Source organism: Psychrobacter sp. NG27, assembly GCF_016106655.1.
Classification (GTDB): Bacteria; Pseudomonadota; Gammaproteobacteria; order Pseudomonadales; family Moraxellaceae; genus Psychrobacter.
Genome location: NZ_JADGIN010000007.1, coordinates 1 through 57671 on the forward strand (window position 1 = coordinate 1; position 57671 = coordinate 57671).

65 protein-coding genes and 1 tRNA gene are annotated in these 57671 nt (G+C 43.5%); 16 read left to right on the forward strand and 50 right to left on the reverse strand.

Features of this window, described 5'->3' with window-relative positions; translation table 11 throughout:
* Positions 1-182: 182 nt before the first annotated feature.
* From acpP to IP485_RS10860, 5 genes are all read right to left on the reverse strand, one after another.
* Positions 183-419, reverse strand: a complete 237-nt coding sequence (acpP, locus tag IP485_RS10840; protein ID WP_194365175.1) for an acyl carrier protein — start codon at positions 417-419, stop codon at positions 183-185.
* A gap of 271 nt (positions 420-690) precedes the next feature.
* Entirely contained in the window at positions 691-1419 is a 729-nt protein-coding gene (gene fabG / locus IP485_RS10845) for a 3-oxoacyl-ACP reductase FabG (RefSeq protein ID WP_194365174.1), read from the reverse strand.
* On the reverse strand, positions 1416-2384 hold the full coding sequence (gene fabD, locus IP485_RS10850; RefSeq protein ID WP_198327243.1) for an ACP S-malonyltransferase: 969 nt from the start codon (positions 2382-2384) through the stop codon (positions 1416-1418). Before fabD ends, fabG begins: the two co-directional genes overlap by 4 nt.
* Positions 2385-2796: 412 nt before the next feature.
* The gene (gene rpmF / locus IP485_RS10855; RefSeq protein ID WP_011512869.1) at positions 2797-2979 is read right to left on the reverse strand and encodes a 50S ribosomal protein L32; all 183 of its coding nucleotides are present in this window, start codon (positions 2977-2979) and stop codon (positions 2797-2799) included.
* Between the two features lie 318 nt (positions 2980-3297).
* On the reverse strand, positions 3298-3891 hold the full coding sequence (locus tag IP485_RS10860) for a YceD family protein (RefSeq protein ID WP_198327244.1): 594 nt from the start codon (positions 3889-3891) through the stop codon (positions 3298-3300).
* 183 nt (positions 3892-4074) lie between these two features.
* On the opposite strand from IP485_RS10860, the gene IP485_RS10865 reads away from it, so the two are divergent.
* Positions 4075-4824: an elongation factor P hydroxylase gene (locus IP485_RS10865; protein ID WP_198327245.1), complete on the forward strand. Its 750-nt coding sequence runs from the start codon at positions 4075-4077 to the stop codon at positions 4822-4824.
* Between the two features lie 258 nt (positions 4825-5082).
* On the forward strand, positions 5083-5703 hold the full coding sequence (locus IP485_RS10870; RefSeq protein ID WP_198327246.1) for an L-threonylcarbamoyladenylate synthase: 621 nt from the start codon (positions 5083-5085) through the stop codon (positions 5701-5703).
* Between the two features lie 93 nt (positions 5704-5796).
* Here the strand turns inward: IP485_RS10870 and rplQ are convergent, their stop codons facing one another.
* The 33 genes from rplQ to IP485_RS11035 all read right to left on the reverse strand — a co-directional run bounded on the left by rplQ (position 5797) and on the right by IP485_RS11035 (position 25539).
* On the reverse strand, positions 5797-6156 hold the full coding sequence (gene rplQ / locus IP485_RS10875; protein WP_021813387.1) for a 50S ribosomal protein L17: 360 nt from the start codon (positions 6154-6156) through the stop codon (positions 5797-5799).
* A 19-nt stretch (positions 6157-6175) separates the two neighbouring features.
* Positions 6176-7183, reverse strand: a complete 1008-nt coding sequence (locus tag IP485_RS10880; protein ID WP_194365170.1) for a DNA-directed RNA polymerase subunit alpha — start codon at positions 7181-7183, stop codon at positions 6176-6178.
* An 81-nt stretch (positions 7184-7264) separates the two neighbouring features.
* Positions 7265-7906 (reverse strand): 30S ribosomal protein S4, encoded by a 642-nt coding sequence (gene rpsD, locus IP485_RS10885; protein WP_010196731.1) that lies wholly within the window; start codon positions 7904-7906, stop codon positions 7265-7267.
* A gap of 48 nt (positions 7907-7954) precedes the next feature.
* The gene (gene rpsK / locus IP485_RS10890; protein ID WP_045454458.1) at positions 7955-8344 is read right to left on the reverse strand and encodes a 30S ribosomal protein S11; all 390 of its coding nucleotides are present in this window, start codon (positions 8342-8344) and stop codon (positions 7955-7957) included.
* Between the two features lie 20 nt (positions 8345-8364).
* A complete protein-coding gene (gene rpsM, locus IP485_RS10895; protein WP_149490921.1) occupies positions 8365-8721 on the reverse strand; it encodes a 30S ribosomal protein S13 in 357 nt (118 codons plus the stop codon).
* A gap of 252 nt (positions 8722-8973) precedes the next feature.
* Entirely contained in the window at positions 8974-9090 is a 117-nt protein-coding gene (gene rpmJ, locus IP485_RS10900) for a 50S ribosomal protein L36 (protein ID WP_010196721.1), read from the reverse strand.
* Between the two features lie 31 nt (positions 9091-9121).
* Positions 9122-10453 carry a preprotein translocase subunit SecY gene (secY, locus tag IP485_RS10905; RefSeq protein ID WP_194365212.1) on the reverse strand — a complete coding sequence of 444 codons (1332 nt, stop codon included), beginning with the start codon at positions 10451-10453 and terminating at the stop codon, positions 9122-9124.
* 19 nt (positions 10454-10472) lie between these two features.
* Complete coding sequence (gene rplO / locus IP485_RS10910) at positions 10473-10913, reverse strand: 50S ribosomal protein L15 (protein WP_194365169.1); 441 nt, start codon at positions 10911-10913, stop codon at positions 10473-10475.
* A complete protein-coding gene (rpmD, locus tag IP485_RS10915) occupies positions 10913-11092 on the reverse strand; it encodes a 50S ribosomal protein L30 (protein ID WP_010196714.1) in 180 nt (59 codons plus the stop codon). The genes rplO and rpmD overlap by 1 nt, the downstream gene beginning before the upstream one ends.
* A 20-nt stretch (positions 11093-11112) precedes the next feature.
* The gene (rpsE, locus tag IP485_RS10920) at positions 11113-11628 is read right to left on the reverse strand and encodes a 30S ribosomal protein S5 (protein ID WP_194365168.1); all 516 of its coding nucleotides are present in this window, start codon (positions 11626-11628) and stop codon (positions 11113-11115) included.
* A 2-nt stretch (positions 11629-11630) separates the two neighbouring features.
* Positions 11631-11981, reverse strand: a complete 351-nt coding sequence (gene rplR / locus IP485_RS10925) for a 50S ribosomal protein L18 (protein WP_197177624.1) — start codon at positions 11979-11981, stop codon at positions 11631-11633.
* An 11-nt stretch (positions 11982-11992) separates the two neighbouring features.
* Positions 11993-12526, reverse strand: a complete 534-nt coding sequence (rplF, locus tag IP485_RS10930) for a 50S ribosomal protein L6 (RefSeq protein WP_194365166.1) — start codon at positions 12524-12526, stop codon at positions 11993-11995.
* 175 nt (positions 12527-12701) lie between these two features.
* The gene (gene rpsH / locus IP485_RS10935; RefSeq protein ID WP_194365165.1) at positions 12702-13100 is read right to left on the reverse strand and encodes a 30S ribosomal protein S8; all 399 of its coding nucleotides are present in this window, start codon (positions 13098-13100) and stop codon (positions 12702-12704) included.
* Positions 13101-13111: 11 nt separating this feature from the next.
* Positions 13112-13417 carry a 30S ribosomal protein S14 gene (gene rpsN, locus IP485_RS10940; protein WP_021813378.1) on the reverse strand — a complete coding sequence of 102 codons (306 nt, stop codon included), beginning with the start codon at positions 13415-13417 and terminating at the stop codon, positions 13112-13114.
* 12 nt (positions 13418-13429) lie between these two features.
* Positions 13430-13966 carry a 50S ribosomal protein L5 gene (gene rplE / locus IP485_RS10945; protein ID WP_011279797.1) on the reverse strand — a complete coding sequence of 179 codons (537 nt, stop codon included), beginning with the start codon at positions 13964-13966 and terminating at the stop codon, positions 13430-13432.
* Between the two features lie 21 nt (positions 13967-13987).
* Positions 13988-14305 carry a 50S ribosomal protein L24 gene (gene rplX / locus IP485_RS10950; RefSeq protein WP_194365164.1) on the reverse strand — a complete coding sequence of 106 codons (318 nt, stop codon included), beginning with the start codon at positions 14303-14305 and terminating at the stop codon, positions 13988-13990.
* Between the two features lie 8 nt (positions 14306-14313).
* Entirely contained in the window at positions 14314-14682 is a 369-nt protein-coding gene (rplN, locus tag IP485_RS10955; RefSeq protein WP_010196702.1) for a 50S ribosomal protein L14, read from the reverse strand.
* A 182-nt stretch (positions 14683-14864) separates the two neighbouring features.
* Positions 14865-15140, reverse strand: coding sequence for a 30S ribosomal protein S17 (gene rpsQ, locus IP485_RS10960; protein ID WP_021813375.1), 276 nt, complete (start codon positions 15138-15140; stop codon positions 14865-14867).
* Positions 15137-15334, reverse strand: coding sequence for a 50S ribosomal protein L29 (rpmC, locus tag IP485_RS10965; protein WP_102094164.1), 198 nt, complete (start codon positions 15332-15334; stop codon positions 15137-15139). Before rpmC ends, rpsQ begins: the two co-directional genes overlap by 4 nt.
* Complete coding sequence (gene rplP / locus IP485_RS10970; RefSeq protein ID WP_010196693.1) at positions 15334-15747, reverse strand: 50S ribosomal protein L16; 414 nt, start codon at positions 15745-15747, stop codon at positions 15334-15336. The genes rpmC and rplP overlap by 1 nt, the downstream gene beginning before the upstream one ends.
* A 3-nt stretch (positions 15748-15750) precedes the next feature.
* The gene (gene rpsC, locus IP485_RS10975) at positions 15751-16479 is read right to left on the reverse strand and encodes a 30S ribosomal protein S3 (RefSeq protein WP_194365163.1); all 729 of its coding nucleotides are present in this window, start codon (positions 16477-16479) and stop codon (positions 15751-15753) included.
* A 3-nt stretch (positions 16480-16482) separates the two neighbouring features.
* Complete coding sequence (rplV, locus tag IP485_RS10980; protein ID WP_010196689.1) at positions 16483-16812, reverse strand: 50S ribosomal protein L22; 330 nt, start codon at positions 16810-16812, stop codon at positions 16483-16485.
* A 10-nt stretch (positions 16813-16822) separates the two neighbouring features.
* The gene (rpsS, locus tag IP485_RS10985; RefSeq protein WP_194365162.1) at positions 16823-17098 is read right to left on the reverse strand and encodes a 30S ribosomal protein S19; all 276 of its coding nucleotides are present in this window, start codon (positions 17096-17098) and stop codon (positions 16823-16825) included.
* 12 nt (positions 17099-17110) lie between these two features.
* Positions 17111-17938, reverse strand: coding sequence for a 50S ribosomal protein L2 (rplB, locus tag IP485_RS10990; protein WP_194365161.1), 828 nt, complete (start codon positions 17936-17938; stop codon positions 17111-17113).
* Positions 17939-17949: 11 nt separating this feature from the next.
* Positions 17950-18300, reverse strand: a complete 351-nt coding sequence (gene rplW, locus IP485_RS10995; RefSeq protein WP_011279789.1) for a 50S ribosomal protein L23 — start codon at positions 18298-18300, stop codon at positions 17950-17952.
* Complete coding sequence (gene rplD, locus IP485_RS11000; RefSeq protein WP_197177625.1) at positions 18297-18899, reverse strand: 50S ribosomal protein L4; 603 nt, start codon at positions 18897-18899, stop codon at positions 18297-18299. Before rplD ends, rplW begins: the two co-directional genes overlap by 4 nt.
* Before the next feature lie 14 nt (positions 18900-18913).
* Positions 18914-19552 carry a 50S ribosomal protein L3 gene (gene rplC / locus IP485_RS11005; protein WP_194365159.1) on the reverse strand — a complete coding sequence of 213 codons (639 nt, stop codon included), beginning with the start codon at positions 19550-19552 and terminating at the stop codon, positions 18914-18916.
* A 48-nt stretch (positions 19553-19600) separates the two neighbouring features.
* The gene (gene rpsJ, locus IP485_RS11010) at positions 19601-19912 is read right to left on the reverse strand and encodes a 30S ribosomal protein S10 (RefSeq protein ID WP_010196670.1); all 312 of its coding nucleotides are present in this window, start codon (positions 19910-19912) and stop codon (positions 19601-19603) included.
* 407 nt (positions 19913-20319) lie between these two features.
* Entirely contained in the window at positions 20320-21924 is a 1605-nt protein-coding gene (locus IP485_RS11015) for an Rne/Rng family ribonuclease (protein WP_198327247.1), read from the reverse strand.
* 123 nt (positions 21925-22047) lie between these two features.
* Positions 22048-22746: a Maf family protein gene (locus IP485_RS11020; protein WP_198327248.1), complete on the reverse strand. Its 699-nt coding sequence runs from the start codon at positions 22744-22746 to the stop codon at positions 22048-22050.
* 71 nt (positions 22747-22817) lie between these two features.
* Positions 22818-23303, reverse strand: a complete 486-nt coding sequence (gene mreD / locus IP485_RS11025; RefSeq protein WP_198327249.1) for a rod shape-determining protein MreD — start codon at positions 23301-23303, stop codon at positions 22818-22820.
* Between the two features lie 117 nt (positions 23304-23420).
* Positions 23421-24278, reverse strand: a complete 858-nt coding sequence (gene mreC / locus IP485_RS11030) for a rod shape-determining protein MreC (RefSeq protein ID WP_198327250.1) — start codon at positions 24276-24278, stop codon at positions 23421-23423.
* Between the two features lie 232 nt (positions 24279-24510).
* Complete coding sequence (locus tag IP485_RS11035; protein ID WP_194365154.1) at positions 24511-25539, reverse strand: rod shape-determining protein; 1029 nt, start codon at positions 25537-25539, stop codon at positions 24511-24513.
* A gap of 637 nt (positions 25540-26176) precedes the next feature.
* Here IP485_RS11035 and gatC point away from each other — a divergent pair.
* The 10 genes from gatC to IP485_RS11085 all read left to right on the forward strand — a co-directional run bounded on the left by gatC (position 26177) and on the right by IP485_RS11085 (position 36027).
* The gene (gatC, locus tag IP485_RS11040) at positions 26177-26488 is read left to right on the forward strand and encodes an Asp-tRNA(Asn)/Glu-tRNA(Gln) amidotransferase subunit GatC (protein ID WP_198327251.1); all 312 of its coding nucleotides are present in this window, start codon (positions 26177-26179) and stop codon (positions 26486-26488) included.
* A 116-nt stretch (positions 26489-26604) separates the two neighbouring features.
* Positions 26605-28101, forward strand: a complete 1497-nt coding sequence (gene gatA / locus IP485_RS11045) for an Asp-tRNA(Asn)/Glu-tRNA(Gln) amidotransferase subunit GatA (protein ID WP_198327252.1) — start codon at positions 26605-26607, stop codon at positions 28099-28101.
* Positions 28101-29630: an Asp-tRNA(Asn)/Glu-tRNA(Gln) amidotransferase subunit GatB gene (gene gatB / locus IP485_RS11050; RefSeq protein WP_198327253.1), complete on the forward strand. Its 1530-nt coding sequence runs from the start codon at positions 28101-28103 to the stop codon at positions 29628-29630. Before gatA ends, gatB begins: the two co-directional genes overlap by 1 nt.
* A 114-nt stretch (positions 29631-29744) precedes the next feature.
* Positions 29745-29821: transfer RNA gene (locus tag IP485_RS11055), tRNA-Pro, on the forward strand.
* A 161-nt stretch (positions 29822-29982) separates the two neighbouring features.
* Positions 29983-31221, forward strand: coding sequence for a tyrosine-type recombinase/integrase (locus IP485_RS11060; protein WP_198327254.1), 1239 nt, complete (start codon positions 29983-29985; stop codon positions 31219-31221).
* A 117-nt stretch (positions 31222-31338) separates the two neighbouring features.
* Positions 31339-32160, forward strand: coding sequence for a hypothetical protein (locus tag IP485_RS11065; RefSeq protein ID WP_198327255.1), 822 nt, complete (start codon positions 31339-31341; stop codon positions 32158-32160).
* A gap of 125 nt (positions 32161-32285) precedes the next feature.
* The gene (locus IP485_RS11070; protein ID WP_198327256.1) at positions 32286-32576 is read left to right on the forward strand and encodes a helix-turn-helix transcriptional regulator; all 291 of its coding nucleotides are present in this window, start codon (positions 32286-32288) and stop codon (positions 32574-32576) included.
* Positions 32577-32579: 3 nt separating this feature from the next.
* A complete protein-coding gene (locus IP485_RS11075) occupies positions 32580-32831 on the forward strand; it encodes a helix-turn-helix domain-containing protein (protein ID WP_198327257.1) in 252 nt (83 codons plus the stop codon).
* A 267-nt stretch (positions 32832-33098) separates the two neighbouring features.
* The gene (locus IP485_RS11080) at positions 33099-33473 is read left to right on the forward strand and encodes a hypothetical protein (protein ID WP_198327258.1); all 375 of its coding nucleotides are present in this window, start codon (positions 33099-33101) and stop codon (positions 33471-33473) included.
* A gap of 106 nt (positions 33474-33579) precedes the next feature.
* A complete protein-coding gene (locus IP485_RS11085) occupies positions 33580-36027 on the forward strand; it encodes a DUF927 domain-containing protein (protein WP_198327259.1) in 2448 nt (815 codons plus the stop codon).
* Positions 36028-37081: 1054 nt separating this feature from the next.
* Here the strand turns inward: IP485_RS11085 and IP485_RS11090 are convergent.
* The 6 genes from IP485_RS11090 to IP485_RS11115 all read right to left on the reverse strand — a co-directional run bounded on the left by IP485_RS11090 (position 37082) and on the right by IP485_RS11115 (position 46333).
* Complete coding sequence (locus tag IP485_RS11090) at positions 37082-38329, reverse strand: hypothetical protein (RefSeq protein ID WP_198327260.1); 1248 nt, start codon at positions 38327-38329, stop codon at positions 37082-37084.
* Positions 38330-38357: 28 nt separating this feature from the next.
* On the reverse strand, positions 38358-41669 hold the full coding sequence (locus tag IP485_RS11095) for a type I restriction endonuclease subunit R (protein ID WP_198327261.1): 3312 nt from the start codon (positions 41667-41669) through the stop codon (positions 38358-38360).
* 67 nt (positions 41670-41736) lie between these two features.
* Positions 41737-42111 (reverse strand): hypothetical protein, encoded by a 375-nt coding sequence (locus IP485_RS11100; protein ID WP_198327262.1) that lies wholly within the window; start codon positions 42109-42111, stop codon positions 41737-41739.
* Positions 42112-42124: 13 nt separating this feature from the next.
* Complete coding sequence (locus tag IP485_RS11105; RefSeq protein ID WP_198327263.1) at positions 42125-42469, reverse strand: hypothetical protein; 345 nt, start codon at positions 42467-42469, stop codon at positions 42125-42127.
* A 136-nt stretch (positions 42470-42605) separates the two neighbouring features.
* Positions 42606-43967 carry a restriction endonuclease subunit S gene (locus tag IP485_RS11110; protein WP_198327264.1) on the reverse strand — a complete coding sequence of 454 codons (1362 nt, stop codon included), beginning with the start codon at positions 43965-43967 and terminating at the stop codon, positions 42606-42608.
* Positions 43967-46333: a type I restriction-modification system subunit M gene (locus tag IP485_RS11115; RefSeq protein ID WP_198327265.1), complete on the reverse strand. Its 2367-nt coding sequence runs from the start codon at positions 46331-46333 to the stop codon at positions 43967-43969. The genes IP485_RS11110 and IP485_RS11115 overlap by 1 nt, the downstream gene beginning before the upstream one ends.
* Positions 46334-46805: 472 nt before the next feature.
* Between IP485_RS11115 and IP485_RS11120 the strand changes: the two genes are divergently transcribed.
* From IP485_RS11120 to IP485_RS11135, 4 genes are all read left to right on the forward strand, one after another.
* On the forward strand, positions 46806-47261 hold the full coding sequence (locus IP485_RS11120; protein WP_198327266.1) for a hypothetical protein: 456 nt from the start codon (positions 46806-46808) through the stop codon (positions 47259-47261).
* 549 nt (positions 47262-47810) lie between these two features.
* Positions 47811-48767 carry a hypothetical protein gene (locus tag IP485_RS11125; RefSeq protein ID WP_198327267.1) on the forward strand — a complete coding sequence of 319 codons (957 nt, stop codon included), beginning with the start codon at positions 47811-47813 and terminating at the stop codon, positions 48765-48767.
* 101 nt (positions 48768-48868) lie between these two features.
* Positions 48869-49048: a hypothetical protein gene (locus IP485_RS11130; RefSeq protein ID WP_198327268.1), complete on the forward strand. Its 180-nt coding sequence runs from the start codon at positions 48869-48871 to the stop codon at positions 49046-49048.
* Between the two features lie 101 nt (positions 49049-49149).
* Positions 49150-50091 (forward strand): DUF1853 family protein, encoded by a 942-nt coding sequence (locus IP485_RS11135; RefSeq protein ID WP_198327269.1) that lies wholly within the window; start codon positions 49150-49152, stop codon positions 50089-50091.
* Positions 50092-50193: 102 nt separating this feature from the next.
* Here the strand turns inward: IP485_RS11135 and IP485_RS11140 are convergent, their stop codons facing one another.
* From IP485_RS11140 to trpB, 6 genes are all read right to left on the reverse strand, one after another.
* Positions 50194-50724, reverse strand: coding sequence for a DUF2726 domain-containing protein (locus IP485_RS11140; protein ID WP_198327270.1), 531 nt, complete (start codon positions 50722-50724; stop codon positions 50194-50196).
* A gap of 311 nt (positions 50725-51035) precedes the next feature.
* A complete protein-coding gene (locus IP485_RS11145; RefSeq protein WP_198327271.1) occupies positions 51036-52259 on the reverse strand; it encodes an SPOR and LysM peptidoglycan-binding domain-containing protein in 1224 nt (407 codons plus the stop codon).
* 262 nt (positions 52260-52521) lie between these two features.
* Positions 52522-53880 (reverse strand): bifunctional tetrahydrofolate synthase/dihydrofolate synthase, encoded by a 1359-nt coding sequence (folC, locus tag IP485_RS11150; RefSeq protein ID WP_198327272.1) that lies wholly within the window; start codon positions 53878-53880, stop codon positions 52522-52524.
* 200 nt (positions 53881-54080) lie between these two features.
* The gene (accD, locus tag IP485_RS11155; RefSeq protein ID WP_198327315.1) at positions 54081-55025 is read right to left on the reverse strand and encodes an acetyl-CoA carboxylase, carboxyltransferase subunit beta; all 945 of its coding nucleotides are present in this window, start codon (positions 55023-55025) and stop codon (positions 54081-54083) included.
* Between the two features lie 348 nt (positions 55026-55373).
* The gene (gene trpA, locus IP485_RS11160; RefSeq protein ID WP_198327273.1) at positions 55374-56198 is read right to left on the reverse strand and encodes a tryptophan synthase subunit alpha; all 825 of its coding nucleotides are present in this window, start codon (positions 56196-56198) and stop codon (positions 55374-55376) included.
* 126 nt (positions 56199-56324) lie between these two features.
* Positions 56325-57599: a tryptophan synthase subunit beta gene (trpB, locus tag IP485_RS11165; RefSeq protein ID WP_194365144.1), complete on the reverse strand. Its 1275-nt coding sequence runs from the start codon at positions 57597-57599 to the stop codon at positions 56325-56327.
* Positions 57600-57671 lie beyond the last annotated feature (72 nt).

The window sequence follows — 57671 nt, forward strand, 5'->3', positions numbered from 1 at the left end:
TGGCTCGTAATTTTAAGTCAATGCTCTATCTGGCGTGTACTATCGTTCATTGTAAAATGAATTGAAGACAGGCCCTAATACATCTGGTAAATTAAAATATACAGTTCCCAAAATCCAGCCATAAAAAAACCGCTTAACCATAAGTTAAGCGGCTTAGTAATCGTCGTTACATTACAAACAAATTATAGCTGTGCTTGTACGTAATCGATCGCTTTTTGAACAGTTGTTAGCTCTGCAGAATCTTCATCAGGAATAGTAATGCCAAAGTCACTCTCAAAAGACATAACTAGCTCAACCAAATCCAATGAATCTGCACCTAGATCTTCCATGAATGAAGCATCAGTATTGATCTCTTCAACATTCATACCTAGTTGCTCAGCCACAGCTGCTTTTACTCTTAGCTCGATATCATTACTCATGTAGATTACTCCTTTATCATCTATTATTTTTAATAAACTGTTATAGCGCCGTATTTCAGCTCTATAGCATAGTATATAAAATGTATTTGCCAGACCGATACTGCTGTCTGATTACCCTATGACATGTTATACAGTCTGTCTAATGCCTAATAAAGCCCTGCTATCATACAGGGCTCTGACACAAAAGTATCCGTTATTATAGCACCCTTTATTATAGTTTACACTCGTTCACACAGTTTTTTATTATAACTGTGTAACACTCGCATATCGACTACATATACATGCCGCCATTGACAGCAAGCACTGCACCGGTGATGTAACTGGCTTCATCGCTGGCTAAGAAATGTACAGCTGCGGCGATGTCTTCTGGTTGACCTAAACGGCTGATAGGCACAGCGTCTAGCATAGAATTCAACAAGCGCTCATCCAGCTCATCTGTCATATCCGTCTCAATCAGACCAGGTGCCACACAGTTGATAGTCACTTGACGTGATCCAATTTCGCGCGCAAGCGTACGGCTAAAGCCTTCTACTCCCGCTTTAGTAGCAGCGTAGTTAGACTGACCTGCATTACCCATTTGAGCGACGACAGAGGTTATATTGATGATGCGACCACGGCGGGCTTTCATCATGCCACGTACCGCGCGTTTGCTCATACGATAAACTGAGGTCAAGTTGGTATCGATGACGTTTTCCCAATCCTCATCTTTCATACGCATGAGTAATCCGTCTTGAGTGATGCCTGCATTATTGACCAATACTTGCACAGCACCATAGACACTCTCAATCTCTTCAAACAACTTGTCAATCTGAGCGGTATCACGTACGTCTAACACACGACCAATGCCACCTGTGTCATGAAGATAATCATCAATCAGCTCAGCGCCCTTTTCGGTGGTGGCTGTGCCAATGACAAAATGCCCTTCTTTCGCAAAACGTTTGGCAACTGCTTTGCCAATGCCGCGGCTTGCGCCTGTCACTAATGTAATCGTACGACTCATGATAACACCTCAAATAATTTTTCTAGACGGGCAGGCTTGTCAGTAGGATAGCTGGTGATTGGTTGTGCTTGACGCTTAGCCAAATTGCTGAGCACGTTTCCACTGCCACATTCGATTAATATATTAATTTGTTTATCAGCCAATTCTTGCATGGTTTTTGACCATAACACAGGCTCGCTCAGCTGCTCTGTCAAGGCTTGCTTTATACCTACCGCGCTTGTCTCAACACGAGCATGTCGGTTTTGAATCACTGGAATAGCCGCTTGATCAAACTTAATCCCAGCCAATATTTCAGCCAACGCAGCACTTGCAGGCTCCATCAACGCACAATGTGACGGCACACTTACCTTAAGTGGAACAGATTTTTTGCCAGTATTTTTTACTTTATCAATCACAGCATTAACACCATCAGCATTACCTGAGATGACGACCTGCCCTGGACTATTAAAGTTGGCTGCACCAACAACCGCTCCTTCAACATGCTCTGTTGCTTGTTCGCACAAGTTTTCGACTCGATTGTCTTCAAGTCCTAACACAGCAGCCATGGCCGTATCGATACCGACAACGGCTTCTTGCATCAACTGACCGCGTTTATGAACTAAGGTTACTGCATCGCCAAGTGATATCACATTGGCAGCACACAAGGCACTGTATTCGCCGAGCGAATGACCTGCTAGATAGCAAGGCGTGTCGGTCATTTTTTGTTGCAAGACGCGCCAAATCGCAATACTAGCCGTGAGTAATGCTGGCTGGGTATAATGAGTTTGACCAAGTTTTTCTTCATCTTGACAGATTGCCCACAAGTCCTCGCCAAGCGCCTCACTCGCTTCGGTAAAAGTATCGCGTATCTCTGGATAAATCTCAGCAAGCTCACTTGTCATAGCGACAGCTTGAGAGCCTTGTCCAGGAAAAACAACCGCAATACGAGCAGGTTGCTTTTTTACCGTATCGGGTACAGAAGCCATAACCAATATTCCTTATCTGATTGAAGATATCCCTAAAAATGATGGGGTATATTATATTATTGGATGTGAGACAACGCCGCTATCTCAGTCAAACGAACAGCGTGTCGATAAACTATACACTGACGCACACTATTATCATAGCGTATCAAAATCAAAGGACGCTATTTTAATAGTATTAACAGATTATATCAGCACAAACTTTGCTCTATCAAAAACTAAAAAGACAAATCCATCTGACAATTAGCCGTTAAGTAAATAACAAAAAGCCAAGTCATCCGGCTACATAATATATGATAGCGAAATAACTTGGCTTTTTTTAGCTCAAAGTGTATTGCTCTGTATCAGCTCAGCAAACGAACAACAGTCACTAGTACTCTCATTAGTCTGCTAAAGCCATTACATAAACAATATCTTAGGCGTCTTGACTAACTTTAAACAACTGACGACCACGGTAAAAACCATCTTTAGTCATGTGATGACGACGATGTTTTTCACCAGTAGTAGCATCAACGCTTATCTCAGCGATTTCCATGCGGTGATGTGAACGGCGCATGTCACGACGAGAACGACTTTTACGACTTTTTTGAACAGCCATGATATAGCTCCTATACTTAAAAGGGATAAGCTTAAAATTCAGCTTTAGTCGATACTGACAGAGGCTATATAATCACAACAACCTAAGTCTTAAGCATCATTAGTTAAATAGATTGCCACTCACATAAACCACTGACTATGTCTAAGATTTATAAAAAATCTGCTTAGTCAGTTTCTATCAGCAAGCAACAAGTTGCTAGAATGCAATAAACCGGACATTATACGCATGTTTATTGGATTAATAAAGCCCTGCCTAGCACTCTTCGGCACAAAGCAGATAAAAGGCTCAATAAATGCATTCTATAAATCATTTTGACGCTTATAATTTGCCTTTGAGGGACGCTAAAGCCGAAAAAGGATTTTCAGTTTCTTCCTCTTCTGGTATCTCACCAAACTGCTCAACCGACATCTCACAATCCTCATGCTTGGGTGCCATCGGTGTCTTCAGCAATATCTCGTCTTCTACCAGTTTTTTAAATGGCAATAGTCGCTCTGGTGATTGCTCAGTAACAATCTCCTCTAACAATAAATAATCCTGCTCTTCATTAACTAGGCGCATTTGGCTTTCATCATCAAGAAGCGCAATATCATACTCATCACTCAAATCAACAGCAATTGGTTGTAGGCAGCGTTGACACGTCAACCAGACTTCGCCAGTCAATGTAAAAGCCAGATGCAGTACATTGTTACGGCGATATAAGTTGGTATTTAGCACGATATTCGATTGTTCGTGTTCGCCAGCTAAAACAGTCGCGAGACGCTCAAAAGAGCTGGGTGCTGCTTCACCTGCCCATTCAAAGCCCGTATCTTCCCACTTATTTAAAGAGATGTTATCAGGCATGCTGTTTGACGCAGGCACTTGTATTTTACTAGCATGAAGCGCTGACGGCTTGTTATCTTGGGTGCTTGACATACGCGGCCTCATTGATCAAAAACGGTGTATAATATTGCCTGCCATACTAACGGAAAGCACTCTATTGTGCTAGCGCTAGTATGTTAATATTTTTTGATGGTGCATTTACTTATGCTCTTTTCATCTTCCCATTTTTTCTAGAGATTTTCTGTCTTTAGCATTTATCGAGTCTGTTTTTTATCTATGAATGTGTCTAACAACCAAGTCGATTTTTATGACTTACTGCCCTTCTCCAAAGCTCAAGTATTGCTACAAAGAATAGAACAGCTGAACAGTACCGTAGAAACATCTTCGGTCGATGCTTTATATTCCAAAAAAAATCGATACTCAGATAAATGGCAGCGTCAGTGGCAAAAAATTCATGCGACCCATGCTGATGAGCTTCTGCAAGATGAGCCTCTGCAAATAGAAGCAAGTTTAGTCATGGATAGTGAACAAGCTGCGACTGATTGGCTAATAGACTTATTCAATGATTTATTTATCGATCAACATGTCGTATTGGTTCACAGTGATGGTGAACCAGAGTATTTTCCCGCACAAGATACTCATGCTGCGAGAATTGAATTTGCCCATGGATTTTTTGCAAGTGCATTGCATGAGCTGAGTCACTGGTGCGTAGCTGGTGACGCTCGTAGACGCCTACCCGACTTTGGCTATTGGTATGCACCTGATGGTCGCACAGCAGCTCAGCAGCAAGCGTTTGAACACGTAGAGATTAAGCCTCAGGCATTAGAGTGTTTGTTTACTTTGGCTTGCGGGCGGCAGTTTCAAGTCTCACAAGACAACTTATTTGCAGATTTTGATACCAGTGACAGCACTTTTGCTGAGGATGTCTATCAGCAAGTAGAAAGCTATATAGTTGAGCCACAGGCTCTGCCACGCGATGCCAAGACTTTATTGCATGCTTTACTCAGTCTTTGTGCGATTGATTAATGACTGATAGCCATAATGGCTCTATTGATGATGATAGCGCTTTTTTTGTTAACGATTTTCTACGCTTAGTAACCCCTTGCCACTAAACATAGTGATGCTTTGAGCTATACTGATGACTGGGACCGTGTCATTAGATAGGTCATATTGGTTAATATTATACGTATTGGCTGATATAGCTATCTAATAAACGCTTTTTATTTAAACCATGAAGCATTTGTACTAATTTAAAAATCAATAATTATAAAATAAGGAACTGTTATGCAAGTATTCTATGTTCATCCAGAAAACCCACAGCCACGTCTCATCGAGCAGGCTGCTGATTTATTGCGCAAAGACCAATTAATTATTTATCCAACAGACACTAGTTATGCGTTTGGTTGCCGCCTTGGTGCAAAAGATGCCTTAGCAAAGCTCAAACAAATTCGCGAACTCGATGACAAACATCAATTCACCTTACTCTGTCGCGACTTAAGCGAAATTGCCAATTATGCTGCAGTAGATAACGTCCAATTTAAGCAGCTCAAGGCTCATACACCCGCGCCAATCACCTTTATTTTGACGGCGACAAAGGACGTGCCGAAGAAATTGGCACATGCTAAGAAAAAAACCATTGGTATTCGCGTCCCTAGCAATCCGATTGCCCAAGCATTATTAGAAGCAATGGATGAACCTATTTTGACCAGCTCATTGATACTACCCAACCGTGACGATATTCTCGACGATCCCTTTGAAATTGAAGAATTGCTAGGTAATCAAATAGATGGCCTTATAAATGCGGGCATAAAAACCACCAAACTTACCACTATCGTAGACATGACCAGTGGCAAACCTGAGGTTATCAGACAAGGTGCTGCTAACGTCGATGCCCTACTTCTCTAATAAACGAATAATACGATTAACCAAATTTGAGACATAAAAAAAAGCTCCAATTGAATTGGAGCCTTTTTTATAAAATATGTCTTTAGTGCAAAATTAGTCGCGATCAACCAATTCTACATAAGCCATTGGCGCATTGTCACCATCACGGTAACCGCATTTTACGATACGCAAATAACCACCTGGACGCGTCTGGTAACGAGGACCTAACGTGCCAAATAATTTGCCTACCATAGCTTTGCTACGCATACGGCTGAATGCTAAACGACGATTAGCAACGCTGTCTTCTTTAGCCATAGTGATCAATGGCTCGGCAACGCGACGTAGTTCTTTAGCTTTTGGTAAAGTTGTTTTAATCAGTTCATGCTCAAATAATGAGTTAGTCATGTTCTGAAACATTGCCTTACGATGACTGCCGGTACGACCCAGCTTGACTCCACTCTTACGATGGCGCATAGTCAAAAATCCTTAAAGTTTAACGGCTACGATAAGAAAAGCGATCATCAACACGAAGGTCAGCTGGTGGCCAGTTATCTAGGCGCATACCGAGCTCTAAATCTTTAGACGCTAACACGTCCTTGATTTCCGTCAATGATTTCTTACCAAGATTTGGGGTTTTTAGAAGTTCAGTCTCTGAACGCTGTACCAAATCACCGATATAGTAAATGTTTTCAGCTTTCAAGCAGTTGGCTGAGCGAACCGTTAGTTCAAGATCGTCCACAGGGCGTAATAGCACCGGATCAACCTCTTCTTTTTCTTTCACAGGCTCAGGCGCTTCTTCAGCTTCTAGGTCAACAAAGATAGAAATCTGTTGTTGTAAAATAGTGGCTGCTTTACGAATTGCTTCTTCTGGATCTATAGTGCCATTAGTTTCAAGCTCAATGATAAGACGATCAAGATCAGTACGCTGCTCTACACGAGCGTTCTCAACCTGATAAGCAACACGAAGTACTGGACTAAAACTTGCGTCAAGTTTTAAGCGTCCAATCGCTTTAGTATCACCATCTTCACGGCGCTGATTTGCTGGCTCATATCCACGACCCATTACTACGCGCAAACGCATCTTAAGATGACCACGGTCACTCAATGTACCCAAGACCAATTCTGGATTGATGATGTCGACATTGTGTGGTAACGAGATATCTGCAGCAGTAATAGTGCCTGGACCTTGTTTGTCCAAGGTCAAAAATACTTCATTTTGGTCATGAAGGGTAATTGCCAAGCCTTTTAGATTCAAAAGCAAGTCAAGTACATCTTCTTGTAGTCCTTCAAGCGTAGAGTATTCATGGTCAACACCATCAATCTCAGCTTCAATGACTGCAGCACCAGGTAATGAAGATAACAAGATACGACGCAGGGCATTACCTAAAGTATGCCCAAAGCCGCGTTCTAACGGTTCGAGCGTGACTTTCGCAATCGTTTCATTAACCGTATCCACGTTAATGGCATTCGGCGTTAGAAACTCAGTTGCATTTAGCATCATGATGTCACCTCGATTTATTAAACTGGTTTAATTAACGTTGATTGCTCAATGCCACTTACATGACATTGAGCAGTTACGTCATTACTTAGAGTATAGCTCAACGATCAAGCTTTCGTTGATTTCAGCAGGTAGATCAATACGATCAGGTGCTTGTTTAAAAGTACCCTGTAGTTTGCTGTGATCAACATCAAGCCATTCTGGAATGCCACGTTGTGTCGCTAGTTCAATAGCGTTTTTAATACGTAGCTGTTCGCGAGACTTCTCTTGGATAGCGATGACATCACCATCTTGAAGCTGAATTGATGGAATGTTCACACGAACAAACTCATCACGGCCAGCTTTTTTTACCATAACAGTGCGATGACTGACTAGCTGACGTGCTTCTGCGCGAGTTGAGCCAAAGCCCATGCGATAAACAACGTTGTCTAGACGACTCTCAAGCATGGCTAGTAGGTTCTCACCAGTAGCACCGCGCTTACGAGCAGCTTCTTTATAGTAGTTAGCAAACTGACGCTCTAGTACACCATAGATACGCTTAACTTTCTGCTTTTCACGCAGCTGTAGAGCGTATTCTGAGGTCTTATTACGGCTTACGCCATGTTGACCAGGTGGACGACCAGCTTTCTTAGTTTTAACGTCGTATGGTTTAACGCCAGACTTAAGACCTAAGTCCGTGCCTTCACGACGTGATAATTTTAATTTTGGTCCAATATAGCGGGCCATTGTTATGTCTCCTATAAGCTTTTGATATAAAAAGCTTCGTCTTTAATATTAGACGCGGCGCTTTTTCGGCGCACGGCAACCATTGTGTGGGATTGGGGTTACATCAGAGATGCTGTTAACTTTATAACCCAATGCACCTAGTGCTCTTACCGCAGACTCACGACCCGGTCCTGGTCCTTTGACCAAAACATCGATATTCTTAACACCATATTCTTGGGCCGCTTTACCAGCGACTTCAGCTGCAACCTGAGCTGCAAATGGTGTAGATTTACGTGAACCACGGAAGCCTTGTCCACCTGAAGTGGCCCAAGCCAATGCATTACCTTGACGATCGGTAATCGTAACAATGGTGTTATTAAAAGACGCATGGATATGGGCAATGCCCTCCGATACTGAACGACGAGTCACCTTTTTGCGACTGCGAGTGTCTTTTGCCATCTTTTAGCTTCCTAAGTTAATTATCTTTTGAGAGGGCGTGTCGGACCCTTACGAGTACGAGCGTTGTTCTTAGTATTCTGGCCTCTAACTGGCAAGTTACGACGATGGCGGATACCACGGTAGCAACCAAGATCAACTAAACGCTTGATATTCATTGACACTTCACGACGAAGATCACCTTCAGTCATGTATTCTGCAACTTGTGCACGGATAGCATCTAACTGTGTATCATCTAACTGACTGACTTTAGTAGTAGGGGCAATGCCAACTGCTTCTAAGATTTTCTGAGCAGTGGTACGACCTACACCAAAGATGTAAGTTAGTGAAATAACAGCATGCTTATTATCCGGAATGTTTACGCCGGCAATACGAGCCATTGATTTCTCTCCATTAAAGAAAAATGGGCTTTATCTATCGATAAGGCATTATTTTTCAGATTTGTTGCTGTAAATACTAGAGCTTTCATAGCTATCGTCATTGCTTCGACTTGGTTACAAGCTTATTCACTGACTTTATTATAAAAGATTTCGTATAAACACGGCAAGTGGCGGATGATATCGCATCCGCCGTTATTTTTCAAGCATTAATTTAATTAATAGAGAAAGTCAGGGACTTTCTCATCTTAACTATTAACCTTGACGTTGCTTGTGGCGAGGTTCAGCTGTACAAATGATATGTACACGGCCTTTACGGCGCACAACTTTACAGCTACCACAAATCTTTTTAACTGATGCTTGAACTTTCATAGCATGCTCCTTGAAATATCGTACCGCTCATTTAAGGTTGAGTGGGCGATTGAATTAACGTCTGATCATGATATTGATGGGTCATCAAATGCGCCTGAATCTGCGAAATGAAATCCATTACCACAACCACCATAATCAGTAAAGACGTACCACCGAGTTGAAACGGCACACCAAACGATGACTGGACGACCATCGGCATTAAACAAATAACCGTCATATACATCGCGCCAATAAAGGTCAGTCGGTTTAACACATGATCGAGGTAACGCTGAGTTTGTTGTCCGGGGCGAATACCTGGGATATACGCACCACTACGTTTAAGGTTTTCTGCTACTTCACGTGGGCTAAATACCAATGCCGTGTAAAAATAACAAAAGAAAATAATCATTGCGCCAAACAGTACCAAATATAGCGGCTGTCCTGGAGACAACACCAATGCCATATTCTGTAATATTTTTTGTGTGAAAGTAGGATCAGTTGATTGACCGACCCATTGCCCTAAACTCGCTGGAAACAACAATAAAGAACTGGCAAAAATAGCTGGGATAACCCCTGCCATGTTTAGCTTCAACGGCAAATGTGATTGCTGTTGAGCATATATCTTGCGACCTTGTTGTTGCTTTTGTGCGTAGTTCACGGGAACACGGCGCTGAGCACGTTCAATATAAACAATACCAGCAGTTACCGCGATACCTAGTAACACAAAAATAAACAGTACAATCAAATTCATTTGACCTTGATTGACCTGTTCAATTGACTGCGAAATCATACCTGGCGTACCAGCCACAATACTCGCAAAAATGAGCATTGAAATACCATTACCTACGCCGCGCTCTGTAATCTGCTCACCAAGCCACATTAAGAACATAGCGCCCGCTACTAAAGAAGTAACTGCTGGAATATAAAAGGTAAGACCAGAAGATAAGGTAAGATTTTGGCTGATTAGGCCAGCACACATTCCTAATGACTGTACTAGTGCTAATGCAAGCGTCCCTTGACGGGTGTACTTGTTTAGCTTACGCCGTCCCGCTTCACCCTCTTTTTTGAGAGCTTCAAGCGATGGCAATACTGCAGACATCATCTGTACAATAATTGATGCTGAAATATACGGCATGATGCCAAGTGCCATAATAGACATACGTTCTAGCGCACCACCTGAGAACATGTTAAACATGCTCAAAATGGTGTTTTCGTTGCGCGAAAACAGATCAGCCAAGTTAACCGGATTGATACCCGGCACTGGAATATGTGATCCTAAACGATAAACAATCAATGCGCCGATTAAGAATAATAAACGCGTCCATAATTCATCATACTTGCGTATGAAGGCAAATGGGTTAAGCGGAATACCAGACGATGACATTGATTGCTTTGACACGTTACTACTCCTCGATGCTACCACCAGCAGCTTCGATTGCTAGCTTAGCGCCTTTAGTTACTTTGATACCTTTAAAGGTATAAGCTTTAGTAACTTCGCCTGATAGCATAACACGGGCACGCTTCATATCATGACGGATAAGGTTAGCAGCTTTAAGTGTTTCAACGCTAACCACATCACCTTCAATTTTATTCAGTTCAGAAAGACGTACTTCAGCAGTCTTCATAGCCATTTTACTGGTAAAACCGAATTTTGGAAGACGACGATATAAAGGCATCTGACCACCTTCAAATCCTGAGCGTACGCTCGAACCTGAACGAGATTTCTGACCTTTCACACCACGACCACCAGTCTTACCAAGACCAGAACCGATACCACGACCACGACGTTGTGCAGTTTTCTTTGCGCCAACACCTGGTGATAATTCATTTAATCTAAGACCCATTACGCTTCCTCCACTTTTACCATGTAGTTAACGCGATTTACCATACCACGAGTTGAAGGAGTATCTTCTACTTCAACAGTATGATTAATACGGCGTAAACCCAATCCTTTCAAGCTCGCTTTGTGGCTCTTTAGGCGATGGGCACCCGATTTAAATTGAGTGACTTTCATTTTTTTCATCGTAACTCACCTAGTCTAAGTTAACCCAAGATTTCGTCTACAGATTTACCACGTTTAGCTGCCATCTTCTCTGGAGTTGACATATCACGTAAACCGTTAAACGTTGCGCGAACAACGTTAGCAGTATTGGTAGAACCATAACATTTAGTCAAAACATTCTTAACACCAGCAACTTCTAATACAGCACGCATTGCGCCACCGGCGATTACGCCAGTACCTTCAGATGCAGGTTGCATATAGACTTTACTAGCACCATGACGTGCTTTGATTGGATGATACAAAGTTGCATCATTTAGCTCAACAGTAATCATATTACGTTTAGCAGCTTCTAGTGCTTTTTGGATAGCAGCTGGCACTTCACGTGCTTTACCACGACCAAAACCAACACGACCGTTGCCATCACCCACTACAGTTAATGCAGTGAAAGAGAAAATACGACCACCTTTAACAACTTTTGCAACGCGATCAACGGTAACTAAGCGTTCTACTAGACCGTCAGTCTGTTCATTTTTATCATTTTTATCATTTCTAGCCATGATTAAAACTCCAATCCGTGTTCGCGAGCAGCTTCTGCCAAAGCTTTAACTCGACCATGATATTTAAAACCACTACGGTCAAAGGCAACTTTAGTAATACCAGCTGCTTTTGCGCGTTCTGCGATCATTTGGCCCACAGACGTTGCTGAATCAGCATTGCCAGTCGCGCCTGAACGCAAGCTGCCGTCTAAGGTAGATGCCTGAGCAATCACTTCACCACCGTTCGGAGAGATAATCTGGGCATAAATATGTTTCGACGTGCGGGTAACCGTTAGACGATGTACGCCTAAGAAACGGATATGCGCGCGGGTTTTCTTAGCTCGACGCAGACGAGCTGCTTTTTTATCAAACATTTCAACTCACCTTATTTTTTCTTGGCTTCTTTGCGAATCACATGCTCGTCACTATAACGAATACCTTTACCTTTATAAGGCTCAGGTGGGCGGAAACCACGGATATTAGCCGCTGCTTGACCAAGCTGCTGTTTATTGTTTGATTTCAAAACAATTTCAGTTTGCGTTGGGGTTTCAGCTGACACACCTTCAGGCAACGTATATTCTACTGGATGAGAGTAACCGACGTTCAAAGTTACTTTGTTACCAGTAATTTGTGCGCGATAACCAACACCAATTAACTGAAGACGTCTTTCAAAGCCTTCGTTCACGCCTTTAACATAGTTGTTAACAAGAGCGCGCATGGTGCCAGTGTGCATCATAGCTTCTTTTGAATCGACTGTAGGTGAGAAAATGATAGCATCATCTTCCTGTTTCAGCTCGACCAATGCATGCAGGCGTAAAGACAAAGTGCCATTCTTGCCTTTAACTTCGACCTGCCGATCGTTCAAAGTAACGCTTACGCCATTTGGCAGCGTCACTGGGGCTTTAGCCACACGAGACATAGGAATATTCCTTAAAAAATTTAACTTCTTTATATTAGCGAAAAAACTAACAGGCTAAAAAGCGTGTTAGTTTAGCATAGTTGACCGCGTTAGACACCTACCAATGTTAAATAACTTATCATTAACACATCAATAGAAGCCTAACAACGTCAAGTAGACTTTATCGTCGTGTAGCTTACGCTACAAATGCGACGATTTCACCACCGATACCAGCAGCGCGTGCAGCACGATCACTCATGATGCCTTGGCTAGTTGATACGATAGCAACACCCATACCTTGCTTAACAGTAGGGATAGCGTCTTTACCGCGGAACTGGCGTAAACCAGGACGGCTAAAACGTTGAATCGTTTCGATGACAGCACGGCCTTCGAAGTATTTTAATTCAATAGTTAGGGTTGCTTTGTTGTTTTCTTCTTCAGCAACAACAGCAGTGGCCACATAACCTTCGCTAACTAACAAATCAGCGATTGATTTGCGTAATTTAGAGCTCGGCATTGCTACCGATACTTTGTTAGCCATTTGTGCGTTACGAATACGGGTTAGCATATCCCCAACGGTATCTTGCATACTCATATAGTTACCCCTTACCAGCTTGCTTTACGAACACCAGGCACATCGCCTTGCATGACACGCTCACGCAGCATATTGCGTGATAAGCCAAACTTGCGGAAGTAACCGTGAGGACGACCGGTGATAGCACAACGATTGCGCAGACGTACTGGTGATGAATTGCGTGGAAGAGCTTGTAGCTCTAACATTGCTTCCATACGAGTTTCGTCACTTGCAGTCATATCACTGATAGTTTCTTTTAGCTTGATACGCTTATCAGCGTATTTAGCAACCATTTTTTCGCGCTTTAATTCGCGGTTAATCATGCTCTTCTTTGCCATAACGTCTTTACCTTATTTAAATGGGAAGCCGAATGCTTTAAGCAACGCACGACCTTCTTCATCAGATTGAGCTGACGTGGTGATTGTCACATCCATACCGCGGATACGATCAATCTTGTCAAAATCTACTTCTGGGAACACGATCTGTTCTTTGATACCCAATGAGTAGTTACCACGTCCGTCAAAGGCTTTAGGTGAAAAACCGCGGAAATCACGAATACGAGGAATTGCAATGGCAACGAGACGATCTAAAAATTCGTACATTTGCTCACCGCGTAGCGTTACTTTACAGCCAATTGGCCATTCTTCACGAATCTTAAAGCCAGCAACTGATTTACGCGCTTTGGTGACAACAGGTTTTTGACCAGCAATCGCTGTCATATCAGCTACAGCACCTTCAAGCAATTTCTTGTCTTGAGACGCGCCACCAACACCCATGTTAAGCGTGATTTTAGTGATTTTAGGCACTTGCATCACATTCGCCAAACCAAGCTCTTCTTTGATTTGCTGCTTTAGTTCTTCGTTATATAAAGATTTTAATCTTGCCATTACCATTACACCCTTAGTGTCTTACGCAGTCGCCACTACTTCACCGTTCGAACGATAGACGCGTTGTTTGTTGCCGTCTTCGCCGAACTGATAAGTAATACGATCAGCTTTTTGGGTTTGCGCATTTAATATTGCGACATTTGAAATATGTAGGAAAGCTTCTTGCTTAAGAATGCCGCCTTCAACGCCAGTTGCCTGATTTGGCTTCTGATGTTTAGTGACAATGTTAACGCCTTCAACTTTGATACGATCATTTTTTACAGCTTGTACAGTACCTTGCTTGCCTTTGTCTTTCCCAGCAATCACGATAACTGTATCGCCTTTACGTAATTTTGACATGGATTACCTCACAATACTTCTGGTGCTAGTGATACAATTTTCATAAACTGATCACCACGTAGTTCACGAGTTACCGGTCCAAAAATACGAGTTGCAATCGGCGCTTTGTTTTGGTTCAACAATACCGCAGCATTGTCATCAAAACGTAACACAGAACCATCAGGGCGACGAACGCCTTTTTTGGTACGTACAACTACTGCATTCATCACGTCGCCTTTTTTAACACGACCACGCGGAATGGCTTCTTTAACCGTTACTTTAATAATGTCGCCAACTGATGCATAACGACGATGAGAACCACCCAGTACTTTAATGCACTGAACTCTTCTTGCACCGCTATTGTCTGCAACTTCCAGCATTGACTCAACCTGAATCATAGCGTTACTCCACACGTATGAGCAATAAAAACCAGTTGCTGCCGCTAGCACAGTATGAGTAGACGGCATTTTAATATAAATAACCGCGACTTACTCTTAATGTGAGTGATATACGCTCGGCGCAATCAGCATCCTTAAAAAGGCGGCTATTTTAACAGCTTCTGGCTTTTAATGCAATTTACTTAGATTTTTTCTACTTTTTCAACCACATCAACCAAAGTCCAAGACTTGGTTTTTGAGATTGGACGCGTTTCTTTGATACGGACAAGATCGCCTTGTTGGCAAACATTATTCTCATCATGTGCTTTGATTTTTGTAGAACGACGAAGCTGCTTGCCATACAAAGGATGACGAACCAGACGCTCAATCAAAACTGTGATGGACTTGTCCATCTTGTCGCTAACAACTCGACCTGTCAATACGCTAGCATTGGTAGCTGTTTGATTGTTATCGCTCATGAGTCGCCTCGTTGTTTCTCGTTAATCAAAGTCTGAAGCTGAGCAATCGTGCGACGATTGTCACGTACTTCATGGGTATTACCCAACTGACCAGTTGCTTTAGCCATACGAATACGGAAAGCATCAAGTTGCTTTTCATCAAGTAACTGGGTCAGTTCTTCTAATGATTTATCACGTAATTCACTGATCTTCATTACATTATCGTCCGCTTAACAATGGTAGTTTTAAAGGGCAGTTTTGCTGCAGCAAGCGTGAAAGCTTCACGTGCAAGCTCTTCTGGTACCCCTTCAATTTCATATAGCACTTTACCAGGTTTGATTTCGCATACCCAATACTCTACAGGACCTTTACCTTTACCCATACGTACTTCTAGAGGCTTGTTGGTAATAGGCTTGTCTGGGAATACACGAATCCAAATCTTACCGCCACGCTTAATTTTACGAGTGATGGTACGACGTGCTGCTTCGATTTGACGGGCTGTCATACGACCGCGCGTCAATGATTTTAGACCAATTTGTCCGAATGCAACGGTGCTTCCACGATGAGCTAGCCCAGTGTTACGACCTTTGTGCATTTTACGAAACTTGGTACGTTTTGGCTGTAACATAGTTTAACCTCTGTCTGAGTTTCGACGGTTTCCGTTTCCGCGACCACGGCGTTTTGGCGCACGAGCCTGCTCTTCTTTGACCGGATTATAAACGCTGTTCATACCGTCAAGAATCTCTCCGCGGAAAATCCAAACTTTAACACCGATAGTGCCGTAAGTTGTCTCTGCACGAATTGACGCATAGTCAATATCAGCACGGAGTGTATGCAGTGGCACACGACCTTCACGGTACCATTCAGTACGAGCAATCTCAGCGCCGCCAAGACGGCCAGACAGCTCAACTTTAATACCTTTAGCACCAGAGCGCATGCTGTTTTGTACCGCGCGCTTCATCGCACGACGGAACATAACACGACGCTCAAGCTGACTGCTGATACCGTCTGCTACCAAACGTGCATCAAGATCAGGTGACGTGATTTCTTCAATGTTGACCTGAGCAGGTACGCCCATAATTTTGGTCAATTCTTTTTGAAGTCTTTCGATATCTTCGCCTTTCTTACCGATAACAATACCAGGACGCGCAGTGGCGATGGTAATCTTAGCGGCGCCAGTAGGACGCTCGATCATGATGTTGCTGATCATAGCGTTGTCTAGCTTTTTGCGTAGATATTCACGAACACGAATGTCGTTGATTAGGTATTCTGAGTATTGTTTAGGGCTAGCATACCAGTTTGCGTTATGCTTTTTTACAACACCAAGACGAATTCCGATTGGATGTACTTTTTGACCCATAACTTATTCTCCTACCTTTATAGTGATGTGACAAGTACGCTTGCTGATACGATCAGCGCGGCCTTTGGCACGTGGTAGGATACGTTTTAGCGTAATGCCTTCATCAACGTAGATAGTTGATACTTTAAGCGTATCAATATCTAAACCGTTGTTGTTTTCGGCATTGGCGATGGCTGAGTTAAGACATTTCTTAACAAACACAGCGCCTTTCTTATTGCTATACGTTAGGATATCCAAAGCACGCTCAATAGATTTGCCACGAACTTCATCAGCAACGAGTCTAACTTTTTGTGCCGATATGGCGGCACCGCGTAATTTTGCAGTTACTTCCATGGTAAGCACCTTATCTCTTAGCTTTTTTGTCAATGCCGTGACCACGATACGTACGAGTCGGGGCAAATTCACCTAGTTTATGACCAACCATCTGTTCGCTCACGATAACCGGTACATGAGTACGGCCGTTGTGAACAGATAAAGTTAGGCCAACCATTTGTGGCAGGATCATCGAGCGGCGCGACCAAGTTTTAATTGGCTTGCGTGAGTTGGTTTCTAATGCATTCTCAACTTTAGCAAACAAATGCGCGTCTATGAATGGACCTTTTTTCAATGAACGAGGCATGAAATTCTTCCTTTATTTCTTCTTGGCGCGGCGGCGGATGATCATGTTGTCAGTACGCTTATTGCTACGCGTTTTAAGTCCTTTAGACTTCTGACCCCAAGGGCTAGTTGGATGGCGACCTTTGTTACGACCTTCACCACCACCATGTGGGTGATCAACCGGGTTCATAGCGACACCACGAACTGAAGGACGAACACCACGCCAACGTGAAGCACCGGCTTTACCAAGTGATTTCAAGTTGTTTTCAGTGTTAGAAACTTCACCAATAACAGCACGGCAATTCACGTGTACACGGCGAGTTTCGCCAGAACGTAAACGTAGAATAGCATAAATACCGTCACGACCTAATAACTGAACACTAGCACCCGCTGCGCGAGCCATCTGTGCACCTTTACCGATTTTAAGTTCGATATTGTGAATCACAGTACCCAATGGGATATTTTTTAGTGGTAAACAGTTACCTGGACGAATTGGAGAGGCTTCGCCTGACATTACTGTATCGCCAACTGCTTGTTTTTTAGCAGCGATGATGTAACGACGTTCGCCATCAGCATACTTAAGTAGTGCAATATGTGCAGTACGGTTAGGATCGTATTCGATACGCTCTACCGTTGCTGGAATATTGTCTTTAGTACGTTTGAAATCGATAATACGATAATGCTGCTTATGACCACCGCCAATGTGACGAGTAGTGATACGGCCATTATTGTTACGACCACCGGTCTTACTTTTTGATTCTAGAAGCGCTGCAAACGGACGACCTTTATAAAGGTGTGGATGCACTACTTTTTCAACAAAACGACGGCCTGGTGATGTTGGCTTTGCTCTTACGATAGGCATGAGTGTAATCCTTATTCGTTATTCGCTGTTTCACTAGTAGAAGCAGTCGTATTAGCGACCTCTTCACCAGCATCAGCCATTTGTACATCTTGACCAGCTTTTAAGGTAACATAGGCTTTTTTGTAGTCGTTACGACGGCCGATACTTTTACCAAAACGCTTTGTCTTACCTTTAACATTCAAAGTGTTTACTTTTAAAACTTCAACACCTTCAAACATCATCTCAACTGCTTTTTTAACTTCAAGCTTAGTAGCCTTAGAGTCAATTTTAAATACCTGCACACCAAGTGAGTCGCCAAGCATTTGAGATTTCTCTGAGAATACAGGTCCTCTTAGGATCTGATAAAGTCTTGCGTTATTCATGCTAGTGCTTCCTCAAATTGTTTCGCAGCTTCAACTGACATGATTACTTTATCAAAAGCAATCAAGCTCACTGGATCCACTTCACTTGTACCAAGTACATTGACATGTGGGATGTTGCGAGCAGCTAAGTATAAGTTTTCGTCAACTTCTTTAGTGACGATCAAGGCACGAGGTGCACCAAGCTCATTTAACTTTGCGATCAGCTCTTTGGTCTTAGGACCAGAAACGCTTAGCTCTTCAACCAAAATCAGACGCTCTTGGCGAATCAATTCGGCTAGGATGCACTGCATTGCACCGCGATACATCTTACGGTTAACTTTCTGTGACCAATCTTGTGGTTTAGCCGCGAATGCACGACCGCCCCCACGCCAGATTGGGCTACGAATAGAGCCCGCACGAGCGCGACCAGTACCTTTTTGGCGCCATGGCTTAATACCACCGCCAGAAACTTCGGCACGGGTTTTTTGTGCGCGTGTACCTTGGCGAGCACCAGCTAAATAAGCGGTGACGACTTGATGCACTAGTGCTTCGTTGAATTCACGACCAAATGCCGTATCAGAAAGCTCAACCGCAGCACCTGTAACTGTTTTTAAATCCACGTTAATCCCCTTGCTTAGGCTTTGACTGACGGACGTACGATAACATCGCCACCGGTGGCACCTGGGATAGCACCCTTGATGACAAGTAACCCTTTTTCGGCATCAACCGAAATCACTTCTAGGCCTTGAACAGTAACACGTTTGTTACCCATCTGACCCGCCATCTTTTTGCCTTTGAATACTTTACCTGGTGACTGGTTTTGACCAGTTGAACCATGTGCACGATGAGACACTGAGTTACCATGAGTAGCATCTTGCATACTAAAGTTGTGACGCTTTACAGGACCTTGGAAACCTTTACCTTTACTGTTTCCTGTCACATCAACCATCTGACCTTGTTCGAACAAGTCAGCTAGAATCTCGCCACCAATCTCACGACCTTCAAGATCGCTTTCATTGGCACGAAATTCCCAAACACCACGACCAGCGGCAACGCCAGCTTTAGCGAAGTGACCTTTTTGAGCTGCTGTTACGCGGCTGTCACGACGGGTACCTGTGGTAACTTGGATGGCTTGATAGCCATCTACATCAGTATTTTTTACTTGAGTAATGCGGTTAGCACTGATCTCAACCACTGTTACAGGGATAGAAGCACCTGTTTCAGTGAAGACACGGGTCATGCCGCATTTTTTACCGACTAAACCGATCGCCATTTTAGACCTCTTTATATCTTATATTAATGGGTTGGGTGTTTATGTGCATTAACCCAAAGCAATTTGAACGTCAACACCCGCCGCCAAGTCAAGCTTCATTAGCGCATCCACAGTTTTGTCGGTAGGTTGAACGATGTCAACCATACGCTTATGAGTACGAATTTCGTACTGATCACGAGCGTCTTTGTTTACGTGTGGTGAAGTTAGAACGTTGAAGCGCTCAATGCGAGTCGGCAACGGTACAGGACCACAAACTTGCGCACCGGTGCGCTTTGCAGTATCAACGATCTCTTGTGCAGATTGATCAATCAGACGATGATCAAAAGACTTAAGACGGATACGGATTCTCTGGTTAGCCATGCCAGCAAGCTCCTAATATGTGCTTTCGTCATTCTTGCGTTGCAAGATCATGATCAAAAGCAGTTTGGTTAAATATTCACTTAAAGCGGCCTTCTGTTCTTAACCAGAATGAGTTCTTTATCCGAACTTGTAGCGTGCCAAAAGCAAAATAGTTTAAAGCCCCGCCGACCCTCCTATAATTGGAAAGCAGCAAAGGCATAATGAAATAGTGCCAGAAACGATGCTCTGGCTGTCATAGCGCCAGCTTTTTTAGTCAGCTGCGCATATATAATTCAGTGGTGTATATTATACATAGTATTCTACCGATTGCAAGGGCAATATCTAGAACGACTAAAGATATCAAGTAATTAAGGTAACTTCTTAGATAAGCTAACCTTATGAAAACCGACTGATTCTATTTAATAAAATCAATCTAGCACGATATCATACTGCTCTTGCGTATAAAGGTTTTCTACGTCAAAGGTAATGACTCTGCCTAGCAAATACTCTAAATCTGCAACGGTATCAGATTCTGAGGTTAGCAGTAAATCAATGACAGCGGCATGTGCCACGACAGTGAACTTTTTGGGAGAGTTATAAGTACGAGCGCAGCGCATGATCTCACGGAATATCTCAAAGCAGACGGTTTCGGCCGTTTTAACAAAGCCGCGTCCTTGACACGTTGAACAAGGCTCACAGAGCTGCTGCCCGAGCGACTCTCGGGTACGCTTACGGGTCATCTCTACCAAGCCAAGCTCACTAACCTGCGTAATCTTGGTTTTTGCATAGTCTTGGGTGAGCTGCGACTGTAGACTCTCTAGCACATCGTCTTTATGCTGCTGCTCCAGCATATCGATAAAATCTAGAATAATAATACCACCCAGATTGCGCAGACGTAGCTGACGGGCAATGGCATGTGTGGCTTCTAGATTGGTTTTGTAAACCGTGTCTTCTAGCGATCGACCGCCTACAAAAGAGCCTGTATTAACATCGATTGTGGTCATTGCTTCAGTCTGATCGATAATCAGGTAACCACCCGACTTTAGATCAACGCGGCGCTTTAACGCATCACGTAAATCATCCTCAACGCGGTGCACATCAAAGAGAGACTGTTCTGCGGTGTAGTGCACGATGCGATCATAGACAAAAGGCACGAATTCTTTGGCAAAGGCTCTGACTTGCTCATAGATTTGCGCATTATCGACGATCACCTTTTCGGTATCGGCATGAACCAAATCACGAATAGAGCGCAGCGGTAGAGCAAGCTCTTGGTAGATAAGCTCTGAGCTTTGGTGATGATTGATCTCTTGACGACGGGCACAGATGGTACGCCACAGCTGCAGTAGGTAGTAGATGTCTTCTTCTAACTTATCGACAGGGACACGCTCAGCGGCAGTACGGGCGATGAGGCCGCCTTTTAGGTTGACGGTCTGCATCAAGCTGCTAAGCTCTGTTTTTAAGCGGGTACGCTCTTCTTCACCATCGATACGTTGCGAGATACCGATATGTTCGCTCGATGGCAAATACACCAGATAGCGTGAGGGTAGCGAGATATTGGTCGTTAGACGCGCGCCTTTACTGCCCAACTGATCTTTAGTCACTTGTACCAAGATACGCTGACTCTCATGCAAACGATGCTGAATCAGTGTCTTGGACACAGGGATGATCTCAGAGCTTTGCGTGCTGACGACTGGCGGCGTCATTGCCAAGCTCTCATCAGCTGTCGCTAGGATAGCGTCGCCACTATCAATGTCCTTATTAGTACCTTTGGCAGCTTTGTTTTTATTTTCTGCCACTGGACGAGGTAGTCTCTGCATATCATTGACGTGCAAAAACGCTGTCCGTGACTGACCGATATCAACAAAAGCTGCTTGCATACCTGGAAGGACACGAACGACTGTGCCCAAATAAATATTGCCGACCAATCCCAGCTTGTGATGTCGCTCGATATAGATCTCGCCCAAAATACCGTTGTCTAAAACAGCAACGCGGGATTCCATTGGACTAATATTAATCAGCAGCTCTTCGGACATAGTTTTCTCTTATCTCTTAGCTTTTTATTAGACGTTCATCGTCTATTAGAGTGACAGTGTAACAAATGCGCTTGGCTCTTGCCCATCAGCCTACCGTGTCATTATGTGCATATCCCACTATAATCAGTGTGCGGACTTTTCACTGTCTGGTGTCATGTTTTTGATAAGCGCCAGTGTCTGCGCCAGCGGTAATCCAACCACATTGGTATAGCTACCATTGATACGGCTAACCCAAGCAGCGCCCAGCCCTTGGATACCATACCCACCCGCTTTGTCAGCTGGCTCTCCACTGTCCCAGTAGTCACTCATCATTGCTTGCGTCAATGCAATAAAAGTCACTGAAGTGCGCTCAAGAATATGCTGCTGGTCAATTATTTGAAAAACTGGATCACATTTTGAGGCGTTGTCTAATGTACCCTCTGATGTACTGCCTGATGCTCTAGGCTTTAAGTCTACTAGAGTCGCCTGTACGGCTGTCCACACTTCGTGTTCGGTATCGGACATCTGCTGCCACATCGTATAGGCATGCTCACGATTAGTTGGTTTGACCAATACCGTCTTACCATCTGCCAGTACACCAATCGTATCAGAAGTCAAAATCATGCAAGATGTCGCGCCATCTTGATCGCTGTCCATAGTCTGATTTAATTGCTGTATAGCAGCATTGGCTTTAGTGGCGACCATGCGCTCGATATAGTCTGTTGGTGATTCATCATTGTGCCATGTCTCATTAACATCGACGCTCAAGATAGTAAAATCTAACTTTGTTCTTGCTAGCAGTTCTCGGCGACGTGGCGAACCAGATGCTAGGATGACCTTCATGATGACTCTCTCAATAAATAAATACGGGGTATAGATACTTGCTATTTACGATGCTAATGACAGCTGAGTGATTAACGCGCAAACTTGCGTAAGAACAGCAATACAAGTGGCCAGCTGATGATACTGATGATCAATGAAAACGCAGATTTTGTCACAAAGATATTTTGTATAAGCATCTGTAGCATCCACAGCGTTAGCTGAAAAACGACCAATCCTAGACTGGCGATAAACCAAGCACTGCCCGTACTGAGCTGCCTGACATAGACACTCGTGATTTTGACAACCAGCGCAACCACAACAGCGGCAAAGGCTTGCTGCCCTAGGTGAGTGTCCATCAATAAATCAGCGATAAGCCCAATGGTAAATGCGGTAAAAATACCGACATAGCGTGGTTGAAACAGTAACCAAAAAATCAGCACCATAATCATGACCATAGGGCGCAGCACAGCCATACTTGGGCTGAGTGGATAGACACTGAGTGATGACGCAATAATAAAGCTCAAGGCAATCACGACAATCAATAGTCCTGTTGCATTCTCAGAATCAGGATACGACATGAGTACTTACCTTAGCGAGTGTGGTGACTGATGATTTAATTGGTTATGGATTTACAGGTATTACGATTTGGTGAGCAGATGACTCGGCATTGACCAGCGAGGCGTTATGCAATGAGATTAAGGCACAATTGATGTGTTGTCTTGCTCTAAGAGCTTGTCTTGGAGTATCAACACATAAGCATTGTCAACGAAGTTTGCCGCTGGCGTGACCTCAATGCTTCTGAAATTGTCAGCTTGCCCGTCTCTGACATGAGCGATGCGACCGACGCGGTAACCTGCTGGAATACGGCCGCCTAACCCTGAGGATACGAGCTCATCACCCACACGCACATCGGAGGTTTTAAAAACATAGTTCAAACTCAAGGATGTTGGAATACCTTCTCCTGTCACAATGGCTCGCTGACCTGTACGTTTGACTGTGACCGCAACCGACTGCTGCTCATCCGTAATCAGTAGCAAACGGCTGGTATTAGGGTAGACATTGATGATCTGACCCAAAACGCCATTTTCATCAATGACTGTTTGTCCCACTTGCACACCGTCTTGCTCGCCTTTGTTTAGCACCACAATTTGGCGGAGCAAATTGGTATCTGTACCAATGACTTGAGCCAAATTGAGATCAAACTGCTCAGGCTTGGTGGTCGATAAGATACCTTGCAGGCGGGCGTTTTGTGCCAAGATATAGTCTTGCTGTTGCAGTTTGGCATGGGCGTGAATCAGCTGCGACTTTAATTGCATGTTTTCACGGCGCAGTGCTTCTTTTGATTGCAGGCTACCACTCGCCCAGTGCTTGGCATAGCTCGGTAATAGAGACAACTCATAGATGGGCTGCATAGCGGCATGACTGGTGCTACGTATAGGATTAAACCACTCCGAGTTTTTGCTATCAAACCACATCAGTATTAAGGCTGCTATCAAGACGATGGCAGTCTTACGAAGTGATAATGCTTGGCGCGCAAAAATACTTGGGGTCATAAGGTGTCTAATTTGAAAAATCTAAAATGAGCAATAGCACTTATTTATAGCATGAGTGTTTATCGAGGACGTTGGGTTCTAGCATGGATTAATGCAATTAAAGGCAGCACAATCGGCTACCTTTAATTTTATATCTTTATAAGCGCATGATATTGCGAGCGACGAATCAATACTGCAAAATCTACAGCAATGACAAAGTCGTGATAAACAAACACCATTTAAGCGAAACTGATTAGACAAAAATCATGTTTAAGCTTTTGTTATTGATGAAATCAAGCGCAATACCACCGCCGCGGCTGACGCAGGTCAATGGGTCTTCTGCCACAGTCACTGGTAGGCCAGTCTCTTGTGAGATAAGCTTATCTAGGTCACGCAATAATGCGCCACCACCAGTCAGTACAATACCGCGCTCAGCGATGTCTGACGACAACTCTGGCGGCGTTTGCTCAAGTGCTACTTTTACAGCACTCACGATGCCACTTAATGGATCGGCCAAGGCTTTTTGCACTTCTTCTGAATTAACAGTGAATGTCTTTGGCACACCTTCTGCCATACTGCGACCACGAACTTCAACTTCTAGTTGGCTGTCTTCATTCAATGCAGAACCGACTTCTTTTTTGATGCGCTCTGCCGTCGTTTCACCGATGACACAACCGTGGGTACGGCGTACATGGGTGATAATGGCCTCATCAAACATGTCGCCACCAATGCGAATCGACTCAGCGTAGACACAGCCCGACAGTGCGATAACCGCAATCTCAGTCGTACCACCACCGATATCGACTACCATAGAACCACTGGCCTCATGAACTGGCAAGCCTGCGCCAATCGCTGCCGCCATTGGCTCTTCTAATAGCAGCACTTTACTTGCGCCCGCTGATGAGACCGCTTCACGAATCGCTTTACGCTCAACCAACGTAGACTTGCATGGTACACAAACCACCACATTGGGCTGTGCCATAAAACGCTTGGCTTTTACTTTGGCAATAAAATGCTTAAGCATTTTTTGCGTGACTTCAAAGTCCGCAATCACGCCGTCTTTTAATGGGCGAATCGCGGTGATGTTGGCAGGCGTACGACCCAGCATCTGCTTGGCATCAATACCGACAGCAGCAACGGTTGGGTTTTGAGTCCGGTTGCTTCGCAACGCGACTACCGTAGGCTCGTCAAGCACGACGCCTTTATTAGGAATAAAAATGAGGGTGTTCGCAGTACCGAGGTCGATAGCGATATTATTTGATAAAAATCCAAACAGGTTCATGACTAATATATCCAGCGTCTTACGAATGAGGCGAATGAGATTGACTAAAGTGTTACTCGTCAGTGTTTAGCAGGTCGTCGTTAGACATCAACGATCACGAAAATAACGCATCGCAACCAGTCAAACCTAAGCAATAATGATGAAATGAAAAAACTGAGCTAAATTATACCGATTTAGCTCAAAAAAAACATAGGTATTTGCATCAGTAAGTAAGGATTTTTGTCTGAGACGATAAAAGTTGTTACAAAGTTTGAAATAGTAGGGACTATCATTCAACTCAATGGAACATCATTTAATTCTATAACTAACAAGGCTCTACAAGCAGATAATGGTTTTGCTTAGTAGCAGGTGCATACTGTAACGTATTTTAGAACCTAATTGGGGCGCAATTGAAAATCAATCATGAATTATAGGGTCAGTTTTGCAAATCTGTGTGCATTTCTGCTTATTGACTGATACTTTGCACCACTAATATGTATTGGTTGATATTGTGCATCAATCAAGCGTCATGTTCTGTAAACTTGGGTCAGATGCTTTATAATAAGCCAACTCTGTAGCCAATTTTGTTTTAAGGCTCATGTATTTTCGTTTTCGCAATTAATTACTCTAACAAAAACTGTCCTTAACTGGAGAAACCATGTCTCAGCAACCAGCAACGTCTGATCATGTCAGCCGTGAAGAAATCCTAGAAGTGGCCAACCTTGCACGCTTAGGTGTCGATGAAAGTACTGCCGACAGTTATGCCGATGATATCAGTAAAGTATTAAAACTCATGCATACGCTATCCAATGTCGATACTACAGACATCAAGCCACTATCGAATATCCATGAGGCTTGCCAAGAGCTGCGTGTTGACGTGGCCGAACACAATATCAATCGCGAGCGTAATCAGTCAGTTGCCCCAGCGGTTGAAGAAGGCTTATATCTCGTACCGCAAGTAATCGAATAGCGACTTATTATACAGCCGCCTATTTTAAGTGGTCGCTTATTAAATAGCCAATGAACGCTATTGTGATCTCTCTCTCATTTTACTTTTGTTATTCACATTTTGACGGACGACACCTTATGTCTGAACTTCATCTATTAAGCACCCAGCAGCTTATTACGGGCTTACAAGACAAACAATTTAGCAGCGCGGAATTAACCGAACACTATATAAAGCGTATCGATGCGCTAGATGGCAAGATTAACAGCTTTATCACTCATACCTCTGAGACAGCACGTGCACAAGCAAAAGCGGCAGACGAGATGCGTGCACAGGGCGATCAACGTCCCCTACTCGGCGTCCCTATGGCACACAAAGACATCTTTTGTACCCAAGGCGTATTGACCACTTGCGGCTCAAAGATGCTGCATAATTTTGTCTCACCATATAACGCGACTATCGTCTCTAACATCGACAAAGCTGGCATGATTAGCTTAGGCAAGCTCAACATGGATGAGTTTGCGATGGGCTCAGACAACAGTAGCTCATACTATGGCACGGTACAAAACCCTTGGAATCTAGAGCGTGTGCCTGGTGGTTCATCAGGTGGTAGTGCTGCTGCCGTTGCCGCAGGTTTCGTTCCTGTCGCAACCGGTAGTGATACGGGTGGCTCTATTCGTCAGCCAGCTTCATTCTGCGGCCTAACGGGTATCAAACCTACTTATGGCCGAGTATCACGCTTTGGTATGATTGCTTATGCTTCAAGTTTGGATCAAGCGGGTAGCATGGGACGCAGTGCAAAAGATTGCGCTTACCTGCTACAGCCAATGATTGGACACGATCCACGCGATGCGACTTCGATCAAATATGACATGCCTGACTACGTACAAGACATCAATGATGCAGAAGCGGCAGCTGCTGACAAACCATTTTCTGGCTTGCGTATCGGTGTGGCCAAAGAATACTTCGGTACAGGACTTGATAGCGAAGTTGAACAAGCAGCACGTGCTGCTCTGAACAAATATGAAGAGCTTGGCGCGACCATTGTAGAAGTGAATATCACTGATCCTGAAATCACGCTTGCTACTTACTATATGCTAGCGCCTGCCGAAGCATCATCAAACCTATCTCGCTTCGATGGCGTACGCTTTGGCTATCGCTGTGAAAACCCAACGGATCTGATTGATCTATACACGCGCTCACGTTCTGAAGGCTTTGGCCCTGAAGTACAGCGTCGTATCTTGACCGGCACTTATGCGCTCTCGGCAGGCTACTTTGATGCTTACTATACTAAGGCACAGAAAATCCGCCGCTTGATCGTCAAAGACTTCGATGAAGCGTTTGCGAGCTGTGATGTGATTGCCAGTCCAACCGCACCAACCGCTGCTTACAAGCTCAGTGATAATCTCGACCCTGCGACCATGTACTTAGGCGATGTTTATACCATCGCGGTCAACTTAGCGGGTCTGCCTGCGCTTAGCCAACCAGTTGGTTTGACTACAGAAGGTCTACCAATTGGCTTACAATTAATCGGTAAGCATTGGCAAGAGAGTCAACTGCTCACGACCGCGCACCTGTTCCAGCAGCATACGGATCATCATCTACAGCACTCTGCCATCGCAAAGGAGACGGTATAATGAATACAGCAACTACTACTGATAACAACGCCGTCCGCGAGCACGCCGTGCGTAAAGAGCTGTTCGTTGATGGTTATGAAGTCGTCATCGGCATTGAGATTCATTGCCAGTTGAACACGGAAAGTAAAATATTCTCAAGTGCGCCGACTGACTTCGGTCACGAGCCAAACAGCCAAGCCAGCATCGTAGACTTGGGTCTGCCTGGCGTATTGCCAGTGCTAAATGCTGGCGTGGTCGATCGTGCTCTAAAATTCGGTATCGGCGTCAATGCTGAATTGGGTTTGTTCAATACGTTTGACCGCAAAAACTACTTTTACCCTGACTTGCCGAAAGGCTATCAAATCACTCAGATGGCCAATCCTATCGTGGGTGAAGGCTACATCGATGTTATAGTCAATGAAGGGGATAAGAACGAATATCCTAAACGTATGGGTATCACTCGCGCGCATTTGGAAGAAGACGCTGGTAAATCTGTCCATGATGCCGTCGATGGTATGACTGGCGTCGATCTCAACCGTGCTGGTACACCGCTGATCGAAATCGTCTCTGAACCTGATATGCGCTCGGCTCACGAAGCACTTGCCTACATCAAAGCGATTCATCAGTTGGTCACTTGGCTAGGTATCTCAGACGCTATCATGGCAGAAGGCTCATTCCGCTGCGATTGTAACGTCTCTGTGCGCAGACCAGGTGATGATCTTGGTACGCGTACCGAGCTTAAAAACTTGAACTCGTTCCGCTTTATCGAGCGCGCCATCAATCGTGAAATCGAGCGTCAAATTGACATCATTGAAGACGGTGGCAAGGTCGTTCAAGCGACGATGCTATATGATCCAGAGCGCGATGAAACTCGTGTGATGCGTACCAAAGAAGATGCCAACGACTATCGCTATTTCCCTGATCCTGACCTGCTACCTGTCCGTATCGAGCAGCATACGGTTGATGCGATTAAAGCCGCCATGCCTGAGCTACCAGTGGCTCGTCGTGCACGCTTCGAAGAAGCACTTGGTCTGTCAGAATACGATGCTCGCATCTTGACTGGTAGTCGTCAAATTGCCGATTACTTCGAAGATGTGGTCGCAGAAGTTGGTCAATCAGACGCCAAAATGGCGGGCAACTGGGTCATGGGCGATTTGCTCGGCGCACTGAACAAAGATGACAAAGAAATCACTGACTCCCCTATCAGCGCCAAGCAATTGGCTGGTATGCTAAAACGTATCAAAGACGACACGCTATCTGGCAAATTGGCTAAGAAAGTCTTTAGTGCTCTATATGAGCGTGAAGGCGGCGATGCTGATGATGCAGCCGATAAGATCATTGAAGAAAAAGGACTCAAGCAAGAAACCGACACTGGCGCTATCAAAGCCATCGTTGAAGAAGTCATTGGAAAAAATCAAGCAATGGTTGATGAGTATCGTGGTGGTAAAGAAAAAGCCTTTAATGGTCTGGTCGGTCAAGTCATGAAAGCCAGTCGCGGTAGTGCCAATCCGCAACAAGTGAACCAAATCCTAAAAGAATTATTGGGTTAAGGTAAGCTACTGGTTGGTTCAGCTGACTGTGATACGTAAATTAAGGTTATAGATTTTGGCTAAAATAAATAGCCCTTGCAATATGCCTAATTTTGCGTAAAATAGTCAGTCATTCGGGGCGTAGCGCAGTCTGGTAGCGCACTACACTGGGGGTGTAGTGGTCGCAGGTTCAAATCCTGCCGTTCCGACCAAACATAACATTAGGGCTGACCGTCAATGACCGTCAGCCCTTTGTTTTTCTGGCTTGTAGACAACCTCCTCTACATGACCCGCCGCCATAATACGTGGCTATCCATGTAAAAACGCGGTATATTCTACGGTATATTTTATTCCTTCATGGAAATATACCGTCATGTCTTTAACCGATAGCCAAATCAAACGTCTCAAGCCATCTGAGGCTTGTACACCCAGCCGACCTGACAAATATAGCGACGGTAATAACCTTCGCCTATGGGTTCGTCATACTGGTAGTAAGGTATGGGTAAGCGACTATAAATATGCAGATAAGCGCCAAAGCCTGACTATTGGCAAATACCCATCCATGGGTTTAGCCGATGCTAGACAGCGCAATCAACAGATAAAAGACTTAATAGGACAAGGTATTAATCCTAAGCAAGAAAAAAAGCGCTTGCAGTCTGATACTGACGGTTCAAAGACCTTCGATGCGATAGCTCAACGCTGGCATAAAGATCGCAAACCCCATATTGCCCCTACTACTCATAGTCGTGACTATTCACAGTACCTACGAGATATAAAGCCCGTCATCGGTCACTTAGATATAAATGATATAAACGCGCCTGATATTTTAGCTATAGGTAAATCTATAGAAGCAAGAGGTGCTACCGACATGGCGCGGCGTGCAATACGTCAAACAGGGCAGATATTCAAACAAGCAATACGTGAAGGCACAATAACTCATAATCCAGCCAACGACTTAACCGAAGCATTGCAGCCTCATAAGGTTAAACACCACAGCCGTATCACTAGCCAGCAATTACCGAAACTATTACAAGATATAGACGATTATGACGGCGACATATTAGTGAAATCAGGGTTATGGTTTTTGTGCTATACGTTTGTCAGGACGCAAGAACTTAGACATATGGAATGGTCGGAAATAGATTACAAAGCCAACGTATGGCGCATACCAGCCGACAAGATGAAGATGGACAGACCGCACTTAGTACCGCTTGCCACGCAAACAATGGCAATATTAGAAAAAATTAAAGCGCTGGGGTTTTCGGACAAGTATGTTTTCTTTAATCCATCAACCCGTAAGCCATATAGTACCAATGCTTTTATCACTGCCTTATGGCGCATGGGCTATAAGGGACGAATGACAGGTCATGGCTTCCGTGGGCTTGCCAGCACTACCCTACATGAGCAAGAGTTCATGCACGAAGCTATAGAGCTACAGCTGGCACATGAGAAAGAGAACAAGATAAGTAAAGCCTACAACGGGGCGCAACACCTACCCTATAGAACGGACATGATGTGCCAGTGGGCAAACTTTATCGACAACGCTTATGTTGGAAAAATGGATAACATGATCCGTGCAGACTTTAAACAACAAACACAAAAGCATGGCTAATATCATGCTGTAACGACCATGCAAGGCTAGGACTAATTACCCGAATGACAGCTATTCACACCCTTACGCTGTCACCGCCTTGCACCTACTTTCACTCAAGGGTGTTTGGTTGTGATTATGAGTAATGAAGCTGAAAAATTTACTATGGATGATCTTAATAAAAGTCTATATGTAACGATGAAGCTGAATCTCCGTTATCCGATAAATGAAATAGTAGCGTGGTCAATTTTTGGTGATACAACATTTCTAGAGCCTAACACACTGCTTTATTCAAACTATTCTGAGGGGATTGTAAAGAATATTTCAATCAATAAAGCACATATAGAACTAATGAACAATATTGAACAAGACATAAAAAAATATATATCTAAGAATATTCATAACGTTGACTTCTCAACAATGGATAGCGCTGATGAGAGCATCAATGATCTTTTAGATGACTTTCTTCCAAAAAAGCACAAAGAACTCGCTCTTTTATCATTTAAAAAAAATAGTATTTTTAAGGGCTATCCTATTTGGTGGGCATCTTTAGTAATAGCATATAGAGAAATGGCAATATTCGCTTTTAGTAATGAAAATTATTACGTAGCTATTCAGCTGAATGAATTTTGCAGAGAGTGTCAAGCACAGATGGTCTTTAAGAATGTTGTGTTTATTAGAGACTACGAAAAAAAGCTATCCAATAAATATAAAAAAATGGGGTCAAAAGGAGGTTCACGGAAAAGTATTAACTACAGCGAACCAAAGCGAAAAGCATTGAATTATCATGATAAATATCTTGTTGATAGGAATGATAAAGGTAAGTTTATTTACTCGAATGATAAATCAGCTAGAGAAATAATATCCTATTTTGAAAGAAAAACCGTACATCTTGGTTATACAGAACGCTCGTTATCTAACATTATAAGCAAGCATCGTAACAGGCAAACCAAAGACTAAAACACCATTTTACTAGCTAAAATGTCATTTTAGTTACTCCAATTCTGCAATTAATTCTATACCCCATAAGATGACCCATACAAGCTATTACACACCGTAGTGGCGCATAGTATGGAGTCATTAATATGACAGACCACATCAATATAGACAATCCAGTTATCGCTTTCACTGATAACACACCTAGCAGCACCGAGCCAACAACCACTCTTATTAAGCATTTGCCAACACAAGGCATGAGCCGTGCCACCCAGCTATTACCCTTTCTACCATTTGGTAGCACTACCTTATGGGCATGGTCACGTGATGGGCGCTTCCCCGCCCCTGTGAAGCTCTCACCTACTATGACAGCTTGGCACAATGATGATGTTATCGCTTGGCTGAACGACCCAACCTCTGCTATTAATAGCGAGGTGTAAGCCATGAATAACTCACCAAAAAATAAGCAACCAACTCATAGTCAGATAATAATGAGTCATATGCTGGCAGGTCAAACTTTATCAAATATGCAAGCCTATCATTTATATAGCATGACTAGCTCTCTACGTCGCATAAGTGAATTGCGTGCCGCAGGAGTTCCTATAAGAGATAAAGTAGTCAAACAGAATGGAAAGAGATTTAAACGATATTGGATAGATCAGCCGACCACTAATAATGACGAGGTGACAGTATGAGTCAATCTCTTAAAGTATTAGAATCCCATCTCCTCACACGCCATGGTCAAATGCTGTCTGTAGCGAACAACCACATTCAAGACTATTCCAACGATTGTGACAGGCTAGCCGATACACTGAATCTCATTAAAGTTGATAATCCAGAATCAAAGGCTGTAATAGTAGCTATAAGATCTGCCTTATTCGTTATCAGCGAACACGCCAGCGACTTAAGCGCGGAGATCATAGTACAGCTTATCTCACGACCTGCAGTGGAGGAGTCAAACCATGAGTAGCAATGACTATAAAAATAAGCTAGAAGCTCTCAGCAACTTACCTGATAATACCTTGTCTATCGGTCAAAATAGCCAGCGTGAAATAATCGATACAACTACCGACAACGATACAGAGGTCGTTGTGATATCAGCACACGATCTATCAGATATTGCCTGTGACATTGAAGGCGTGGTCACTGTATTGAATGATATTGGGCATCTGCTAGCCCTTGTTCACTATGCCAAGATACCACCACATACCGTTGTAACCATGTCACGTTTAACAAATGACTCTGTCAATACATGGATAAAACTATTAAATGCAAGATTAGAGAAAATCAATCAAACCTTAGCATTGACTCGTTACAGCAAGGAGGTAGCACAGTGAAAAGCTACCCACCAAAGCAAAGCCGTAAGTATTCCAAGCGTAAGAGCTACTACAAGAAATATCAAGCTACACGTCAGCCGAATCAGTCGCCAGCAAGGGGGACTAGATGACCACCACACCACAAACGATAGACAATAAAAAAGCCCATGCGGACAACATGGGCGCTAATACTCTCTTACAAGGTTGCAAGCCAGCGACTGAGGAACAACTGGCAAACGATCCATTCTTAACCAAGCTATGCAGCATGATAGAACCTGAACGGCTGCTATTTTCTACAGACGACACTACTATATATTATGGTGAACAAATTGGCAAAACCGAAGCGACAGCTGGCACGATAGCACTAGCAATCACCGACAAACAAGGCGATACAGTAGGCGCAGTATTCTACACACCAAACAGCAAAGCAAAGCCCATTGTCATTGATCCTACAGGATATGGCGCTATCGTCATTGGTGAGCCAAACAAAGCCAATGAGGTGATAGCCTTTAATGACCTTGATAGCGGTATTGATGTTTATATGCACCTGATGGGTAGTGATAAGACGATCATCATTAGCCCTCAAAAAACAAAGCAATGCCTTAAAAAGATGGTGCAGCACTGGAGCAGCGGTTCACTTGTTACCGTACCGATGACACTTGATGACAAGGGCATGATGAACCAGTTGGCAGGTGTGAGGGCGCAAGCATTGGTTACTGTGGCTCATATCGTCACTATGCTACAAGATGACAGCTATGAAGCCATACTGGCAGCTGATGACACCCAGCTAATCAATTTACAAGATACTGCCTATTATCCTGAATGGCGCGATGATCCACAGCTCAATGAACCGATGACCTACAGTGATGGGCGTTTTGAGCTTTACCACGATGGGCTATTTTTCGTGAAGTATAACGATGATGACCCATCAAACATTACTTTTAAGTTTAAGGCGTTTGTGTGTTCACCCATTGAGATTATCGCTAAGACACGGGACATAAGCAGCGGTACATGGGGGCGGTTATTACAGTGGCGTGATGATGATAACGAGCTGCATAAATGGGCAATGCCGTTATCTTTATTGCAAGGTGATGCCCGTGAATACCGCAAAGAATTAGCCAGTCAAGGCTTGAACATTACTACCAACCCCAAACAGCGCAGCTACTTAGACGCTTACTTACAAGATTATCCAATCTACAAACGCGCGCGGTGTGTCGATAGACTAGGCTGGGACGGTGAGCAATATATCTTACCTAATGGCGCTATCGGTGGTGATGGTAAAGAACTTATTGTCTATCAGTCTGCAAATAGCATTAACAGCACCCTAGCCCAGCAAGGGACATTAGCCCAATGGCGTGATGAGTTATGCAGACCACTAGCAGAGCAAAGCCGTTTTGTTTTCTCTATTGCTTGCGCATTTGCTGGTCAATTACTCGCGCTATTAGAATCTGACGGGGGTGGTTTTCACCTTTTAGGCTCATCAAGCATGGGTAAATCTTTATCGCTTAAGTTGGCTGCTAGTGTATGGGGTAATCCTGATAAGTATGTTAAGACATGGCGCAGCACTGATAACGCACTTGAGGGCACAGCAAGCGAGCATAACGATAGCTTCTTGCCTCTCGATGAGATGAGCGAATGTGCCCCCAAAATAGTAGGAAAAGCCGTTTATATGCTAGGTAATGGTCAAGGTAAAGGACGTAGCACGACTACAGGACACAACCGCATAGCCAAAGAATGGCGCATTATTTTTTTATCCAATGGTGAAGAGTCGCTGCAAAACATCATGGCGCAAGCAGGACAGAAAACCAATGCAGGTATTGAGGTTCGGGTAGCACATATAGATGCTGATGCTGGCAAAGGCTTAAAGACGTTTGATAGTTTGGTATTGGCACCCACGGGCTCAGCCCAAGCCGATACGATCAACGAGCTATCACACGCTTATCATGGTGTGGCTGGCATAGCATGGCTTGAACATATCACCACTGATAAGGCAGCGACCACAGCCACCGCTAAGCAGCTTGTAACAGACTTTGTGAGTAAGTATAGCGACCTTGCTCCACAAGCGCATAGAGTGGCTAAACGATTCGCTATTGTGGCTGCCGCTGGCGAGATGGCAACTCAGGCAGACATCACAGGCTGGCAAGTAGGGCAAGCAACCACAGCCGTGACGACGTGCTTAGATAATTGGCTTGATAACTATGGGCGTGATGGTGAGCATGAGCAGCGCCAAATCATCAAACATATTCAGTCGTTTATTGAACAGCATGGATCAAGTCGCTTTCAGGCTTGTTTCCAGACCACCAGCACCCGCCCCAACTTTGAGGAAAGAACACCCAACCGTGTGGGCTATCGCAACGAGGACACAGGGGACTATTATTTTTCTAAAGAAACTTTCAACAGCGTATGTGCGCCATTTAGTAAAAGAAAAGTATTGCAGGTGTTAGATGAAGCGGGCTTGTTACTTTCAAATCAGGGTGACCGTAAAATTTATAAAACCCCTAATACTCTATTTAGTGGCAAGGTTCGCCCGTCTGTTTACGCGGTTACTGCTAACATACTTTGTTGTGAACCTTAAAAACCGATGGGACAAGCGGGACAGACGGGACAGCCATTACACAGTAAGGGGTATAGCTGTCCCGAAAGCAAAAACGGAAACGGGATAAACGGGACAGGGTGTTATATTGTAACAATCCCGTCCCGTTCTGTCCCGTAGTAAAAAACATAAACGGGACGGCTGAAAGCTAATGACTTTGGGGGCTGTCCCGCTTGTCCCGTCTGTCCCATACAAAAACTAGGTTACAGCAAAAATAATCAAAGGTAGGCGTTTATCGTCTGCCTTTTTTACTGTTTGTACTCTAATGGTATTAGTGAAAAATATTGGAAGCAAAAATAGCATAAACATAAAAAATTGGAAGCAAAAAGACCCTAAAATAAACTGCTTCCAACATAAAAAAACCACGCTTAGACCAATCATATAGGGCAGTTTGGCTTGGAAGCAAAAAATCTTGTGGAAGCAAAAAAAATCATAGAAATGGAAGCAGTTTCATTTGATAATTATGTCGATATTACGCCAACTAGCCAGCATGTCCGTACTATTAATCTTGCTGTGAAGTGACATTATTCGCTACAAAATATTGGAACCAAAACAGCCAAATTATAGAAATTTGGAACCAAAACACGACTGTTTTCTCTTTGGTTCCAACATAAAAAACCACTCTTAGCCCAGTCATGGAAAGTGATTCAGCTCGGAACCAGAAATAATTTTGGAACCAAAAAAAATCTGGAAAAATGGAACTACTTTGGTACGATTAGAGCGAGAAAACGCCTCTTAAACCAATTTATTTTAAGCTACAACCAATAATTAAATGACCTGTACACTTCTGACTAAAAAAAGCACTTTCGGGGGAGATTCAACTTTTATTAACCGTTAATATATTGGTTATAGGCAGTAAGCAACTGGCTATATGAAATCAACTGAACCTTTAATGGAGTAACAACTATGAAAGTTTATATGAATAATGGCGGTCAAGGTGCAGGCTGGCCGAGCACAACAGGCAACCCATCAGGTGGTGGTCGCGATAATAATCCATCAGGAAAATAGGTAGTTAGCTGATAATTACCAGCTATATTCAAGCCACATGTTCAATACGTGTGGCTTGCTTCTTTAAATAATCCGGCCATTCGACCCGTGGATTGTTTACATGCTCACTGATCATCTTCTCGTACTTAGCCGTCATTGATTCCCACAATCCATAATACTCATCACAGATAAAACAATGTTGCTCTTTGGTCTGCTTGTTGAGCTTATCCGTGTGCTCATAAATACTTTGAAAGAAAGCATATATGAACCAGGTCATGCCTTCAGCAGTAGGAGGAAGTCCACCAAATTCATTTATATTTTCAGTTTTTATATATCTAACAAACGATTTCTGAAAATTAACTAATGCTTTGTCAGGCTCATCTTCTAGAGATTCTTCCATACCCAACAACCAATAGAACTCTTCAAGACTAATCCAGTTTCTCTTACTATCACGTTCGCTTTTTATATCTAAAAAGCTATACAGCTGACCATCCTCATCATCCGTTCTCCAATTAATCTCATTTCGAAGACCATAAAGGCTTTTCGGCATCTCCTTGGGTTTTGGGTTTTTACAGTCTTCTTCAGTTTTCTCGTTACTATAGAAGTAAAGGTCTGTTAGTAAAAAATGTATGAATGAACGTGAGGTACAAGTGAACGGACTGCCATTTTTGTTAGTTAGCTTATATTTTTTGGTCGTTGTGTCATATTTCCACTTATCTGGATTTAGTTTATGCATAAACAACCAGCCCAAACTAATCGGCTTAATATCTTTTGAATAAAAAGCTGCATGAACTAGAGCATCAAGATTAGCGATAAAACTAAGCACTATAAATGAATAGAAATTCCCTACTGGCATGCTTGTATTAAGCACCTCATCTTCATAGTTAAAAGTCTTAAATAAGTAAGTCTTAAAATTTGTAATAAGCTTACTATTAAATTTCTGACTCAAACAGTCATCTACAATTCTAGCATGCTCAAGTAAGTGAGTTGATTTTTCAGCACCGAACGTACGTACCAATGACTCATAAGGATGTTTAGATAGCCCCCCTTCCTCTAAGTTTATATCTTCTGGTTTAATGCTTCCTTTTTCCTGCGTCGTAGCTATATTATCAAATATATCTGCGATCTGTACTCTCTGCTTTCTAGGTATTTTAGACAGCCCTTTTGTCAGCTTTCTCATTAAACCTTTGCCTTCAGGCATACCTTTCTTCAAAAAAAGCAAGGACGGGAACATACTGAAGTTATAACGCAACTTCTCGTCTTCAGTATCACAAAGTTTAATATTCTTATCTGTCATGCTATGTACCTCTTACCTTCTGTATAACCTATCCTGAAACCTCAGCACCCAGCTTCGTATCAAGCATCAATCGAATAAACTGCTTAAACTGATTCGGGTTAGACAGTAGATGCATGGTCATGTCTTCAAATGTACCCTTGGCATCAAACATAGCGTCCTCGGCAGCGTTTGGATAACCGCCCAGCATAATCTGATCAACACTGTTATTGGTGAACTGTTTGACCACGATCTCGTTCTCAGTAACTTTATCCCAAATGGTATTCATAAAATTCACTTTGTCCTTATCGGTAAAGTCCTCACCAGCAAAAACTTCATTCAACCGTTCAATAATCTGCGACAACATTGCTTCTTGTTTATCTTTGGGCGTGGCCGTGCCCGCTCCACTGCCGCCATCTAGTTGATACTCAGACTTGCCCTCTTGTAGCTTTAAGTCCTGCTGATGCAGCTTTGAGACACGGTAATGACTCATGACGATGTTACTTAGATCAACGTCATCTTCATTGTCCACGCTTTCACGTAGTAGTGGCTGTAGGTTACGCGCGTATAGGCTCAGTTTCTCTAACTCTTTGTCGTCATAGTCCACGATTTGCGACATAAACTCATACTGGCGGGTAAAGGTGCCTAAGTCCTTTTTGAATATTTCCAGCGCGTCTTGATCGGCCTTAAAACCTTTGTAGTCATTCTCAGCATTGGTCATCAGTACTACATCGCCCGTCGCTTTGGTACGCTCTAACATCACTTTGGAGTGCTGGGCTTGCTCACGTGCCAGCTTGTACTTCTTTTGCCAACGTTCAACCGCTGGCTTGCAGATATTACTAATGGCAGCGTTAGACTTGTTCTTACTATAAAACGCCTCAACGAATTGTTCTACCTCATGCCATAAAAAAATACCGCTGGCACGCAATCTTTCACAAAGGTCAAATATCTTATCAGGGTCAGACACATCCGCTAAAGTTGCGGTCTCATAGTATGGTTGGAAGGCTTCCAGAATATCGTCAGGATCATTAAAGAAATCGAGCACAAACGTACCGCTCTCTGCCTTGCCTTTATAGGTACGGTTCAGCCGTGAGAGTGTCTGTACGCAGTCCACGCCCGTCAGTTTCTTATCCACGTACATGGCGCACAGTTTGGGCTGGTCAAAGCCTGTCTGGAACTTATTAGCCACTAGCATCACTTGATAGTCATCACTGTCAAAGGCTTTACGCATATCACGACCTTTAAGCCCAATATTCATATTATGCTCGGTGAACTTTTCACCAAGTAGTGCACCGCTGTCAGGGTCATTGTCATTAAAGGTGACTTCCCCTGAGAACGCGACCATAGCATTGATACCGCGGTAACTGTTATCACTGATATATTTATCAAAAGCCAGTTTATAGCGTACTGCTTCTTTACGGGAGCCTGTCACGACCATCGCTTTGGCTTGTCCGCCGAGTAAGCCTTTGATGTTGTCATTAAAGTGCTCAATGATGATCTTAACTTTTTGGGCGATATTGTGCTCATGCAAGCGCACCCAGCTATTGAGCTTAATCTTGGCGCGGCGGGCATCGACTTCACCGTCATCGCTAGCCAGCTTTTGGGTAAGCTGATACATCACTTTGTAGTTGGTGTAGTTCTTGAGCACATCTAAGATGAAGCCTTCTTCAATGGCTTGGCGCATGGAATAGACATGATAAGCGGCTGGCAGGTTATCGCTGGCAGCTGGCAAGTCGGGATTAGGTAGACGTCCAAACAGTTCGATGGTTTTCGGTTTAGGTGTGGCAGTAAAGGCGTAATAGCTTAAATTCGGACTGCTACGACGTGCGGCTAACGTGGCATCTAATATGTCTTCGCTAGATAGCGGCGCGTCATTCTCGGCAGCATTATCAGAAGTACCGCCTTGCTTACTCTCTATATCACCTGAGACCAACACTTCTTTAAGCTGGCGTGCGGTAGAGCCTGTCTGTGAGGAATGGGCTTCATCGGCAATGATGGCATAGCGGCGCGACTTGAGCACACTTGAGTCTTCAATCGCTTTTAGTACAAACGGGAAGGTTTGAATGGTGACGATAATGATCGGCTGTGAGTTGACCAATGCTTCGGCAAGCTGTTCAGACTTTGAGCCATCGCTCTCTTTCCTATTGATCTTACCAACCACGCCATCGGCATGTTCAAACTGATAGATGGTGTCCTGCAATTGGTCATCAAGCACTGTACGGTCGGTGATGACAATAACGGAGTGAAATTGCTTATCGCCATCGCTGTTGTACAAGGTGGATAGCTGATGGGCAGTCCATGCAATAGAGTTAGATTTGCCTGAACCTGCACTATGCTGAATGAGGTACTTTTGACCAGCTCCCTCAGACACAGCAGCATTAACCAACTTGGTCACCACATCCCACTGATGATAGCGTGGGAACATCATAGTCTCTTTTTTAGACTTTCGGCCAATCGCGTCTTCTTCCTCGTCTATCTGCAAGTGCATAAAGTGGCCGAGAATAGCCAATAGATTGTCTGGCGTGAGCACTTCATTCCATAGATAATCGGTGGCATAGCGGCTGATATCGTCAGGCGTATCATTACCCGCACCGCCGTCACTGGTACCTTTGTTAAACGGCAAGAAATAAGTACTGCCACCTGCCAGCCTAGTGGTCATATAAATTTCATACTGACTGACAGCAAAATGTACCAATGCACCACGCTTAAACGTCAGCAGCGGCTCAGGTTTCTTAGTATCAGGGTCTTTAGGTAGGCGTGTCTTCTTATACTGAGTAATAGCATTTTGTACCGCTTGCTTAAATTCCGACTTTAGCTCCATCGTTGTGACGGGCAAGCCATTGACGAATAGCACCACATCGATACGATTACGCTTAGCGACCTTGCCGCCTGTTTCGCCTTTTGGACTGTCTTTTATACTAGTATGAGAGCTATACACCACCTCAGGAACCACACGGCAAATATTGGCCTCATAGCGTGCCATAGTCTCAGGGTTGAGGCTGTGCTCAGGTTTGAACTGGCATAAAGAGAAACGTGCGTTGCGAATCTTGAGACCATGACGCAGTACGCCCAATGTGCCATAGGTGCGCGATACTCTATCGGTAGCTTGCGCGTCTGCCTTATTAAGCTGCTTCACCAATGCGGTGATAAAGTGGCGCTCTGAGTCGATAGGAAAGATGCGGCAGAACTTCTCCCATTCCTTTGGTTGGGTGATCTGTACAAAGTCTAGCGCGTCTTGCTCATATAGTGCGGTCTCTGCCTGATAGCCGCTGGCATGACCTACTTGCCAGCCTTGCGCTTGCATCTGCTCGATGATGTCGGCTTGGAAGACAGATTCGTAGGTGACGTTGTGCGCGTTGGTCATGTTGAGTCCGTTTAGGTTTATTGTTTTTAGATAACTCTTATTTCCCAGTTTATACACTACAATCTATCTACCTACTTGAATCTTCTGTATTGTCTGACTTATTCAATAATTCCTGAAGCTCACTTATACCGTCGTTAGAGTGTACAGCCTCATACTGACTCAAAACTTGCTCATATTCGTCTTTATCAAGTAAACGATCTTCAAGTTTTTCTTCGAGAAATGCGAATAATAGTTGTTTTTCTACTTGTTCAAGTTCGGGGTCTTTTTCAATTCTTTTGATATAGCGTTGAGCTCTCTTATAATATCTAGTTACTTTACTATCATTGTTAACGTAACCTACTACATAAGTTTGATAATAATAAAAGACCACAGCTAAAGGTAATACTATTACAACTGCCCAACCTAATAGCTTTAGCGCACCTGTTGAAAATAGTTTTTGCATCGTCCAGCCTTTATTAATCATTAGTAGGAATGTTAGCGACATTGATCTCTTCAAGTAGTCTATCTATCTCATTCAGCTCTGTATTAACCATATCCAAATTATATAGTTCTTGCGAGCGCAGGATGATCTGCTCATACTCCCAACGGCTAAAAACCCCATCTTTTAAAGCTTTATCAACATAGTCAAGAAATTCTGACTTATCAATACTATTGGATAAAGATTTTACTCTCAGTACAACTGAAGCAACGACATTATAAGCAGAGCCATTTCTTATTTCCTGAGGCTGGCTAACGAAATAAAAAGCAAAAGCTCCAATAGAGAACTCTATCAAAAGCATTGCGATTAAAACTTTAGTCATTATTTTCAATAGAATGGCTCCAAGTGATTAGTAGTTACAAAGTAATGATACTTAATAATAAATTGAATAGATTTCGTTTATAAAATTTAGAGACGAGATTTTGATCATAACTCTGTGTATTCCGCACTGTTTTACTCTAAATAACAGCCGCCCGCCAGCCCCGTACATCAATCTTGCCTGTAACAGCAGCAGAAATTAAAGCAGTACGGCGTTCTTGCATAAGTTGGATGGCTTGTTCTGCTTGACTCATTAAAGTTTCAAACTTTTCAAGTTTGTTATCGATATATGATGCGATATTTTCTTGTTCTTTTTCAGGTGGGTAAGCAATATTCAACTCTCTAATATCTTCTAAACTAAGTTGTATTTTTGTCCCACCGTAACCAGACCCAACAAACTGCTCTTTAGCTGAGTCAGAAAGGATAAAGTAAGCAAGCCATCGCGCAGATTTGACAGATGAATTAGGTCGGCATAATGAGACATGCTGGCTAACAAAACCTCCAGCTATTGAATCATTCGCCACACAAACAGAGCCTAAATCAGCCGTAATTGAAATTAGTAAGTCATTTAATTCGATTTTAGATCGTTCACCTTCAGCACCAGATGGAGGATTAACATTTTTAATAGACTCTAATTTAGGCTCAATAGTATCTCTAGTTAAGTTGGTAATTCTAAAAAATAACTTACCTTCATCTGAATAATACTCAGCCCACCCCCGAGATCCACTCGTGACAAATTCAAGCAAATGCTTATTCTTTTTGACCGCCCAATGCTCAGGCACTTCCCCTAACCATTCCACACCCGAATCTTTCATCGGTGCGTCAGAGTTTAAGCCTTTGGTCACCGCATGACTAATCACGGCTTGGCGCTTTTCTTTTAACAGTTGGATAAGGGTTTGCTGTTTTTCGATTAGGGTATCGATTTGGGCGGTTTCATGGTCGAGAAATTTGGCGATTTGGGTTTGCTCAATTAGCGGTGGTGAAGCGTAAGAAAAATTTACGAATGTATCTTGATACAAATGTACTATCGTACTGCCAGTTTTAAAATAGTCGAAAAACTTTTTAAAAACAGTTGATTCTAACAACCAAAAATAAAATTCCGTTGTAAAACCATTGCTTAAAGGACGGACAACAAACACACCGCTATTAAGAGTGGCTTTTTCATCTACTCCCAGCCCTTGAACCAATGCTATTTTGCCAATAGTTCCATCCTTAGTAAGAAGAAGATCGCCATTTTGCAGTTGGATGTATGGGTCTTGCTCATAACGAGCTAAATCACAGTGATAACAATCCTTCCAAGAAATTATAGAGCTTTTAAAATCGCTACCAGTTACTAGATATGGACCAACATCCGTAAAATCGTCTGTCTTTAGTCCATGCCAGCCAACTCTAGCCTTGACATAAGCCTCATACTTAACTTTGGTAAGATTCCAGTGTGACGGATATTCTTTAACCCACATCAATCCAGAATCTAAGTATTCACTATATTTATCTTGTAGCATTACGAATGCACCTCGCCTAATAACTGCATAATCTCAGTGCTCACCGCATCTAAGTCTGCATCAATCTCAGCTAGCGGACGTGGGGGCTCATACACATAGAAGTGACGGTTAAACGGTATCTCAAAGCCGACAATACCAACCTCTTCATCGATGGCATCAGTCTTATCGCCATTGATCCACGCATCAGGCACATGCGGCTGCACCTCACGGGCGAAGTAGCTTTCAATCAACTCAGTGGTGGTCACTTCAGGATTAAGCGGCACATTTTCATAATCACGTAGGTCACTGTCGGTTTGGAACTCGACTATTTTGGCTGGCTTGTCTGCTTTTTGATTACTAGCGGTAGGCTTATAGCTAAACGCGCCATAGAGTGGACTTTCAACCTTGATCGCTTTTTTGATAACGGGTTCTGCTTCAGGATTTTTCCAAGTGATGGCATCCATCAGCTGCTTTTTCTCTTTGGCGTCCAAATTCACATCAGCGTCTTTTAGCGCTTGCTTAAGCACTTTTTCAAACTCATTGAAGTCATCGAATTGGTGTTCACCGATAGCCGTTTGCAAGGCTTTGGCTTTATTCATAATCTCAAGCTGATCTTGCCAGAGCTTGGCATCAAGCACGTCTTTGATTTGCTTTTCTTTTAGCTCGGAGAAGTCCGACTTAATCATTGCACGAGCTTCTAACGTGACCGCTAATAAGTCGCCATAGCTGTCAGCCGTCCACTCACTACCAAATGCCTCATATAGCGCTGGCATGACCATATCAAACGGTTTAGAAGCATAGCGCAAGGTTTCGATAGCATCATCAGATAACTGAGCAGATAGACGTAGCGGACGCTCAATGGTGATACGGCGATAGCCAAACTCATAGGTGGCAAATATCTTACTGGCAAAGGTTTTAGCAGGCTCAGCTTTAGGATTGGCAGACTGACGGCCACGGTTAGACTTCACCTCTTCTGGCTTATCTAGCACACGCGCATCCACCACTTCAAAGTCACCAAAGCTACGGATAATGGTCTTGATATCATCATCGCTCATCTCATTACGCTTAGAGCCAAGTGATTTACGCATTTTGCCGTATAGGTTACTGCCATCGATCAATTGCACATGGCCTTTACGCTCAGGCGCTTTCTTATTGCTTAATACCCATACATAAGTAGCGATACCCGTGTTGTAAAACATATCGGTAGGCAGGGCGATAATGGCCTCTAGTAAATCAGCCTCTAAGATATAACGGCGAATCTCACTCTCGCCACTTCCTGCGCCGCCTGTGAATAGCGGTGACCCATTTAAGATAATACCGATACGGCTGCCTTGATTGCTGCTGTTATCTGCATCTTTGGCATTATCAGTAATCGGACGCATCTTGCTAATCAAATGCATCAGGAACAATAGCGAACCATCAGACACGCGCGGCAAACCAGCCCCAAAGCGACCGTCAAAGCCTTTTTGCTCGTGCTCGTCTTTAATCTCACCTGATATCTTTTTCCAATCTACCCCAAACGGCGGATTAGACAGCATGTAGTCAAACTTCTCAGCGACCAGCTGATCGCTAGACAAGGTATTGCCCAGCTTAATGTTATTCACCTCTTGCCCTTTGATCAGCATATCGGCTTTACAGATGGCATAAGACTCAGGGTTTAGCTCTTGCCCATAGGTACGCATGACCGCATCAGGGTTCAGCTCTAGCACGTACTCCATACCAGATGATAGGAAGCCGCCTGTACCTGCTGTCGGGTCATAAATGGTGCGAATAATGCCGTCTTTGGTCAGCGCGTCATCATCTTCCATAAATACCAGTGAAGTAGTCAGGCGCACGATATCGCGAGGGGTAAAATGCTCACCAGCAGTTTCGTTTGAGCTTTCAGCAAAGCGGCGGATCAGCTCTTCAAACACAAAGCCCATTTCATGGTTAGAGATAGCCTCAGGGCTAAGATCCGTAGTGGCGAACTTCTGCACCACTTTATACAGTAAGTTGGCATCGGCCAGTTGCCCGACAAACTCTTCAAACTTAAAGTGCTCGAATATCTCGCGCGCGTCTTTAGAGAAAGATTGCACGTAAGTATTGAGGTTATCTTTGATGTCGCTTTGACCCATTTTACTTAGATCCATGGGCGAGGTATTGTAGAACGGTCGCTTGCTGGCACGAATGATAAACTTCTCTTGCGCTTCCTCTGGTAGACCCATATCAGCGATACGTTGGCTCTCAACAACCACAGCAGCTTTGGTCTCTGATAATACGCACTCTAGGCGGCGCAGTAGTGTGAATGGCAAAATGATGCGGCCGTATTGAGATTGCTTAAAGTCACCGCGCAATAGGTCAGCGACAGACCAGATGAAAGCCGCTGTTTGAGAGAAGTTTTTGGTCATGGAATTGTCTTATTGTTTGTTGGGCAAGGTTGAATGCTTGGGATTATATGACAGGCTTAAAATCAGACTACACGTGCTGCGATGGAATACATCGACTTATGACGGCTTATAAAGTTTATTGTATGATAGTAGAGTATATAAAGGCTAGTATGCAAACTTAATGTTGGCTCTATTAAATGTATGATAATTTATTAACTACTATAGATGTGGAAGCAATAATCAACTTCATGAGCTGCGTGCTCGATCATATAGTACAGAGACAGCTCAAAATGCATAGGTAAAAAAATAGATGAAATCAAGAAAAGCAGTAATTAGAGCACCTTTTCTAGTTCTTACTGTAAAAGTGGATGACTTCTAATATTTATTAACAGCTCAATATTGAGCTAGTAATGATACAATCAAAATATTTCTGATGGAAGATTAGCACATGCGACTACAGGCGACCTTGAGCAAGATATGTGTTGGGATTAGTATGTTGGTAAGCTTATCTGTTCCAGCACTAGCAGTGTCACCGACAAATGATAATTTATTATGTGCAGCATATATGGATGTTATTTTAGAGGATATGACCCCATTAGGACTTATTCCTAGGGATAAAGCTAAATTTATGTTTACGGACAGATTTGTTAAAATGTCATCACTGTCTTTAGCTGAAGGCGAATCAGTAAGTGATGTAGTTAGTGAGTTTGTCAGAGTTAGAAATAAGATTAGAAAAGATCAGTCTGCAGCGTCTGGCATGAACTCTATGCATCTTTATACACCTAATCAGGTTGAGGCTTACTCAATCAAACTTGCTGAAAATGCTACTGTCCATTGCTCTAAAGCCAACAAAAACCTTGAAAGTCTAATGAAGACTTATACTACACAAGACTTTGTGAATGAGGTTAAGTTAGTGTCTGATGAAATGAAGAAACAGGGCGAATCATAAAGGCTTACTAACGAGCGAGCTCTTGAACTTATAATGATTTTAAATCCATATGAGCGACTGGCTGATTAAAATACTTACATAACAAACCTATTCCTTTGATAAGGCTACTATCAAAACAGGTGTACTGTCATCACTTTAAAAAACCAAATTAGCAAGAGTACCCAAATAATTTTATAATCAGATCTTCATACGTTTTTATACTTCAAAAAAGCGTTGAAACAGAAGTGACTTTTGCAAATTGCGGTATATTTTGCGGTATATTTTCACTGCATGTAACTTTAAACCTTATATATAATGGTCTATAGGCTAAACTTTACCTCCTGCCGTTCCGACCAAACATAGTAGTAAAGAGAAAAGCCAATCATTGTTTTCAATGGTTGGCTTTTTTTTGTGCTAAATTTGACTGGTGATTATTGATAGTTGATAGAGCAAAAAATAATAAAAATCTTGCAAGGCATGATGAATAACCGCAAACCAGCTGTTCCTACACCTTTAGGCTGGCACTGCCTTGTACCTACTTTGATTTAAGGGTGTGTAAGGGTGTGAATTATGATTAAGTATCTATCTATTGATGAGGCTATCTCAATTACTGAACATAATATCAAAGGCTCAATGTTTGAAACTTTAGGTGCAAAACAGTTTTTAGATAGATTTATAAACAAAGGACAGTTAAAGCCTGTCTATTATTTTGATGGTTTTGCAATTTTGCGACATTCAGCGCCATTGGATTTTGAACACGAATTGATAAGAAATATATGGCTTATTGAGGGTTATTTTAAAGATGACCACTCTTTGTTTATAGAGAATGCAAAAATATTTAGACAATCAAGAGCAATTAGAGACTCGGCTTTCAAAGGTTTGAGTAATAGTATTTTTAAGCTAAATCAAAATACTGGTTACATTCATGAAATTGTGGCAAGTCGTTATGTTGGTGATGATGAAACACATGAAATTGTAGAAAAGACTAATCTAGAAAACGGTTGGAGCTATGAAAAAAGTCATGCCATACTTTTTAATAAAAAACCATCATATGAAAGAACTTACGCTTATGAGAAAATTGAAGAAACTATCCTCATAGATAGAGATAATGTTTTTTTTGATATTCAGGACATTAATAATATTTTGAAGCAGTTGCCTGTTGGTAAAGGGCAGCATATAAATACACCAATAATAAGCACCACACCATATCAAGAAAATGATCAAGATAATCAGCGCATAGCAGATCTTCAAAGACAAATAGCCGGATTTGAAAGCCAAGTAGCACAAGCTAAAACCGAATTAGAAAATACATCAGTTGATGACGAACCAACCCATCATAAAACTATTAATTCTATGGCAACATTAGTAGCTACTTTGCTTAAACTTGCAAGTTATGACAAACAAGACTTAGAGAACCCTCACGGTAATATCAATAAAGAAATCATAGCTAAAGCCGAAGGTTTAGGTTTGACTTTAGGCAAAGACTTTATTGCAAAATGGTTAAAGAAGGCTGATGAAGTTCTATAGAACTCTGCCATTTTCTATATAGAACTATCGAACTACCCTATTTCATAGAATACTTCCATACCAGCCGTAGCAATCAAGCTACGGCAAATATGGAGCTAAATATGACCCTACAAGATCATACCCCACCTCATTTAGAGCAGCAGCCACCGCATAACACGCCCAGCAACTTATCAAAACGGCTACTGCTAATACTTAAAATGGTACTCAGTATTCTATTACCTTACTTGCTATCACCACCTGATATCAGCATTCATATTCATCACATTAATATCATGTTCTAAAATAAAAAACTGCGCACTACCCTAGCGGATACTCGTGTCCTATAGACTTTTATACAGCGAGCCGTTAGGGTAAACGCTACACCTTTACACTGGTTTATCCTATGTCAGAGCCTATCGCTCAGCCCACCTCTACTCGCCTTATAGATGATGCCCCTTGGGAGCGTTACCGTCGACCCTACGTGCGTGATTTGGCTTATGCGCTGGCTTGTCCTAACGTATTAACTCAGTGGATAGACTTTGCACCGCATGAAAATACACATGCTATTTCAGTACATAACGCTAGCTTTTGGCAGGCGCAATTTGAGGCGTATGAGCAGCGGTTAACAGAGCTGGATACCACGACAGACTATCAAGCGCTGACTCGTTATTTACTCAAGCGCCCAAGTCCCAATCGATTGGGGTTTCACTTTGAAGGGTTACTGTCATTTTGGTTAGAGGATGGGTTTGCGCACAAGTTGCATCCGTATGAGACACTTGCGAATAATGTGCAGCTCTATAATGGTAAGCAGACCGTTGGAGAGCTTGATTTGATTTTGTATAATCATGATGAGCATCTGGTCGAGCATTGGGAGCTGGCCATTAAGTTTTTTATGGGGTCAGCACCGTTTGAGCCTGTGAACTGGGTGGGGATTAATGCCAATGACAATCTACAGCGCAAGATGACACACATGCAGACCAAGCAATTTCGGACAGTGTGGGTAGACACCCAAGATAAAGGTCAGGTTAAAATTGATAAACGTTATGGCATCATAAAAGGGCGGTTTTTTCTGCCAATAGATACCAATAACTTTAGTTACCCTGCTTGGCTAACACCCAGCTTTCCGCTACATGAATGGTGCGATAAGAGAGACGAGGCAGGTCTTGCAACCATCGATGTGACGACGTTGCGAGCCGCGCATTATATTGAATGGTTCACCAAGCGCGGCTTTTATGATGTGTGTCAAACGCAAACGGTTTGGTCAGATAGTGAGTCGCCTGCGACAGGATTATATTTTGTGGATGATAGACCTATCGTTATTTGTCCCAGGCAGCCAAACCAATAGCTGTATTCAGCTCAAACAATCGAATGATTCATCGCTGGTTGCCCTGATCCGTTAAGCAAGGTCCGTAGCTAAAAACGATTTAGCAATACTTACCTCACTTGATTAATACCTCTCAATGACATGCATCAACTCATCTCTGAGCATCTCAGCACTCGGCATGCGCTCAGCGTGGAAACGCACCATCGCAATACCTGCACTGGCAAGCGCCTTATCCTTTTTATCATCCGCTTTTTGGCGCGCTTTGCTACTATGCGTCCAGTCATCCAGCTCGATAGCCACTAGCGTGGTCTGAGCATCGACATCTACGATCACATAATCAACGCTCTGGCGACAGATACGATTAAACCAAAAGTTACGCTCTGAGGTCTCACTGCTGTTGGCCTCGATGATTCGTGACAGCTGAACTTGTACAAATATATGATACTCAGGCAGTGCTTTTTTTAACTTATCAAAAAATATGACTTCAGTATTGGTCATGATGGGCATGGGCGCAAATGGCCAAATAGCCAACTCATCACCGCGTACCGGTTTTGGATCAGGCTCGGCGGCTGGCGGCTTTGCTAACAGCTTGGGTAATATTATCACCCCTAAAAACCCAACGGCCAATATTAAAAATATAACACCAAATGACATGGTTTTACCTTATACGATATGAGGGTGATTGGCCGAATGTTATAACTTCTATCAGTATCATGACTTCTATCAGTGCGATAACTTGTATAAGTGCGATAACTTCGTTTAGTCATTAACTGGCCGATCACAACAGGTCAGCCTCTACAGGCCGACAGGTTATAAAAATAGATAATAAAAATCGTGCTTATCCTAACCAAGTGCGCGCCAATCAGCAAACCTAAAAACAAAAAACACGACATTAATTGTCGTGTTTTCATAAAAGATATCAATGCGCGTTCTAGTTTTATAAAACGCTCACTCAAGCTACTGTATTAACGCCAGTATAGTACCCACGCACTGGTCGTATTTACTTTCGGGTCGCTATTGATCTTGTCTTTTAGGGCCAATGCGGCTACTTTCCCGCGTTCAGGCCCAACCACTACACGGACACCACGGCTGGTTGCACTGGTTTTCACCTGATAGCCTGCCGATTTGAATTTCTTTGCCAATTCGTCAGCTTTGGCTTGATTGTCAGCTAGCGCAACTTGTACCCCAAAGCTACCTTTGGCATCCGTCTCTTTAACTTCCTTACGTGCGGCACTGAGCTTTTGCTGGGCATCACGCTTGGCATCGGCAGATTTCTTTGCGAGGGCTTCTTCTTGTTGGCGCTTCTTCTCACGCGCTTGCTCGGCAGCGACTGCTTCACGCTCTAGGCGCTGTACTTGAGCACGTGACGGAATCGTTATACTTTGCCCCAATTGTAATGATGCTGACGGAGAGATATCATTGGCTTGTGCCAGCACTTCGACAGGTACATTATATTGTCTTGCTAACTTAATGAGCCCATCACCTCTTTTTACTTCATAGTCAGAAGGTGATTTTGGTGGCTCGTTTTTAGCCTTAGCCGCTTCGGCAGCTTCTCGCTTTTGTTCTACCAGTGCTTGTGCTTCAGCCTGCTTTTTGGCCTCTGCTTGCCTCTTTACTTTGGCTTGCTCGTTTGCTTCAGCGGCTTTTTTACTATCCGCTAACTTTTTAGCAGCGGCTTCTGCTTTAAGCGTAGCTTGTCGCTTTGCTTCTTGTTGCGCTTGAGCCGCTTTTTGCTTTTCAGCATCACTAGACTTCTTGGCATCGACAGCCGACACATTATCAGTACGAGGCTGAACGGTTAGGCCTTTGTTGATATCTTTTGCCGTATCTGTGCTGTCTTCTACGTCAGGTGTGCGACTTGCCACATATTGTTGGCTCTCGGCACGGGCTTTTGCCAACGCTTCCGCTTCTGCTACCTCTTGCTCTGTCAAAAACTCTTTTGCCCGTTTTTCTTGTTCTGCCACACGCGCGGCACGCTCTTTCTGTTTTTGGGCAAGGATGCGCTTTTCTGTTTCGATATCAGTCGTCAACGGCTGTGACGCTGCTTGCTCTACATCTGGCTTATCTACCATCACTGATTCAGGCTGCGGTGTATCACTCTCACCAATCTGTTGCACCATGGCATATAGCATGACGCTACCGCCTATAATCATCCCAATGCCCAATAAGGCTTGTCTCGAAAAGTTCATCCGTTTACGTCTCTTAGTTGGTAATAAGGTTGACCCGGCAGCGCCGAAAATCTCTCAAAACAACACGATAAATTGCTTTATTCAGACTCTCTTAACGCCAATTACGGTTATCAAGGGTTAGATATGTGCTGACTTTTTATGCGCCCAATTTCTAGACTCAATCTTATAAATCATTTTGATTATAAAGCATATTTTTCTTGCTGTCTGCTATCAGGCGACGACTAAGGTTAACACTAAACACGCCTTACTTTAACTCATATGATCAGAGCCCTAGCGCAGCTAATGCCTCACCAATGGTGTGAAACGAACCGCACACAACGATTAGGTCTTGCGATTGGCTCGCCTCTATTACCGCATTCGTTGCCGATTTTAGGCCATCAAATGCATGTATAGCATCATTATCAATATAATTGACCAAAATGCTCTCTAGTTGCTGGGTACTTGCCGCACGTGGATAATCAATCTCCGCGATGAACCACTCGCTAATGGGCAACCCTGCCGCTGTCAAACGCTGTACCACCTTATCGATGTCTTTATCACCAAGCATAGAGAACAGCATTTGAATCTTTGGCGGGGTGACAGTCGCTGAGCTATTTTGATTAAGCTGACTGTCTACATGCTGCTGCCAAAAAGGTAATAGCTGCGCTAGTAAGAACTCGACGCCTTGCTCATTGTGCGCCACATCAAATAACCAATGACGACTTTGACTCTCACGATAGTCAAAACGCCCTGCCAGCTTGACCCTGTTTAGTGCTTGCTCGATGGCATGGATATCGACATCTAATGGACTGGCGAGTACTGCTGATAGTGCATTGGCGGTATTGGTCAGTGATAGCGCTGGACGTGGTAATTGCAAAGTCACCGCTGCATTACTATATTGCCAAGTATCTGAGCTGATATCACGATAGCTAAAGTCGCGCCCTATCTGATAGCAAGTCGCTTGCTGAGTATCAATGGCTTGCTTCACGCTGGCTGGCATCTCGCTTGACCCATAGACTACAGAAATCCCATCGCGTAATATACCTGCTTTTTCGCGGCCGATGTCTTCAACATTATCACCTAGCCAGTCGACATGATCGATACCAATATTGGTAATCACTGCCATGTCAGGATCAATGATATTGACCACATCTAGGCGTCCGCCTAATCCCACTTCTAATACCCATACATCGCAGTCTGCTTCAGCAAATATCAACAAGGCTGCGAGCGTTGTCATCTCAAAGAATGACAAGGTCAAATCACACTGTAAGCGGGCAGCTTCTACTTTGGCAAATGCATCAATCAGCGTCTCATCACTGACCATCTCACCATTCACACGTACGCGCTCATTGAAGGCACTGAGATGTGGCGATTGGTACAATGCCGTCTTATATCCTGCAGCTTTACACATTTCGGCGATGACAGCGGTTGTAGAGCCTTTGCCATTAGTGCCTGCTACGGTAAATACATAAGCGTCATCTTTGGCTGATTGCACCACTCCTAACGCCTCTGCAACTGGCAACACACGTGACAATCCCATATCTATCGCAGACACATGAATCTGCTGCATATAGTCTAGCCACTCAGTCAGACTAGATTCGTTATTAGGGCTACTAGGGTTGGGTGCTAAAAGGTCAGACATGAATAAAACCTATATAAAATTTAATAAGAGATAAAAATATATGTGTTAGCTAAAACCAAAAATAGCATTTACCGTGCAATGACGATAAATGCTATTAGAAGGTCTTGCATATGCAGTAGATGTTAGCACGCGGCTAAGCCGTTATGCACTCAATAAATGACTCGATATACTGAGTAACTTACCTTATCGAGCATCCCACTTTACTGAGCATCTACATTTGGTACGCGGCATAGTTTTGCAAGTAAACGATAGATCGTATCAATTAGCTGATGACGATGCACCACTTCATCTACTACGCCGTGTTCTAACAAGAACTCAGCTCGCTGGAATGGCTCTTCTAATGTCTCGCGTACAGTCTGCTCAATCACTCGCTTACCAGCAAAGCCAATCATGGCTTTTGGTTCTGCTAAATGAATATCACCTAGCATCGCGAGTGACGCGGTAACACCACCGTACACAGGATTGGTCAATACCACAATGTAAGGAATACCAGCGATTCTTAAGCGCTCAATCGCGGCAGCTGTCCTTGCCATTTGCATCAATGACAACAGACCTTCTTGCATACGCGCACCGCCAGAAGCAGCAAAGCATACTAAAGGTATCTTTTGTTCTAGCGCTTTTTCGGCTGCTTGCACAAAACGGTCACCAACGACTGACCCCATTGATCCACCCATAAAGCGGAAATCAAAGGCACAAGCAACGATATCAAGATTACGCAGTTTGCCATACATAGCAACCAACGCCTCAGACTCGCCTGTTTTTTCTTGTGCTTCACTCATACGTGCAGGATATGGCTTACTGTCCACAAATCCAAGTGGGTCTTTTGCCGTGAACTCTTGCCCTGTCTCGCCTTCGACTTGATCCAGCAACCAATTCAAACGCTCACGAGCGCTCATCGGTAGATGGTGATCACAGTGTGGGCATACATAACAGTTAAAGATAAGCGCGGTGTTGGTAATCATCGAATGACAGTTGCTACACTTGGTCGACGGCTCGGTCTCTACCGCTGTCAGTTGTGCAGTTAATTGCTGCTTGATACCTGGTATCGGACGATTGAACCATGACTGTCCCGCATTGCTGTTTGGCGCGGTGGTAGCAGTCGTGTTATCGGGTGTTGTTATTGTATCAGTCATATTATTTGCCATCATAAAAGGCTTACTGACAAGTTGGCTCATTCGCTTGTCATTGAAAGTGTCATAGTGGTCTGCGCTAAGCGTTACATCCAGTCATAACATGAGCCATCATACAGCGCGATTACGTGTTCAACTTTTCACTTACGCACCGATAGGTTGACTGTGTGCTTATCAATAGCCGCTCGTGACAAATAACGGCTATTAGACCCTATATAATAGTCGTATTAGTTTACACTCGTAAACTAAATTTAGCAAAGTCATTTGATATTGTCTTCGGTCGACACTGATAGCCATATAAGCTTGTAAACCAAAGATGACCACATTTGGTCATCTTGCTATCTATATACTAAAGTTCCACTGCTATGCACTTAAGCTGTCTAAAGCACTGCGCAGCTCATCCATTTTTTCCATAATTTTTTGCTGAGCATTTGCAACAGCAGCCGCGTCATTGGCATCGATATCGGCAAAGTTCTGCACCAATGCACTGCCTACAATGACGCCATCTGCATGAGTACCAATTGCCTTGGCTGATGCGCCATCACGGATACCAAAACCGACGCATACTGGCAAATCTGTTTCTGCTTTGATCGCTTTAACTTGAGTCGCTACAGCATCAGTATCTAGCGTCGCTGAACCTGTCACGCCCTTTAATGAGACATAATAGATATAACCACCACAATGGGTCAATACTTGCTCACGGCGCTCAGGCAAGGTGGTCGGTGATAGCAAGAAAATCTCATTCATCGAATGGTCTGTCAAATGCTGAGTAAAGCTACCCGCCTCTGCTGGTGGCAAATCTACCATCAATAAACCATCAACGCCTGACTGCTCACATAGCGCCACAAAATTGTCATAGCCAATGATTTCAACAGGATTTAGATAGCCCATCAAGATGATTGGCGTCTGAGTGTCTGTTTGACGGAACTCTGCCACCATTTTTAGCGCATCACGGGTACTCGTACCGGCGGCCAACGCACGCTCACCAGCCAAAGCGACCACAGGGCCATCAGCCATTGGGTCAGAGAATGGCAGACCGACTTCGATCATATCTGCACCATGTTTAACTAGGTCATGTAGCAAGCCGACTGTCGTGGTCGGATTAGGATCGCCTGCCATCACATAAGGAATCAGGGCTTTTTTATTTTGTGCTTTTAAGGTTTCAAAAGTGCTTTCAATTCTGGTCATAATGGTCTCTTAATTATTATAAACTGGCTTGTTTGACCTTTCATTTAATAATCTATATTGAACAATAAAAGGTCAAACAATTTTTCCTATAAAGAAGAATCTAGTAACTTATAAAGATACTCGTTACTACATCTCAATCCCTTCTGCTTTCATCACTGAATGCAAATCTTTGTCACCGCGACCTGACATATTAACGATAATCGTCTGATCAGGTGTCATGGTTTTAGCCAGTTTCAATGCATAAGCGACGGCATGAGCAGTCTCAAGCGCAGGGATGATGCCTTCTTTGCGCGTGGCCTCATGGAAGCCTTCTAGCGCCTCTTTATCCGTACAGCCGACATACTCAACGCGCTTCATGTCTTTTAAGAAGCTGTGCTCAGGGCCAACACCAGGATAATCAAGACCAGCTGAGATAGAATGTGTCTCTTGAATCTGACCATCATCATCTGCCATTAGGTAAGTACGGTTACCGTGCAGTACCCCGATCCGACCAGCTGCTAGTGGCGCTGAATGGCGACCTGTTTCGATACCATCGCCTGTTGCCTCGACACCGTACATTTTAACGTCAGTATCGTTTAGGAAATCAAAGAACAAACCAATAGCATTCGAGCCGCCACCGACACAAGCAACCAAAGCATCTGGCATTTTTCCTGTTTTTTCTAAATGCTGAATACGTGCCTCTTTACCGATAATCGCTTGGAAATCACGAACCAATAGCGGATAAGGGTGCGGGCCTGCAACCGTACCAATAATATAATACGTGCTATCGACATTGGTGACCCAGTCGCGCATCGCTTCATTCATTGCGTCTTTGAGCGTGCGTGAGCCAGAGGTCACTGGCACTACTGTTGCGCCAAGCAGACGCATACGATAGACGTTCATCTTTTGGCGCTCGACATCGTCAGCACCCATATAGACGATACATTCTAATCCTAAACGAGCGGCAATCGTTGCCGTCGCCACGCCATGCTGTCCTGCACCAGTCTCAGCGATGATGCGTTTTTTGCCACACATTTTGGCAAGCAGTGCTTGTCCGATGGTGTTGTTTACTTTGTGCGCGCCAGTATGGTTTAAGTCTTCACGCTTAAAGTAAATTTGCGCACCGCCAATCTCATCGCTCAAACGCTTAGCATGATAAAGCGGCGTTGGACGACCAACATAATTGACCAAATCGTTGTGATACTCTTCCCAAAACGCAGGATCGGCTTTGACTTTGGTATAAAGCGCTTCTAGCTCTTCTAGAGCAGCCATTAGCGTCTCAGAGACAAAACGACCCCCATGTACACCAAAGTGACCGCGTGCATCAGGATACTGGTTGAAGTCCTGTACATTTTCAGGGTTGGTAAAAGTATTAACAGATTGTGCAGTGGCAGATAAATCTTTGTTCTCGACATGACTCATGATAATTCCTACTGTAATAAGTGGTATTTTTTAGATAACTTTAGATAAATAGAGAGAAAATAATAAAAGGGA

Excerpts from the sequence above, each read along its gene's own strand:
- acpP (WP_194365175.1), bottom strand. The coding sequence starts at position 419 with ATGAGTAATGATATCGAGCTAAGAGTAAAAGCAGCTGTGGCTGAGCAA.
- fabG (WP_194365174.1), bottom strand. The coding sequence starts at position 1,419 with ATGAGTCGTACGATTACATTAGTGACAGGCGCAAGCCGCGGCATTGGC.
- fabD (WP_198327243.1), bottom strand. The coding sequence starts at position 2,384 with ATGGCTTCTGTACCCGATACGGTAAAAAAGCAACCTGCTCGTATTGCG.
- rpmF (WP_011512869.1), bottom strand. The coding sequence starts at position 2,979 with ATGGCTGTTCAAAAAAGTCGTAAAAGTCGTTCTCGTCGTGACATGCGC.
- IP485_RS10860 (WP_198327244.1), bottom strand. The coding sequence starts at position 3,891 with ATGTCAAGCACCCAAGATAACAAGCCGTCAGCGCTTCATGCTAGTAAA.
- IP485_RS10865 (WP_198327245.1), top strand. The coding sequence starts at position 4,075 with ATGAATGTGTCTAACAACCAAGTCGATTTTTATGACTTACTGCCCTTC.
- IP485_RS10870 (WP_198327246.1), top strand. The coding sequence starts at position 5,083 with ATGCAAGTATTCTATGTTCATCCAGAAAACCCACAGCCACGTCTCATC.
- rplQ (WP_021813387.1), bottom strand. The coding sequence starts at position 6,156 with ATGCGCCATCGTAAGAGTGGAGTCAAGCTGGGTCGTACCGGCAGTCAT.
- IP485_RS10880 (WP_194365170.1), bottom strand. The coding sequence starts at position 7,183 with ATGATGCTAAATGCAACTGAGTTTCTAACGCCGAATGCCATTAACGTG.
- rpsD (WP_010196731.1), bottom strand. The coding sequence starts at position 7,906 with ATGGCCCGCTATATTGGACCAAAATTAAAATTATCACGTCGTGAAGGC.
- rpsK (WP_045454458.1), bottom strand. The coding sequence starts at position 8,344 with ATGGCAAAAGACACTCGCAGTCGCAAAAAGGTGACTCGTCGTTCAGTA.
- rpsM (WP_149490921.1), bottom strand. The coding sequence starts at position 8,721 with ATGGCTCGTATTGCCGGCGTAAACATTCCGGATAATAAGCATGCTGTT.
- rpmJ (WP_010196721.1), bottom strand. The coding sequence starts at position 9,090 with ATGAAAGTTCAAGCATCAGTTAAAAAGATTTGTGGTAGCTGTAAAGTT.
- secY (WP_194365212.1), bottom strand. The coding sequence starts at position 10,453 with ATGTCATCGTCTGGTATTCCGCTTAACCCATTTGCCTTCATACGCAAG.
- rplO (WP_194365169.1), bottom strand. The coding sequence starts at position 10,913 with ATGGGTCTTAGATTAAATGAATTATCACCAGGTGTTGGCGCAAAGAAA.
- rpmD (WP_010196714.1), bottom strand. The coding sequence starts at position 11,092 with ATGAAAAAAATGAAAGTCACTCAATTTAAATCGGGTGCCCATCGCCTA.
- rpsE (WP_194365168.1), bottom strand. The coding sequence starts at position 11,628 with ATGGCTAGAAATGATAAAAATGATAAAAATGAACAGACTGACGGTCTA.
- rplR (WP_197177624.1), bottom strand. The coding sequence starts at position 11,981 with ATGTTTGATAAAAAAGCAGCTCGTCTGCGTCGAGCTAAGAAAACCCGC.
- rplF (WP_194365166.1), bottom strand. The coding sequence starts at position 12,526 with ATGTCTCGTGTGGCTAAAGCCCCAGTGACGCTGCCAAATGGCGTAAGC.
- rpsH (WP_194365165.1), bottom strand. The coding sequence starts at position 13,100 with ATGAGTATGCAAGATACCGTTGGGGATATGCTAACCCGTATTCGTAAC.
- rpsN (WP_021813378.1), bottom strand. The coding sequence starts at position 13,417 with ATGGCAAAGAAGAGCATGATTAACCGCGAATTAAAGCGCGAAAAAATG.
- rplE (WP_011279797.1), bottom strand. The coding sequence starts at position 13,966 with ATGGCAAGATTAAAATCTTTATATAACGAAGAACTAAAGCAGCAAATC.
- rplX (WP_194365164.1), bottom strand. The coding sequence starts at position 14,305 with ATGTCAAAATTACGTAAAGGCGATACAGTTATCGTGATTGCTGGGAAA.
- rplN (WP_010196702.1), bottom strand. The coding sequence starts at position 14,682 with ATGATTCAGGTTGAGTCAATGCTGGAAGTTGCAGACAATAGCGGTGCA.
- rpsQ (WP_021813375.1), bottom strand. The coding sequence starts at position 15,140 with ATGAGCGATAACAATCAAACAGCTACCAATGCTAGCGTATTGACAGGT.
- rpmC (WP_102094164.1), bottom strand. The coding sequence starts at position 15,334 with ATGAAGATCAGTGAATTACGTGATAAATCATTAGAAGAACTGACCCAG.
- rplP (WP_010196693.1), bottom strand. The coding sequence starts at position 15,747 with ATGTTACAGCCAAAACGTACCAAGTTTCGTAAAATGCACAAAGGTCGT.
- rpsC (WP_194365163.1), bottom strand. The coding sequence starts at position 16,479 with ATGGGTCAAAAAGTACATCCAATCGGAATTCGTCTTGGTGTTGTAAAA.
- rplV (WP_010196689.1), bottom strand. The coding sequence starts at position 16,812 with ATGGAAGTAACTGCAAAATTACGCGGTGCCGCCATATCGGCACAAAAA.
- rpsS (WP_194365162.1), bottom strand. The coding sequence starts at position 17,098 with ATGCCTCGTTCATTGAAAAAAGGTCCATTCATAGACGCGCATTTGTTT.
- rplB (WP_194365161.1), bottom strand. The coding sequence starts at position 17,938 with ATGCCTATCGTAAGAGCAAAGCCAACATCACCAGGCCGTCGTTTTGTT.
- rplW (WP_011279789.1), bottom strand. The coding sequence starts at position 18,300 with ATGAATAACGCAAGACTTTATCAGATCCTAAGAGGACCTGTATTCTCA.
- rplC (WP_194365159.1), bottom strand. The coding sequence starts at position 19,552 with ATGGCGATCGGTTTAGTCGGTAAAAAATGCGGCATGACCCGTGTCTTC.
- rpsJ (WP_010196670.1), bottom strand. The coding sequence starts at position 19,912 with ATGGCTAACCAGAGAATCCGTATCCGTCTTAAGTCTTTTGATCATCGT.
- IP485_RS11015 (WP_198327247.1), bottom strand. The coding sequence starts at position 21,924 with ATGTCCGAAGAGCTGCTGATTAATATTAGTCCAATGGAATCCCGCGTT.
- IP485_RS11020 (WP_198327248.1), bottom strand. The coding sequence starts at position 22,746 with ATGAAGGTCATCCTAGCATCTGGTTCGCCACGTCGCCGAGAACTGCTA.
- mreD (WP_198327249.1), bottom strand. The coding sequence starts at position 23,303 with ATGTCGTATCCTGATTCTGAGAATGCAACAGGACTATTGATTGTCGTG.
- mreC (WP_198327250.1), bottom strand. The coding sequence starts at position 24,278 with ATGACCCCAAGTATTTTTGCGCGCCAAGCATTATCACTTCGTAAGACT.
- IP485_RS11035 (WP_194365154.1), bottom strand. The coding sequence starts at position 25,539 with ATGAACCTGTTTGGATTTTTATCAAATAATATCGCTATCGACCTCGGT.
- gatC (WP_198327251.1), top strand. The coding sequence starts at position 26,177 with ATGTCTCAGCAACCAGCAACGTCTGATCATGTCAGCCGTGAAGAAATC.
- gatA (WP_198327252.1), top strand. The coding sequence starts at position 26,605 with ATGTCTGAACTTCATCTATTAAGCACCCAGCAGCTTATTACGGGCTTA.
- gatB (WP_198327253.1), top strand. The coding sequence starts at position 28,101 with ATGAATACAGCAACTACTACTGATAACAACGCCGTCCGCGAGCACGCC.
- IP485_RS11060 (WP_198327254.1), top strand. The coding sequence starts at position 29,983 with ATGTCTTTAACCGATAGCCAAATCAAACGTCTCAAGCCATCTGAGGCT.
- IP485_RS11065 (WP_198327255.1), top strand. The coding sequence starts at position 31,339 with ATGAGTAATGAAGCTGAAAAATTTACTATGGATGATCTTAATAAAAGT.
- IP485_RS11070 (WP_198327256.1), top strand. The coding sequence starts at position 32,286 with ATGACAGACCACATCAATATAGACAATCCAGTTATCGCTTTCACTGAT.
- IP485_RS11075 (WP_198327257.1), top strand. The coding sequence starts at position 32,580 with ATGAATAACTCACCAAAAAATAAGCAACCAACTCATAGTCAGATAATA.
- IP485_RS11080 (WP_198327258.1), top strand. The coding sequence starts at position 33,099 with ATGAGTAGCAATGACTATAAAAATAAGCTAGAAGCTCTCAGCAACTTA.
- IP485_RS11085 (WP_198327259.1), top strand. The coding sequence starts at position 33,580 with ATGACCACCACACCACAAACGATAGACAATAAAAAAGCCCATGCGGAC.
- IP485_RS11090 (WP_198327260.1), bottom strand. The coding sequence starts at position 38,329 with ATGACAGATAAGAATATTAAACTTTGTGATACTGAAGACGAGAAGTTG.
- IP485_RS11095 (WP_198327261.1), bottom strand. The coding sequence starts at position 41,669 with ATGACCAACGCGCACAACGTCACCTACGAATCTGTCTTCCAAGCCGAC.
- IP485_RS11100 (WP_198327262.1), bottom strand. The coding sequence starts at position 42,111 with ATGCAAAAACTATTTTCAACAGGTGCGCTAAAGCTATTAGGTTGGGCA.
- IP485_RS11105 (WP_198327263.1), bottom strand. The coding sequence starts at position 42,469 with ATGACTAAAGTTTTAATCGCAATGCTTTTGATAGAGTTCTCTATTGGA.
- IP485_RS11110 (WP_198327264.1), bottom strand. The coding sequence starts at position 43,967 with ATGCTACAAGATAAATATAGTGAATACTTAGATTCTGGATTGATGTGG.
- IP485_RS11115 (WP_198327265.1), bottom strand. The coding sequence starts at position 46,333 with ATGACCAAAAACTTCTCTCAAACAGCGGCTTTCATCTGGTCTGTCGCT.
- IP485_RS11120 (WP_198327266.1), top strand. The coding sequence starts at position 46,806 with ATGTTGGTAAGCTTATCTGTTCCAGCACTAGCAGTGTCACCGACAAAT.
- IP485_RS11125 (WP_198327267.1), top strand. The coding sequence starts at position 47,811 with ATGATTAAGTATCTATCTATTGATGAGGCTATCTCAATTACTGAACAT.
- IP485_RS11130 (WP_198327268.1), top strand. The coding sequence starts at position 48,869 with ATGACCCTACAAGATCATACCCCACCTCATTTAGAGCAGCAGCCACCG.
- IP485_RS11135 (WP_198327269.1), top strand. The coding sequence starts at position 49,150 with ATGTCAGAGCCTATCGCTCAGCCCACCTCTACTCGCCTTATAGATGAT.
- IP485_RS11140 (WP_198327270.1), bottom strand. The coding sequence starts at position 50,724 with ATGTCATTTGGTGTTATATTTTTAATATTGGCCGTTGGGTTTTTAGGG.
- IP485_RS11145 (WP_198327271.1), bottom strand. The coding sequence starts at position 52,259 with ATGAACTTTTCGAGACAAGCCTTATTGGGCATTGGGATGATTATAGGC.
- folC (WP_198327272.1), bottom strand. The coding sequence starts at position 53,880 with ATGTCTGACCTTTTAGCACCCAACCCTAGTAGCCCTAATAACGAATCT.
- accD (WP_198327315.1), bottom strand. The coding sequence starts at position 55,025 with ATGGCAAATAATATGACTGATACAATAACAACACCCGATAACACGACT.
- trpA (WP_198327273.1), bottom strand. The coding sequence starts at position 56,198 with ATGACCAGAATTGAAAGCACTTTTGAAACCTTAAAAGCACAAAATAAA.
- trpB (WP_194365144.1), bottom strand. The coding sequence starts at position 57,599 with ATGAGTCATGTCGAGAACAAAGATTTATCTGCCACTGCACAATCTGTT.